This window comes from Bartonella eidoli, assembly GCF_036576145.1.
Classification (GTDB): Bacteria; Pseudomonadota; Alphaproteobacteria; order Rhizobiales; family Rhizobiaceae; genus Bartonella.
The window spans coordinates 116173-165020 of the sequence record NZ_JBAFWX010000003.1; the positions used below are offsets into that span (position 1 = coordinate 116173).

Below are 48848 nucleotides of genomic sequence, written 5' to 3' on the forward strand. Positions count from 1 at the left end.
TTTCTAGGTTTGCGATTAGGCTGTTCATAAGCCACACACATTAGAAAACCATCCACGAGGTTTGATCCTGTTGAGAATGCTGATAAAGCTTTTTCTAGGTTTGCGATTAGGCTGTTCATAAGCCACATACATTAGAAAGCCATCCACGAAGTTTGATCCTGTTGAGAATGCTGATAAAGCTTTTTTCTAGGTTTGATATTAGGCTGTTCATAAGCCACATACATTAGAAAGCCATCCACGAAGTTTGATCCTGTTGAGAATGCTGATAAAGCTTTTTTCTAGGTTTGATATTAGGCTGTTCATAAGCCACACAAAGAAGCCCGAAACTATCAGCTCCATGGCTTGCCCAATCATGTTCAGCTCCTAATCCGATATTCCGCTGTTCATCTCTTTTTTCGTGATACCATGCAAGCGCTTTTCTTCCAGCTTTTGTTGTTTCTCTGTTAAACCATATAGCAGGAAACAATCTTCTTACGGCTTCGATCCGCATTTTCACAGCACCTGGTCCTTGATTAGGTATCACTTTTGTTTGAAATCCAGCTTGTTGCAGAGCACTTTCAAAACTCACATTATAGACACGATCTTTTGTTGCGCCATCGTGTGGCAACACCATGAGACCTTTGTCATATTTTTTCTGAAATATCCATCCCACATGCTCAGATAAAGGCTGACCTTGAGCTTCATAATAATCGAGCACTCTTATTTCACGTCCAACGAATTGCGCTACCCACAAAGCAGTAGCATCAGCTTTTGCTCCTGTTCCTCCGATATCCCAAAAGACCTTAATCTGCATCAATGGATCGCGAGGTACATTTGTAATACGTCCTTCCTGCTCAGCTTCGATAAGAGCTTTTTGATAATAAGCGCCTTGAACGGATTGTAGATATTGACCTTCCCAAATATGATTATACTGCTCTGGTCTTTGTTCCAAATCATCCTTCCGATCTCGATTAAGTTTTTTTGAAAATTGAGGATTATCACGCCAATTGATTTCCGCTCCTTTTATATTTGGATTCTTTGCATTTCGAAAACGTTTTTCGACAGGAGCATTTTCTCGCATTGGGTTCCATGTTACCCACAATTCAGCATTCCATCCGCTTCCTTCTTCTCGCAAAGTTGGGATAAGGATTTGCCAAGCAGCTTCAGTCACAGGTTCAGCTTCATCGACCCAACATAAAAAGATTCGCCCCATCGATTTAATACTGGCAATATTTCGATCCAATCCAGCGAAGACATAAACGATACGCCCATCTTTTGATTTAATATATTTATCTCCAACTTCATAATAATCCTGGAGGAATTGATAAGATTCAATAGCCCGTTTAATTTCTTCCAATGAGCTTTCATTGAGTGAATTTTGAAATTGCCTTGCACACAGAATAATTCCCCTTTCTCCAGCCTTTCCGTGTTGATATCCAACGATAGTAGACATCAAAGCAAATGATCGTGTTTTTCCAGATCCTCTTCCCCCCCAAGCGGCCCGAACATCAGCTTTCCCAGAGAAGACAGGTATCAACTTTGGAATAAGTTCGACTTGAGCAGTTGTCATTTTCAAATTTTTTGACTTAGAAATAGGACATTCCTCTATTTTTTTTGAGTAAACATAAACATTTACCCTAAAGAAGAGTTTTGAACGAATCTCTCATAGACACTCTTCTTTTCTTTAGAGTGTTTTCATTCTTTTTGTATTTTTTCCAGTTTTTCTGAAATATGTTATTTTTTTAGCAAAACCACCATGTAAATGTCTCAACAATATAGCCAATCGACATTCTTAATTTTAGCACTCTTTAGATAGATCATTTTTTGGTATCACAGGAACAATTTCGATACGAGAAATTGTTTTAGCATTACTTCTACTTTCTTCATTAACTTGCAAAGGCAAAACCTTTGCGAGGAGAGAAAAGAAGGGCACTGGATTATTGAGCGCATGATATTTGAGATAAGAAACCAATCCATCCTCCCCATATTGAGATCCAGCTTGCTCAGCTGCGGTAAGCAAAGCTTCATTAAAGCGTTTTGTAGCTTTATTTACCGCGCCTTTTGGCCTTCCTCTCTTACGTAAAAGAAGGCGACGTTCATCTTTAGCCATAATTTTCCCTTAAACTTTGATTTTATCCGCATAAAGCTTTCATAATGATCAGTAAAATATTTTAAATAACCGCTAGATACTTTTTATTTTGATCATCGTTTTTTACTCTGCATCTCATATAAAATTTTGCATATTTGTTTAAATTTTACTTTGGATATAAAAAGCCTTCATGAATGCTTGAATGCTTGAATGCTTGAATGCTTGAATGCTTGAATGCTTGAATGCTTGAATGCTTGAATGCTTGAATGCTCTGCAAAAACACATTCTAGATGTCTAGTGTATCTTTCTAAATGTCTATTCAGTCTTTATTGTATTATTGTCTGATTGTTCTCTTACATCACAATCTTTATCTTGCTAATGACACACATCGCGCTGCTCATATTCTCTTCTTCCAAGAGCTTATCTCGCTTCTTTGTCCGATTTTGCTGAAAGCATAAAAGAATAATTCGCTATAAAATAACGACACGATATCTTTTAAAAAAAAATTCTCTCATAAAATATAAAGGCTTTTTTCATGTCTTTTCCACTCCCAGATATTTCATGAGGATCATTCAAAAATGAGCGATAAAGATGGAGCTTAAACAAATTGGCTTCTATAAGAATGCTCCCGCATCGCCGCAAGCGGAATAATTATAAAATAAACATCATCATGATCTCTTTCCTCATCGCAATTTTTTCTCAGTAAGACTTTTCTCTCAGCGAACCTTTTTCCTTTAAAAACTGATTATAATTTTTATTGATCCCGTATTATATTCTTTCAATTACGGATTAGCTCCCTATAAGGCTCAGAAATTTTAACGCCTTTTCGTTTTCTCCAATCTTTTTAAAAACAAAGCAACTGAAAAAATCTCTAATCGCAAATTTGTAAAAACATAGAAGAATTTCAGGCTCTAAAGAAACAGAAAATCTTCAAACTCTACGGATGAAGAGTTTCAAACTCTAAAAGAACAGAAAAACTTCAACTCGACAGGCGAAGAGTTTCAAACTCTAAAAGAACAGAAAAGCTTCAACTCGACAGGCGAAGAGTTTCAAACTCTAAAAGAACAGAAAAGCTTCAACTCGACAGGCGAAGAGTTTCAAACTCTAAAAGAACAGAAAAACTTCAACTCGACAGGCGAAGAGTTTCAAACTCTAAAAGAACAGAAAAGCTTCAACTCGACAGGCGAAGAGTTTCAAACTCTAAAGGAACAAAAGAGCTTCAAGCTCTAAAAGAGTGGAAGAGTCTCAGACTGCACAAAACTTCAAAGTCTGCGTTTCCTTCACTTCTGCAAAAAGGTTATTTTTATTTTACCTTTTTGCCATTTTCACTTATAACAATGCTAGGTTATATGTTCATCAATGATAACAAAACATACAATTATCATTGTACTATTATGATACATAATTAGATTTACTTTGTCAAGTTTTATATTCTGATTATCATTTTTTAGATTTCTTTTTCTATTTTCTGCGGTAAAAACTCCAACTTATTTCCCATTTTTTGAACTATTACATCTGTTTCATCGTTGATTTTTCCAAATAAGATGTTTTCTGCGAGGGGATCTTGAATTTCTTTTTGTATAATACGCTTAAGAGGTCGTGCTCCATAGAGAGGATCATACCCTTCATCTGCGAGGAACTGTCGTACTTCTGGTTTAATTGTCAATGTTATTTTTCGTTCACTGAGTAAATTTTGCAATTTTTGCATCTGAATATCGACAATTTTTTCCATATCCTTTCGCTGCAATCTCTGAAAGAGAATAATCTCATCGATACGATTAAGGAACTCTGGTCTGAAAGAAGCTTTCACAACATTCATGACATCTTTTTTTGCCTGCTCAGTTATTGGTCCATCTGGTAGAACAGTTAAAAACTCTGCACCTAAATTGGAAGTCATAATGAGCAAAGTATTTCGAAAATCAACAGTTCGTCCTTGTCCATCAGTCAAACGTCCTTCATCGAGCACTTGCAATAAGAGATTAAAAATATCGGGATGAGCTTTTTCGATTTCATCAAATAGGATGACTTGGTATGGTCTTCTCCGAACAGCTTCTGTTAAGACCCCCCCTTCTTCATAACCGACATATCCTGGTGGAGCACCAATGAGCCGTGCCCCCGCGTGTTTTTCCATATATTCAGACATATCGACCCGCAACATTGCGTTAGCATCTTGGAACAGGAAAGCTGCGATCGCTTTTGTCAATTCAGTTTTTCCTACACCTGTCGGTCCTAAAAACATAAATGAACCGATTGGTCGATTTGGATCTTGCAATCCAGCCCTTGCCCGTCGCACAGCTCTGGCCACAGCTTGGACAGCGTCTTTCTGTCCGACCACCCGCTTCCCAATTTCATCTTCCATACGCAAGAGAGCTTCACGCTCTGCCTCCAACATTCGATCGACGGGAATTCCGGTCCACCGAGAAATGACTCGAGCCACATGCTCAGCAGTAACGACTTCTTCAATTAGGTTATTTTTCTTGTCGTCATTTTCAGCGATTTTCAATTGTTTTTCAAGCTCAGGAATAACACTATAAGCGAATTCTCCAGCTTTTTGAAATTGTCCATTTCGTTGAGCAATAGCTAATTCATTTCGTGCATTTTCAAGCTTTTTTTTGAGATCAGCAGCATGTCCTAATTTTTGTTTTTCGGCCTGCCAAGCGTTTGTCATTTCCAACGACTGTTGCTCTAATGTTTTGAGTTCATCTTGCACGGCTTTCAAGCGGTCTTTTGCGGCAGGGTCGACTTCCATTTTCAAGGCTTCCCGTTCGATTTTCAACTGTAAGATTTTTCGATCGATAGCATCCAATTCTTCTGGCTTTGAATCGACTTGCATTCTAAGCCTTGCCGCAGCTTCATCGATCAAATCAATCGCCTTATCTGGCAAGAAGCGATCAGTAATATAACGATTAGATAATCGAGCAGCAGCAACCAATGCACTGTCAGCCACCCTTACTTTGTGATGTTGTTCGTATTTTTCTTTAATTCCGCGTAGAATAGATACAGTATCGTCCAGGCTTGGCTCAGGAACAAAGACGGATTGGAATCTCCGTGCTAAAGCAGCATCTTTTTCAATATATTTTCTGTATTCATCGAGCGTAGTTGCCCCGACACAATGCAGCTCTCCACGAGCAAGAGCTGGTTTTAATAGATTTGAAGCATCCATAGGTCCATCGGATTTCCCTGCCCCGACGAGATTGTGCAACTCATCAATAAACAAAATGATCTGTCCATTTTCATCTTGCACCTCAGCCAGGACTCCCTTTAGTCGCTCTTCGAATTCACCTCGATATTTTGCTCCTGCGATCAACGCTCCCATATCCAGGGCATACAGCTGTTTATCTCGCAATGTTTCGGGGACATCCCCATTAATAATGCGCAAAGCTAAACCTTCAACGATTGCGGTTTTTCCTACCCCTGGTTCTCCGATAAGGACAGGATTATTTTTTGTGCGCCGTGAAAGGATTTGAATAGTCCGCCGAATTTCCTCTTCTCTTCCAATGACAGGGTCGAGTTTTCCTTCCCGAGCATCTTTAGTCATATCTCTTGCGTATTTTTTTAAAGCTTCATATTGGCTTTCAGCGCGTGGACTTGTAGCGGTTTTTCCTTTACGTATCGCATTAATGGCCTGATTAATTGCTTGTGGTGTTACACCTGCTTTTTTAAAAATATCAGCTGTTTTCGCAGTTTTTTCAATGACGAGTGCTTGTAAAGCTCTCTCTACCGTTATAAATTGATCTCCAGCCTTTTGGGCGAGCTCTTCAGCCATAGAGAAAACTTTTACCAAAGGCTGTGATAAATAGAGTTGACCATTTCCGCCCTGTACTTTTGGCAAATCATTCAATGCTTTTTTGAGCTCTTTTTGAATAATATCTATATCTCCACCGGTTTTTTGGATCAAAGAAGGTGCCAATCCTTGAGGATCATCTAATAAGACTTTCAGAAGATGCTCAGGCATAAACTGCTGATTATCAGCAGCAAGAGCACTATTTTGCGCTGTCTGTAAAAAACCTTGAAGCCGTTCGCTGTATTTTTCTAGGTTCATTTTTTTTCCTTTTTTTGATCAATCACTACAGTTTAATTCGCCCAAACGGCTCGCAAGAACTGACCAAACGACGAGAATCAGTGCGAAAACGCAGCATAGAAAGTAACTAAACTCTTAAGGTAAATATGGTACTCCAGCACGAAATGTACAAGGGGATTGTTTTTCAAAAAAGGATAAATTATGTCAAAAATATTACTAATATAAGGCGATATATATCATACAAGCCAAAGTGTTATTCGCAATAAGGTGTTATCCACTTTTTAATTTTTCCTCTATTTTATTTTCACTTATTTTTTATTTATGTTTTCTTCTATTATCTCTATTTATTTTAATGATCTTTCAAAGATTTTATTTTTTGATCTATTATTGGTATTGGTTTTATTTTTTCTAACAGAATTCTCTTTGATTTTAATGTTTCAAGCTATTTTATAACTTTTTTTATTCTTCTTCATCGTCTTTTTGCTTTGACGCTGGCAAGATATAAGCGCCAGAGAGCCACCTATTGAGATCAATTGCTTTACATCGTGTTGAACAAAAAGGGTAAGTGCTTTTCTGAGATATTTTCCCACAAATTGGACATGGATGGGCAGGACGCATTTTTTCTGATTTTACGATTATATTGTTTAACTCTTTTTGATTTTTAGATATTTTTTTTTGTCTGTATGATTTGACGATTTTTTCTGATTTTTCTTGTTTTTTTTCTATCATTTTTGATCATTTATCTATTTTTATTTTGTTTATGCTTCTCCATGTATTTGTATTTGATCTGTCATTGACTTTCTGTAATCCAAGTAGAGAAAATAGGGTAATTATAAGCGGTAAGCATATCCACGGTTTCAGCCAAAGGCAAGCCAACCACATTAGAATAAGAACCAGCGATATGGCTAACAAAAGCCCCTGCTTTTCCTTGAATAGCGTATCCCCCGGCCTTTCCTTTCCATTCACCAGAATCGAGATAAGCTTCCCTCATTTTAGATGTCAATCGTCTAAAACGAACGCGGCTTTCGACCAATTTTATTGTTTTCTTTCCTTTTTCATTGATGGCACAAATAGCGCCATAGACTTTATGTGCTCGTCCTGACAGGTATCTCAAACATTCATAAGCCTCGTTTTTTTCTTCTGGTTTAGGAAGAATAACGCGCTCCACAGCCACCACAGTATCAGCAGCTAAAATCACAATTTTTTTCTTAGAAAAATCGTTTTGAGTTTTTTGATTGTAGACCAGCAAATTTTCTTTTGCCTTCATTGCTTTTTCTTTAGCTAAACGTCTTGCTAAATTTGCAGGATGTTCTCTTAATTTTGGAGTTTCATCAATATTTGTAGCACAGACCTGATGCGGATCAAGACCGATTTGAGCTAAAAGAGCCAAACGACGTGGGGAAGCAGAAGCAAGGATCAATTGAACATCTTCTGAATTCTGTTTTTTTATATCTGTTCCTGTTATAACACCCATATCCTCTTGCCCCTTGAGTTCACTTTATCTTCCACAAGATTACAGGGGCCACCGATATTTTTCGATGCACTTTCTCTTTTCTGCACCTTTACATCCATTACTTACTCAATCATTTTTACTTTTTTTGAACACTTTACCTTAAAAGAAGCCCGTGTTCTTTGAAAAGACGGCATTTTTATGAAATGGTCCCTTACCAGTCATTTACTTATAGCATGATATTATGCACTATTTATAGCAACCATATTGTGCAATATTTATAGGCAAGATGGTATCCATTACTTATACCTGTATGTGATACGCCCTTTTGTTAAATCATAAGGAGTCATTTCGACCATAATTTTATCACCGGCCAACACACGAATACGGTTTTTACGCATTCTCCCAGCGGTATGAGCAATAATTTCATGATCATTTTCTAGCTTCACACGAAACATCGCATTAGGGAGGAGTTCGGTCACAACACCTGAAAATTCCAAAACTTCTTCTTTGGACATGAATAATGACTTCCTTTATATTTACATTAATCTCACTATAATCCTTAGCATTATCATTTATGCATTTTGCCCCTACGGATTATTTTTAGGGTTCATACCCTATTTTTCTAGTTTTGTGAACAAAAATCCAATAAACAAAGAGGGATTTTCTTAGATATATTCTCTGATCCTCTCACAACAATCGCTCTTATATTTCATTTGAGAACTATTTTTTATTCTTTCCAGCATAATCTATCCGGATCAATTTATCATTTTAAAACATATAGATATCTGAATACGGCATTTTTTCCAAAGACGCGATCTCTGCTGAACGCAGTATCTTCTCATTTTAAACGACAGCATTGCAAATTTGATATTCATTTGTATAGATGCTTTATATATTCGATCCATCAATTTTTCTTATTGCGTACACCCTTTTTACTAATATGCGTACTGACATTTTACTGATTTACGTTTTTTCTTAATTACTTTTTATCTTCTTTGCGCTTTAACGATTTATCGTTTACAAAGGCACTCATTAATTCACAAAGCATTGCAAATTTGATATTCATTTGTATAGATGCTTTATACATTCGATCCATCAATTTTTCTTATTGCGTACACCCTTTTACTAATATTCGTACTCACATTTTACTGATTTACGTTTTTTCTTAATTACTTTTTATCTTCTTTGCGCTTTAACGATTTATCGTTTACAAAGGCACTCATTAATTCACAAAGCATTGCAAATTTGATATGAGATCAATAGCTGTCTTTCACAGCTGTTTTTCTTCCACTTTTTTGAGAAACCAATATGTTAACGATTAACTTTCAAATTTGTCATGGTTTTCCAGTTACTTAATAAAGTCGCGAAAACCATTTTAAAGAATATAGCTTTATCTTCGAAACTGTCCTGTATGTCCTATACATTATTTTATACAAACAGATGGTTTTACCTCAAGAAAGCAATATATAAGAGGAAAAGGCTTCCCTCATGTTTTTCATATCCGCTCCTATTCGCCTAGCCTCATTATAAGGAATAATTATTAAATAAAGTAACAACATTCTGAGTATACTATTGATCAATCACAGCAATATAAGATCTGCCACTTATTCATATTTACAAGCAACTTTTACAGAAACACAGAAATGATTATAAAAGTAGAAACGATAATAAGTTTTTGATTGCTTAAACTATTTTTATAAGCAATAAAATTTTACTCCCCGTTCCCCGTAAAAAAGCAAGCCTTCTGTATTTTTATATAGAGCCTTATACTATGAAAATTATGCAATAAATCGTGTTATCAATTTTTGTTTTCGTAGAGCTTCACTGGTCTTATTTTCGTAGAGCTTCACTGGAAGAATATATAGAATGACCTCACTCTCTTCTTAGATAGTTTAGATAATATATTTTTTTATTTTTAAAAAGGTCTCCCCTTCATCCACACGCAAAACATGTAAACACTCTATCATTTTTTTTGCTCAGAAGGTGCACTAAGGATACTCTTTTATAGTTTTATCTACCCATAGGGTAGCATGATTTTTATTGTTCACTTTTTTCTTTTTTTTGAACATTTTTCATTATTTCCATCCTCACATCTTTTTTTTGTGTGTTTCGCAACATTTTCACATTACATTTTTTTCTACATTTTTATTATTTTTCAAGACTATAATGAAACACCTCTGAAAAGAGGCATCTATTTATCTTTTTTACATCTAAAAGCGCTGTACAATAATTTTTTTTTGGATAATGGATCACCTAATTTTTTTGTAGAGGATATAGCCTCTCACTCACGCCAATATTCTTGTTTGATACCTCCCACTATTTTTGATTTTAGATCAAAAATTTTTATCATTTTCCTTACAATCATTGACAATATGATACGCACAAGAATAAGAAGCAGGATGTCTGAAAATCTTTCAATAAAAAAGAGGCGTCTGTCTAAACAGTTCAGCCTCTTTTCATAAACTTTTTTACAATTTTGGTTTTATTAAGGTTCATTTTATAGAACCTTAATAAAAGACTAACTAAACCACTCCGATAACAATTCGTACCTCACTGGATCATCAGCACATTGCCCGCTTCCGCATTCAAGAACAGTAGAAATCAGATTTGCTGTAATCAAAAATATAAATAAGAAGCTCGCCAATCTGCTAAACGATGGCAAAGGAGCAAATCTCTTAACCTGCAACATTTCAGTCAAAATCATAACAATAATAACGCCCAGAATACACAAAACTGAAATAATGAAAGCCCAAGTATAAAAATGAAGCCCCAAAAAGGCTGATCCATATCCAAGATCATCTGGTGTGATATGCAAAAATACTTGCCGAGCAGCAATGACACCAGTCACCATACAACCAAGAATAACCATTGCATAATGGGTATTTTTGACATTGTGATATATATTAAAAAGAAACCCGCATCCTGCAAGAATTAAACCAGCACGTTGAAGCAAGCAAAGAGGGCATGGCAACTCAAACTTTACCAATTGATAATAGAAAGCAACCAGCAAAACAATGGATAAGCCAATTAACCCTAAACAATTCATAAATATGACGAAATGAGAATTTTTTTTTTCAGAATTTTCCATGATTATTCTCTAAAAAGACAAATTTAAAACAGAAGTTGCGTGATGATTAAAGGTAAGAATAATAACAGCCAGAAGAGCTGTCCAAAGAGCATAACTCATAACTTTTTTCTTATAGATAGCGGTTATTGCTGTACCCAAAGCGATTAAGAATGGAATAAACATGGTAAAATCCTCTATATTCATATAAATAATTGTTTGTGTAGCACAATAACGTTGCGCCATAATTATGCAAGACATATTAGAAATTTGTCAAAAAATAGACATAAAATTTCCTTTCCACAATTCATCTTTTCTCCTCTTATTTTAGAGCAATGAGGTATGTTCTTTCTCTTTAATGTTCCATAAATAAAAGATATTCTCTCTCCCATATTTTTCTTGAGAAGAGAGGAATTTTTTATTAAATCTCAATTCATTAAAATAATAAAGTTCTTATTATGGCTTTTAAAAGATGCCTTATTTTTATGAAACGAATTCCACTATTTCTGCCATTTGATTGATTGTTTTTTAAAGAGCAACCTGCTTTATCATTTCAAAAAATTTATACCAACATTTTTAAAAGAACACTTTCATTTAGACATTACATTCTAATGGGACAGTTTTCATGATTCTTCATGTTGATTGTTATTTTTCTTTTCATCATGCTTTTCACTTATTTCAGGAGCATCCTCTTTTTCATCTTTCTTTTCCACGCTTCGCGTTTTTTTCTGCTGTCCATTAGAGTTTGTCCCTTTTTCTTGAGAATGAGCAGATTTTGTAGTTTCTTTCTTATTTTTTGTCTCTTCTTTATCCTCTTTTTGTTCAGCTACTTCTTCTACTTTATCAGGCTCGCGCTTAGATGATCTTGTTTTTGGAACCGATGAAGTACGAACAGAAGAAGTTTCATCTTTTTGCGATCGTGAAGGAGGCTTTCCTGAAATAACTTCATTAATTTCAGCTCCAGTTAACGTTTTATATTCCAATAAACCTTGAGCAAGAGCGAACCATTCTTTCTTTTTTTCTTTCAGAATTTTTGTAGCATTTGCATATGCGCCATCAATAAGCTTACGCACTTCATGATCGATCACATGTTCTGTTTTCTCAGAAGCATTTTGAGTAAGTGCACCAAAATACCATGTAGAGGATATTCTGGGTTATAAAAAGCGGGAGCAATATTCTGACACAGATCATTTTAACATATCGGATAGAGTAATGCTTATAATATATATTTTAATCATTCGTTATGCGCCTCAATTAGATATATAACAACAGTTCTTCCTTCTCCCTACTAGCCAAGGAAAGAACAATCAAAGCTAAAAGATTTTTTGATGGCTTCTTAATTATGGTTTTGATTTTCATTTGATATACAAACCGAAGCTGTGCATATCGACTGGAAAAATGTTGCGCATATCGACAAATATTGATTGAGCTCGATAAATTCCTCTCTCAATAATGATTCATGATAAACATTTTCGCTCTTTTCCAAAAAGATTTTTCTCTACCTCGTAGCTTATTTTTCAACTACCGTGCCCCGTAGGATGTTTTCTTAGCGATTATTTCTTTATCGATTTCATATCTGACCCATTTATATTTCAAATCATGTCAAATAGAGCGATTTTTTTTGCTGACCTCAGCTTTATTTGATCACATTTTTTTATTTTTACAACTTTTCTGCTTTTCCATAATTATTTTATGAATGAACTCTTGATTTTATTTTTATATTTTTCACAAAGAATTTTTCTTTTATAAAGACCTTAGATATCACTGTAATTCAATTTATAACATGTCTTTTATCATTGCTTGATTTATTTTTTACTCTTTTTCTTTTCTCAAATTTATTTTCTCAAATTTTCAAATCTGTTTTCTTTTGAACAAGAGAAAGATATAGCTTCCATGTTTTACTTCTGAAGGCATGAGCATTTACTCAAGCAAGCTTAAAAAACTATAAAAAAAACTATTGTTGTGTACAAATTGACTTTGCAAAGAGAATATAAAATTTAAAAATAATATAAAAGAATCGCATTAACCACTTGAAAAGGATTCAGAATGACAGATCAATCATGTGACGTAGCGATTTTAATGGGCAGCCAATCGGATTGGGCAACGATGCGCCATAGCGCGGATATTTTAACCTATCTTGATATTTCTCATACTTCTCAAATTATTTCAGCACACCGTACCCCTGAGCGCCTTTACCAATTTGGAAGAAGTGCAAAATCATCAGGATTTAAGGTACTGATTGCTGGCGCTGGTGGGGCGGCACACCTTCCAGGCATGTTAGCATCTCTCACCTCTCTTCCTGTTTTTGGTGTTCCCGTGCAGTCGCATTCTTTATCTGGTCAAGATTCTCTTTATTCTATTGTCCAAATGCCAGCCGGGATTCCCGTTGGTACATTAGCAATTGGCAAATCAGGTGCCATTAATGCAGCACTTTTAGCAGCGTCAGTATTAGCACTTTATGATGATAATTTAGCACGGCGTTTAGAAAATTGGCGTCAGCATCAAACAGCTGGTGTACCCCCAACCCCTACAGACGAGATTTAATATGACAGAACCCTCCAACAATTTTCTTCCCTCTGAAACCCTTCCTTCCCCTAAGCTTCTTCCTTCATCGCACATGTTAGCTCCAGGGAGTATGATTGGTTTAATAGGAGGAGGACAATTGGCACGAATGTTGGCAATAGCAGCTGCAGAGCTTGGATTTCGCACAGCTGTTTTTTGTCCTGAAGAAGATTGTCCAGCCAAACAAACATCCAATCACCATATTGTTTCTTCTTACGACGATTATGACGCTCTAGACCGTTTTATTTCTATGTGCGATGTCGTTACTTACGAATTTGAAAATCTTTCGCTTGAGATGATTGAATATATAGAGAAGGTTAAACAGGTTTATCCCTCTTCCAATATATTAAAGATAACGCAAGACCGGTTATTTGAAAAAGAATTTTTGAACGATCACGGTATCCGTACAACATCATGGCATCGTGTTGACAATAAATCTTCTCTTATTTCTAGCCTTTCTGCCCTAGGCGGTCGTGGTCTTTTAAAGACGCGCCGTTTTGGCTATGATGGCAAAAACCAAATCATGCTGGATCATCCAAGTGAACAAGCGATCGATGAAGCATTTACGAAATTTGAAGAACAGCCTTCAATTTTGGAAGAAATAGTCCCTTTTTTATTAGAAATTTCCACTTTGTGCGCACGTAGCGCTGACGGAAAGCATATTTTCTACGATTGTCCAGAAAATCAGCACCAGAACGGTATCCTTCATAAAGCATTTGTGCCATCACGTGTTCCGCTTAATGTTCAACAAACTGCTCAAGAATTAAGTAAAAAAATCCTGGATACGCTCAATTATGTTGGGGTTCTTTGTATTGAGTTTTTTGTGCTAACGGATGGTCATCTTTTAGTTAATGAATTGGCGCCGCGCGTCCATAACTCTGGTCATTGGACACAAAAAGCATGCATAACTTCCCAATTTGAACAACACATCCGTGCCATTTGTGGCCTTCCGTTAGGAAGCACTTACCGCCATAGCAATTGCGAAATGATCAATCTTCTTGGTAGCAATATGAGCGAGTTTAAATATTTTTTAACACAAAAGAACACATCCGTCCATTTATACGGTAAAAGTTCTGTGCAACCTACTCGCAAAATGGGACATGTTATTAAATTAACCGGTTTGTCTAGCGACCCTGAACAGTAAAATATATCTAAGCACGATTATTTCAATATACGACAAAATATCTGTGAGAAGAACAATTTCCGGAATATTCTTTCCCAATATCTACCCCTATCTTCTTACAGATTCTTTATTGATGGCAGATTTTTTGTTCATGGTCCCCAGGATTTTTTTCCTCATTCTTGAATTTCAACTTTTTTCAGCCGATTGATAGTTTCAACTTTTTCAGCCGATTTATTTATTCCCTCGTCTTTTTCATTCCCCCTTGACCATGACATTTATCTAAAAAAAATCAAAGTCTTAAATGCTTTATTTTTCTAATTTTCTTACTTGCGCTTACCCTTATTTACGCCTACACTTATTTACGCTTAACCTTATTTACGCTTAACCTTATTTACGCTTAACCTTATTTACGCTTAACCTTATTTACGCTCACCCTTATTTGCGCTTACCCTTATTTACGCTTACCCTCATTTGCACTTAACCTCATTTGCACTTACCTTCATTTACGCTTAACCTTATTTGTGCTTAACCTTATTTGTGCTTACGTAAAAAACATAAAGTCACGCAAACTGTGCAACGTAATTTATATGATAAAAAACTTTTTTTTCAACATGCGCATTTTTATTTTTAAACTCTGTTTTATTAACAATCATTTGAATTTTTAATAGCTTTTTACCTCACTTCCACCTCCATGTTCTATCTTCGATCTTTCCGTGAAATGTCTCTTGACAAAAATAAGACTTTTTGTTAGGAATTCAGGGTATTTCATTTTCTACTTTCACTTGTTTTGTTGTATTGATGATTAGTTTTTCTTAAAGATTGCTTTTTGTTATCCAATTGAATAAGTAATTTGCATGAATGGTATTGTGCATCAAGGCTGTCGTATTGTTGCATAACTACGGTTATTGAATGGATTATTTTTTACGGTGAGTATGATGAAAATTAAAAATTCGCTTAAAGCATTAAAGGAACGCCACCGTAACAACCGTTTGGTGCGTCGCAAAGGTCGTGTTTATATTTTGAATAAAAGCAACCCGCGTTTTAGAGCACGTCAAGGTTAATAGTTTTTTAGACATAACTTAATCTTTATTCTTATGTTTTTTTCGCGGAAATTTGTTTTCATATATGAGAGCTTGTTTTCAGGGAAGATTCTTTATTTGTAATTCTTTTTTTTTGAGGACTTGTCTTTATGAGACTTTTAGTCTTTTTAAAAGTTTTGCAATTTCGGATTTTTTTTGTTGTACAAGCCATTTTTTTTGTTGGTATTATTTTTCCGTTACATGGGGAAACTAGAGAAGATATACCTCTATCACCCTTTCAAGATATTCCCCTATTACCCTTTGAAGATCCGTCTCCTACACTTCTTTTACCCTTTGATGATCTGGCACCGGGCTCTCGCTCTTCCTCCCCCAAAAATTCTCATTTAGAAGCAACCATTTTTGAAGATAAAGATACCAAGGTTTCCCCTCTTCAGAGAAATGCTGCAAATAAACAAGCAGAGATTACACGTTTACTCAAAGAGCTCAAATTTTGTGCAGATGTCAATAAAGCAAAAACTATCAGCCATCAAATCCAGTATTTATGGTCAGAGTCGGGGAGTGATACGATTGATCTATTAATGTCTTGGACTGAAACAGCAATCAATTCTAATAATTATATGCTTGCGCTTGATTATATTGACAATATTGTTTCTCTCTTCCCCAATTATGCTGAAGCTTGGGTTAGACGAGCGTGGGTTCATATTCAATTAAGTGATTTTAAACTTGCGATGCTTGACCTTAACCATGCGATAGAACTTGAACCCCGTAATTACATAGCATTTTTCGAGCTTGGCATCATTATGGAAGCAACGGATCGCCCCCATCTAGCGATCAAAGCCTATGAAAAGGCTCTTTATTACTATCCACAAATGCAAAAGCTGCAAAAGCGTGTTGAGTTTTTATTAGAGAAAAAGTCATCGCAAACACTTTGAAGGACAAAGGGTCATCACAACTCTTTTTCCTTTTTCTGATTTTCTTTTTCTCTCCCCTTTTTTTCTAAAGAAAAGATTATGATCATTTTATGTCTAGTCAAATATTTCAAACTTGCTTATATTAATGGCATGGTGTTCTGCACTTCTCGACAAGAAATAACGCATTCCTGAGACCTTATTGATCTCTAAGGGAGCTGTCCCTGGAAAAGCTCGTGGGCTTTTTCATATGGCGCCCACCTATTAAGTTAGGATCTTGGGATCAACCTTTTCTATCGGCTGCTGTGGATCACCACTTACTTTATTGAATAAGGTCTGATTATTTTTTTATCGATGAATATACTGATTTTGTTTTTTGATAAATTCTCGTTATAATTTCAGCTAATCTTCTTTAGCCTTTTTTATTTTTATTGAGCCAACAATGTCAGACCATCTTTCTCCTGCGTCCTCTTTTTCCTGTCTTCGCTCGCATTTACGCCAAGTTGGTTTATCCCGGCGTGATGCCCTTTCATTGCAAGATCGCACTTTTTTTTCACGTCGTGCTTGTTCTCACGTTATAAATTATCTTGAACAAAGGATAGAAGATTTTTCTGACCTCATTTTTTCAGGGTATTTACCCATCAAATCTGAAATAGATCCTAGTCCTTTATTAGACTATCTAGCAGTCCATGGTAGTCATTTAGCATTACCGGCAGTTTTAGATTCAACCAAGATGGTTTTTCGTCAATTTTCGGTTGAGACAATATTAGAGAGCATGCGCTTTGGCACAGTTGGGCCCAATTCAGATAATGCAGTCATTATCCCCAATTTTATTCTTGTTCCCCTCTCCGCCTTTGATCATCGTGGTCATCGCCTTGGCTATGGAGGAGGATACTATGATCGTGCGATTGCATCTCTCAAGCAGGCAGGCCATTCTATTGATTTATTTGGTTTTGGCTTTTCCTGTCAAGAAGTCGAACCTATTCCTCGTTATGAACATGATCTTGTTTTGCAAGGAATTTTTACAGAAAAGGGTTTCTTAAAGTGCTGAAGTGTGGTTAAAGCGCTTATGCGATTTTTATTTTTAGGTGATATTGTTGGAACGACAGGTTGTGAAGCTGTTTTTCAGACTCTTCCAAAACTGATTGAAAAATGGAACCTTGATTTTGTTGTTGTGAATGGTGAAAATGCGTTTAACGGTTTTGGCATTACGCAAGGAATATATCATGATCTTTTATTATCAGGAGCAGATGTTGTAACAACCGGTAATCATGCCTTTCAATGCAAAGAAGCCTATCAATGTGCGTATGATAGCGAACGCTTTTTACGACCCTCCAATTTTTTCAAAGGAATAGGCAGGGGTTCTGGTGTTTTTACCGCCAAGAATGGAGCTCGTGTTCTTGTCGCGAATCTTTTAGGCACGGTTTTTATGCCGTGCAAGGCGGATGATCCATTTTCAGAAGCAGAAAAGATTTTATCGGCCTGCAGTTTAGGGGAGCAAGCAGATGCTATTATTTTTGACTTCCACGCAGAAGCGACCAGTGAAAAGCAATGTTTTGGACATTTTCTCGATGGACGTGTTAGCGTTATCGTAGGAACTCATACCCATATCCCTACGGCTGATGCACAAATTCTAGAATGTGGCAGTGCTTATTTATCTGATGCTGGCATGTGCGGTGACTATAATTCCTCTCTTGGAATGGATAAGGAAGAACCTCTATACCGCTTTCTTTATAAAAAGAAACGTGACCGCTATGAACCAGCATGTGGCCCAGCCACAGTTTGTGGTTTAGCGGTTGAGCTTTCTGATCGCACGGGTTTAGCAGAAAAAGTCTCAGCAGTGCGTATTGGCCCCCATTTAAAGCCAGAGCTCCCAGATTTCTGGTAATTTTTTACCTTTTTGTTTGAGTCTTTCCAGAGTTTTTATGATTAGAAAGACTCCCCTCCAGATTGCGTTTCAAACAATTTTTATAGATTTTTTTCCGCGATTTTGAATTGAATGATTTTCACAGATTTCTGTTTCCCCTTTAAGAAGAGCTTATACTGCGATCCGTTTAATTGTTGCTCCACATTGAGCCAATTTTTCTTCCAACTGTTCAAACCCTCGATCAAGATGATAAACACGATTGATAACAGTTTCTCCTTTAGCGGCCAACGCAGCAATCACAAGAGAGACAGAAGCACGTAAATCGGTTGCCATGACTTGTGCTCCTTGTAAACTCTGAGTTCCAGAAACAATTGCTGTTTGTCCATCGAGCTTTATCTGAGCGCCCAAACGGATGAGTTCCTGAACGTGCATGAATCGGTTTTCAAAAATGGTTTCGGAAATACGGGTATTTCCCTGAGCGCATGTCATCAAAGCCATAAATTGCGCTTGAAGATCAGTTGGAAATTCAGGATAAGGCCCAGTTTTTATATCAACGGATATTATTTTTGTTTTTCTCTTGTTGCGTTTAACGTGAATTCCTTGAGGTTTTATTTCAATTTCAAGACCTGTTTTTTTAAGAATCTCGATTACTGTAGTGAGATGTTTGTGATTTGCATTTTTGAGCAACACATCTCCTCCGGCCATCGCTACAGCCATTGCATATGTTCCTGCTTCGATCCTATCAGCAATGACAGGTATTCTAGCCCCTTTTAGTTTTTTTACCCCCTCTATTGTTATTTTTGACGTTCCCTCTCCAGTTATTTTAGCTCCCATTGCATTGAGAGCTTGAACAAGATTAACCACCTCAGGTTCACAAGCGGCATTTTCCAATATAGTTATTCCCTCTGCAGTCGTTGCAGCCATTAGCATAACATGTGTTCCGCCGACAGTGACTTTAGGAAAGCAATAATGAGCCCCTTTTAAACCTTTTGGTGCTTTTGCATGAACGTATCCATTTTTGACAGCAACGCATGCACCTAATTGTTTGAGCCCATCCATGATAAAATCGACAGGTCTCGTTCCAATAGCGCACCCTCCAGGGAGTGAAACATAAGCCTCTTTGCATCGTGCAAGCAAAGGTCCAATGACCCAAAAACTTGCACGCATTTTTTTAACGAGTTCGTATGGTGCACATGTCGTTGCAATTTTTTTTGCAGTAAAATGGATTGTTCTTGACCCGAGACACTTATTGTGAGCTTTTTGTCCTTCCACGGCATAGCCAACACCATGATTATTAAGAATACGGATTAAAAGTTCGACATCAGCTAGATGAGGAATATTATCTAAAATAAATGTCTCCTCTGTAAGCAAAGATGCAATCATAAGGGGTAATGCAGCGTTTTTTGCTCCTGAGATAGGAATGGTTCCTTTGAGTTGTTTTCCACCAATGATTTGAATAGAATCCATAATCTTTATATTTTCTCCCTTTGGGCTTCCCCTTCCAAAGATTTTGTTACAACCCTTGAGAAGTATTTTTTCAGCGAATCATTGAGAAATTTTATTGCATATATTGTATAAAGATTTGTTTTATATTTTTTTGTATAAAGATTTGTTTTTATACTTCTTGTTTGAGTCTTTTTCGGCTTTGCTCTTTTCGACGCTTTAGATTTTCACGCAATTGTTTAGCCAGCCTCTCCTGCCTCCGTTTTTCTTTTTCCTCTTGACGATTCATTTTTTCTTCTTTTTTACTTTGAGTAATTTGTGTCATCACGCAACCTTCAAGCAGTATTGAGCTTCTTTAAGCAATCATTGCTATTACGTAAGGAATTCATGACACAATAAGGTGTTTCTTGCAAGAATGCTCAAATGCTCTCTTGCCTATTTTATAACAATATGGCACAAGGCAGCTCAAGGAAGAATGAGAAATGCTGCGGTAGCTCAGTGGCAGAGCACTCCCTTGGTAAGGGAGAGGTCGAGAGTTCAATCCTCTCTCGCAGCACCATTATAATTTTTTTTCAGACCTGTTATAAAGCCCTTATGCTTTATCCATATAGGTTTATCTCGCATCATTCATAAATTTTCTTTTTGATTCTCGATTCATGATTGGAGCATTTTGGATCATCCTATTTTTATCATCCTATTTTAAGACCTTTTTCTGCCGGTACAGCTTAAACGTGGACGAATGATAGTTCTGTCCTCAACAGATGTTTCTATTATTTTGCATAGCTGTCTGTCAGAATTTTTAATATGATGCACCATATTTTCTAAAGCTTCATTGAAGTGGTTAATTTCACTTTCGAGCTTACGAATGTATGCTTCATCCCGATAGGCTCGTTTAATCAAAGGCGGCATATCAGGCCAATAAAGCATCAAATCCACCCATTCGCGTTGAGCAATCCATAATCCTCCCTGACATTGGGCTTTATGCTCTTCTGGAAAACCTGTTTGATAATAATGAGGGATCAACACTTCAGGTTTTTTTGTTTTAATTTCCAACAAACCATTTTCTCCAATGACAGCATCAGGAGAAAATCCTTTCATGCGATCATCGGCTAAAATAAACCCAATGACTTCAGGTTTTGAATGTGTAAGTGTTGCATAAAGCTGGCGCGCATTTGGCTCTAATTCTATGCCACGTCGCATAGAAAGAGTTGTTCCTTCTTCAACGTTTTTTTTTGTAATTCTTTCCCCCGCGAGTTTCATCATAATGGAATGATATTTTTGAGTTTTTTGCCCCTGTTTTTTTCGTCCCATAACCATTTCAAACAGAGAAGCAGTGATTAATCCATTGCGCGCCTTTATCCATTCATCTGTTCCCTGAATACAATTAATAGTAATTGGCATAGTATTCCCCTATTTTGATCTGAGGTTTCAATCATGAAATGCTTTTCCCCTGAAATGCTGTGCACTTTTTTTCTTTTCACTTTTTTTGATATTTTTTCAGTTTATCAAAATCGTCTTTTTCATAATTTCAAAGCATTTTCATTTTTTCTTTTTACGATGATCGTTTTCGTATCGCGGCAGAGTTAATAACACTCGTTTTTTTCTTATTTTTTTGATGTTTTTTTAATCTTCGCGAAATTGAAATTATTTTCCCTGAGAAAAATTTTGTTTTGATTTTGAGCTTTGAATAGTTTTTCTTGATTTTTCACAAGCGCCTTAATTTTGGTTTGTTAAAACTTTTTTCATGAAGAACAAAGCGCTTTTCTCAAAGCATTTTTTGCGTATTTGAACTTATATTCACTTTCTAAAAATAGAGAATGACTCTGAACATTGCTCTTCATTGCACAACAGAAAAATCATCTCGCAAATAGTCTTTCTCTAACCTTTTTGCAACACATATAGCAGCTTGTTCTGATATAAAGAGGATTGCATTGTATTTTTGTGGTTCCAATTTAATGATATTTTTGTTTCTCCCAGCATAATAGAGCGGAACTCCATAAGAAAGAGTTTTGAGATAACTGGGCATGGCTTTTATTCCCAATAATCAGTTAATACATCACACGGACGCAAACGATGTTGCTTTTCGTAAGACCCATAAAGATTGTCTTCATACGCGCATATATTTTTTTCATCTAAGCAAACATGATAAGCATCACTATTGAGAATAAATGGCTGAAGCTGCACATTTTCTTCATCAATCTCATAGACTTTAATATATTCCTCAGCGATTTGTTCAGTGACATCATCGGCATGAAGTGTTGTTAAGTCGAGTCGTAAAATTCTTTGAATAGTTTCATATTCTTCAATAATTTCAATGACTTCTTCAATTTGATCGATCGGTCCCACATACGCATGATTATTCTCATCTTCACATAAAATCATGATAATTTCATCACATTTCACAAATGGAATATTTTTCATGATATCTCCCCCCTTATGTAGTTAATAAAGCATAGCTTTATCTTGACATGAATAAATATAACATTAGTCTTATATCCTCTATGGCAGATATGTCAATTATTTTATCCTTAATAAAAGATATATTTTTAACCTTTATGACATTCAAATGGCATGCAAGAATGAAAAACTTAGCCTTACTTTATTCACTTTAATGTCTTTGTATTGTTCTCTATTTGTTCTAGAAAACTAATCGCAAATTCAACAGGGGAGTTAAAATGAGTGATTTAGAATTGATACAATATTGGTCTACTCTTGATCAAAAGAGACAAAAAAAGACTATTCTGATGCTTCGTCGATTGATCGCCTCAAAAGAATCAAAATCGCCCGCCTCTCCTCAGAAGAAAGTTTTGAGATAAGGCGTACAAACTCTTGATCTTCAAGAGTTACGCTATCTCCATATAAAATATAATTCATACTCACATTCATTTCATGACAAATACGAGCCAATGATTCAATTGTTGGCTCCTTTCCTTCAGAAAGAATGGAATGGAGATACCCCGCCCCTTTTCCTGCGGCAAGAGAAATCGACCTTTTGGACCTGCTACTTTTTTCAAATGCTTTCTTTAATCTTTGACGCCAACCACTGATATTCATAATCTCACCATATAGCGCATCTTCAAAAAAAGACACGTCCTTTTTTAAAAATAGACTTGCATTATCCTCTAAAAAAGATAAAATTAAGAAAATAAACTGCTTCCTTCCAAAGAATAAAGTTTATTCTCGGATCACAGAAGCGATTTGCTACCTCAAAAGGATGTAAAAAGGCACCTATGAAAACCTCTATACGTCTAAAACATTGTATCATTAGTTTCTTTTCTATCTATGCAATACCTGTAAGGTTACACATACCAAAACCTACTAATCACCTATGATACTTTATAAAAACACCTTAGTATCCGTCATCCAACAGAACACATTGCAATAAAACTGAAACACTCCACAGAAGCATAAAAACTTTAACTCAATGTTAATGAATGCACAAAATCATCATTTTCGGCTTTACAATAAATGGTAATGTATAAATAAAGAAGAAAGCGGATTGAAGCATGAAACACACCAATCAACAAGAAACTCCTGACTATGAATCATCTACGCTTCCTTATGTTTGTTGGTATCAGAATGATTTCTTAGGAGGCGTGCGCGGAATGCGCGCGCATGAAATTGGAATTTATACCATTTTACTCAATGAAATGTATGCGCGCGGTCGCCCTTTAGAGTTATCGGTAGAACGACTGGCACGTCTTTGTGGCTGTGATAAGCGAACTTTTTCAAATGTTTTAAAAATGCTTATCGATGAAGGAAAGGTTTTACGTTTAGCCAATGGCTTATGGAATAAGCGCTGCGAAAATGTATTTTATGAGAGGGAAAAATTGCTTGAGCAAAAATCATTTGCAGGCCGTCGCTCAGCAAAAAAACGTAAAGAAATCAATGAAAAAGTTCAACATCTGCTCAACGAGAGTATAAGAAATGATGAACGTAACTCAGAAGCTCAAAAGCAAGAAGAAAAGGAAACACCTTACGGTGTTTACGAAAAAAAAATTTCTGAATTAAAAGAAGAAAAAATTCATGAAGAAAAATCTTTGAAGATTTCTCCTCCTCTCCCGCCGAACGACCAAAATGCAAACGAAATCTGTTCGGACACCTTTGTGCAAGCAGAAAGCCTCACGAGCAAGGGATCAAAAGCGAAAGAACGTACAACTGTAATGAAAGGAGAACGTCTTCCTGATGATTGGCAAGCAGACATCCACGCAGCAATTTTAGAGGGGTTAAGCGAAAATCAAGCACGTTGGCAAGAAAAGAAGTTTCGCGATTATTGGCGAGCAAAAAGCGGGAAAGAAGCACTCAAAGCCGATTGGCAAGCGACATGGCGCAATTGGGTCCGCCGTGAAATTGAGCGATTAAAAGATCATCAGGAAAGACAGGTATTTTTTCCCTCTCATTCCTCATTATCCCAAAACTGTAACAACGATGATTCTCTTTACCGTAATCTTATCAATTATTGCAAGACTTAACCTAATATGAGTACAATTTTTGAAATTAAAGAAAAGCTTTCATCTCAAGCCAAAGAAGTTGCTGAAATGCTCCTTCCACAGGGCTTCAAACGTGGCAATAATTGGATTGTCGGGAACGTAAAAGGAGATGCCGGTCAAAGTTTATCAGTGTGCTTGAGCGGTGATAAAGCAGGCCTTTGGCATGATTTTGCAGAAGGGATCGGTGGTGACCTTTTAGACCTTTGGTGCTGTGTGAAAGGAATCAGCCTTTCTCAATCCTTAGATGAAACACGTTCTTACCTTAATCTTTCGCGTCCCAAACCATTTATGGCTCCTCATCGCTCCTATCGTCGTCCATCGCTTCCCACAGGGGGGACACCACAAAACTTATTAAAATCTTACCTTTATAAGGAGCGCCACATTCCTCTTGAGATTTTAAAGCGTTACCGTATAGGAGAACATGGTCAAAAGATTATTTTTCCTTTTTACAAACCGGACGGCACCCTTGCTTTAGTCAAAGAACGGTTAGCACAAGCGGGCGCAAAATCAAAACCAACAACCTCACAATGTGAGCCGATTTTATTTGGTTGGCAAGCTCTTTTCCCAGAGAAAAACAGGATAAAAGAACAAAGGATGGCTCAACAGGATCAGGAATTAAAAGAACAAAGGATTGCTCAAGAGGATCAGGAATTAAAAAAACAAAGGATTGTTCAAGAGGATCAGGCTTTTCCCACAACTGACCATATTTCTTCCCTGACAAAGCGTTCAATTGTCATCACTGAAGGAGAAATTGATGCCCTTTCTTTAGCTGCCTACGGGTATCGAGCAGTTTCAGTGCCGTTTGGGGGAGGCATTGGTGGTAAACAAAATTGGATTGAAAATGAGTTTGATCATTTAGAATCTTTTGAGAAAATTTTTTTAGCAACTGACATGGACAAGCCAGGTGAAGAAGCCGCACACGAAATTGCGAATCGGCTTGGCCGCCACCGCTGCTATCGTGTCCGCTTACCCCGTAAAGATGCGAACGAATGCTTAACAGCTGGCATTAGTGCTAAAACGATAGCATCAGCCTTTACGTCAGCACAAAGTTTTGCACCAGAAGGGTTAAGACGTGCCTCAGAATATAAAGATCAAGTGATAGAACTGTTTTGGCCAACAGATAAAGAATCTATTGGTTACACGGTTCCCTATCCTAAACTACAGGATAAACTTTATTTTCGTCCGGCAGAATTAACACTGTGGAGCGGCTCTAGTGGTGCAGGAAAGAGCCAGCTATTATCGGACTGCATTCCCCATTGGATTTCGCAAAATAGCCGTCTTTGTTTAGCGTCACTAGAAATGAAAGGAGAGCAATCCCTACGCCGCTTAACGAAACAAACGGGAGGCTTCAATCAACCGACCAAAGAGATGATTGAAAAAATCCTACATTTTTTAGATGATGGCCTTATTCTCTATGAACATGTTGGAAAGTCAAACATCGATACCTTGCTCGATGTGTTTGACTATTGCCGTGCACGTTATGGCTGCGATCAGTTTATCATTGACAGTCTCATGCGATTAGGCATAGCCTCCGATGACTATTCTGGACAAGAGCAAGCGATTTATAAAATGGTTGAATGGGCCATCTTAAACGCTGTCCACATTCACCTTGTCGCCCATACCCGCAAAAGTAGTTTAGATAAGGATATCCCAGGAACGGAAGATATTAAAGGCGCTTCAGAAATTGGTGCTAATGCCTTTAACATCATCACCATCTGGCGTAATAGGCCATTAGAAGACAAAATTTGTGCAGTATCTCTCACAAAAGAAAAAGAAGATTTAGCAAAACGCCCTGGGGTCATTATGAATATTGCAAAACAACGTTCAGGTGACTTTGAAGGGAAAGTCGGGCTTTGGTTTAATCAACAAAACTACCGTTACCGTTGTTCCTATGAATATTCCCCACATTCACGTTGTTACCTTCAACCTATAGACAAAAGAACCAGAGAAGAAGCATCAACCACGTCTTATGCACTGACATAAAAATAGCTTCTGCAAGAACAGCTTCCGCACAAGTTTTTTTGCTTTAGATATCCCGCTGTTTTTCCTTAAAAGGCAAAACCAATCAAAGACTAAAAAGCGAGGTAAAAACGACCTTTTTACCCCTTATAAAACTGATTTTTCTAAGAGGCAACACACCAATACCCATTTTCTTAAAACTATCATTTTGAAAGAGATAATATGAAATATAAAGACAAAAAAGAAAATCAAAATAAAAAAAATAGAATCACATCCACAACTTCTGTCTCTCAGCCCCAAAGAAGGGAACACCGAACCGGACACTTAAAAACACAAGAAGTTCCCATTCAAACGAACAATCCTTATTTTCAACCAGCCCATCAAGAAAGTCAGAGTAACCCGCGTACTATCACTGCAATTGTTAATGCTCAAAGCCGTCCTATTGCACTTTTATATGCAAAAGGCCATATCAGCGAAGCACAATATAAAGCAGCAGAATGTTTTTATATTTATTGGCGTCAAAGCCAAGCTGACCTTCACATGAGCCCTGATTACACACGTCAAAAAGTTGACGCCCGCCCAAGCTATATACACCCCATTGAACGTCAAATAGAGGCAGCCAATCATTTAAAAGAAATTAAAATTCCTCTTGGTGTTCTTGGTTATCATCTCGTTGAGCAAGTTATTGGTTATGGTCATACAATAAAAGATTTAAGCCCTTCGAAACGCAAACAAAACTCTCTAGCTGATCATTTGAGAGATTGTTTAGATTTGCTCGCATCTCACTGGGGATATGCAAACCGTAAATTATTTTAAGCAATGTTTTATTCTAGCTTTATCATAGGAACCAATGAGAGTATCATTCCGGGTAAAAAAAGTTATAAACTAACAAAAAATGGAACAACATAAAATATTCTAAACCATTATTAATAAATAACATCTCGCCCCATAATTGGCTATGCAATCAATAGTAGGAAATACTTATAAATAACAACAAACCTAAAGTATAGTAACATTTTAAGTCAGTTGTTTAAGTGTTATTTTATGAAAATCATCAAAGACCAGAATCACTGAAATCATCCTCCTAGGGCATTTTCAAATAGCTTAATCTTGTAAAGAATGTATAATTTAAAAAACTCTTCCTTCTTTATTTTTTATAATATCTATCCCCTCACTAAACGGAATCACTCAACGATATTACTAAACAGCATCGCCAAACGACATCGTTAAACGACATCACTAAGCGACATCGTTAAACGGAATCACTCAACGATATCACTAAACAATATCGCCAAACGGCGTCATTAAACGACATCACTAAGCGACATCGTTAAACGGAATCACTCAACGATATCACTAAACAATATCGCCAAACGGCGTCATTAAACGACATCACTAAACGGTATCGTTCTCATTATTTTTGCAATCTACAAAAAACTTTACTTTTCTCACACCAGTCTTATTTTGAAACCAGTAAAGCTCTTTTAAAAATATTTTTACGATCAGCATTTAGCTTGATTATAACTCTCAAAAATCGATCAATAAAATATATTTTGATACTAATTTTATTCAATAAAAATTCTTATAAAACAATAAAAAGGATTAACATTATTTCTTTCTATATATCATTTATAGAATAACATTATTCAATAAACGTATTTTATGTATAAACGCATCGCTTACCAAATTAATTCCAACGATATATAATCAAAAAAAAAGAACAAACAATATTCGTCGACAAATTATCCAATTTCTTAACGCGAAAACTGTCTTTGTTCCCATATCACATTGTATAAATCCTATAATATTTACTTTTTTTAAATAACCCAAAACAAATAGTCTATTAGATAAGTAATATATAAAAAACCTATATAACTTCTTATGTATTTCAATTTTTTTATAGCTTTTACCTAATTATAATAAACACTATTTCATACACTATCAGTATTGAATACATAAAAAATCTTATGACACGCTACATATCAAATATTTAAATTATATACCTTAGTATGCGTTGATATATAGATTATAAAAACTCTGTTTTTCTTATAAAAAGTAAGAAGTTTTTATCATTTTATTTAGACCTATAATATATAGTTCCGAATCTTTTTGATTACTGTTGCATTTTTACTATAGTTATTTTAACTGATTTTATATACAATCCATTTTGATATTTATTAATGATAATAAATACAGGAGAAAAAAATATGAAGATTAGATATTTTTTTATAGCAGGTGCAGTTGGTATTAGTTTATCTTTGGCACTTCAAACCTCAAACTATGCAATTGGTCAAGAACATACGCCATCTATTACACATTCTACTTCTCATAAAAGTAATTTTGTTAATCAAGGTAAGAACCTTACTATAAAAAACAAAAATTTACACTTAATTGAAAAAGAAAGTAGTAACTTTAATAAAGAAAATATTCATTTTGTTAGTTCATCATCAGAACAAGAATATAGTTTAGGCGATTTAATTACAAAGGGGAAAAATCTAATATATGCAATATTTGATTTTTTTCGTTGCCTTATCGTAAATGTATACACAATATTGTAAATAAAGCTTAATCATTGTTGTAAATAAAGCTTAATTATTAAAAAACATTTAAAAGGCTCCCAATAGTGCTGAGCCTTTTAATCAAATACTCTTGACTATACTACCTATTCAAATAATTTTTACTGTATTATTTATTTTAAAGGTTTTAAAATGAATTTTCCATTTAATAAAATAAATGTATTTTCTTTGACATCTATTCTATTTAAATTTTATCTTTATTCAGCAATTGCATTTTTATTATCTTTATTAAGAGTATAACTTTTCATAATAAATAATTCTTACTAAAAGGTTAAAAAATGGTCTTTTCCTTCAATAAAAAATCTATCTATCACGATACTTTTATTTTATTGTCTTTTTATTTATCGCTTATATTTTCTTTATATATATTAAATGCCTTTTTAAAATAATGATTGGAGTTTTTTCAAAGATTAGGAAGTAATTTTTTTAGAAATAATATACAAAACAATTTTTAAGTTGATGTCTTGTCTTTATTGTTCACCTGATTAATTTCTCCATTTTCTATTTAAAATACTTCCTTATTACTTATTTTTCTTATATTAAACATTTTGATATATTTACATTAAAAAATTTTTGTTTTGTAGAATTAAGGCTGTCTTATATTTTAATAAAAACAAAATTTGATACTGTAAAAAGAATATTTCAAAAAGCTATTTTGAATAAGAAAATAAAAGCCCAATCAGTATATTCCGCCGCATTTACAGCGGCTCTTCCCTTTTCAAGGAGCAGCTTCATACTGTTAAATGTTGGTGGATTTTATTTTGTAGAATTAGGTGGTGCGGGTGGTCGGACTCGAACCGACACTCCTTTCGGAACCAGATTTTGAGTCTGGCGCGTCTACCAGTTCCACCACACCCGCACACTTGTTATAAAGAACGGACTTGTTCATTACCCTTTTGCACTATATGAAGAAGTATAGATTCGTCAACACCAGACTTCTTTTTTTTACTTTAGCATTATTATTTTCTTCATCATTTATAAACAAAGATTTTAATATTTTGCCTATTCTATTTAAAAGTTCATGAAAATACCTGCACTATTGAATAACTTAAAGCTCTGGATAATTTCGTTAGCAAACAGACGCACGGCACCACATTGGCTTGGTTTTATCGCTTTTATTGAAAGCTCTGTTTTTCCATTTCCTGCAGATATTCTATATATTCCTATGCTTCTTGTCCGTCCTAACCGAGCTTACCGATACGCTTTTATTGCGACGATATGTTCTATATTAGGAGGAATTGTTGGCTGGGGTATAGGGCATTTTGCCTACGACACTATCGCTAAACCTATCTTAGAATTTTATGGGAAATATCAAGCCTTCGAGGCATTAAAAAATGATACGACACTCAACTTTCTAGTCTTTTTATTAGCTTTTTCAGGTTTTCTTCATTTTCCTCCAATAAAAATTACCACGATTTTATCAGGCGTAATGGGTATTCACTTAGGACTTTTTATTATAACGTGTATTTTAGCAAGAGGGGCTCGTTTTTATCTGCTTGCTTGGCTGGTTGAACGCTTTGGGCATAAAATTCTACATTTTATTTCTTATCATTTCAAATGGATTGTCCTCATTGGTTTTATCGCGCTTTTATTAATTTATGGAATTCTTACAGCTTTCTTAAACTGGCATTATTTACTATGAGAAGGAGCATGCTTAATGAATTATACTACATCTATTCAGCATTTGTTATATAAACACCTTCACCTGAAAGCAAATAGTAAAGAGCAAGGTTTATGGGCTTTTTTTCTTATTTTTTGCCTCTCCACTACCATAGGTTTAGCCCTTTTTTTTGAGCATATTGGAGGCTATCTTCCCTGTCACTTATGTTTAATTGAGCGTTTTCCTTATTATAGCTCGATACCATTTTTGATTTTAGCCATTTTAGGGGCATGGTTTTTCCGCATCTCTTTTGGTGTACAGCTTTTATTTTTTTGTGTTTTTATATTAATGGCAACCAGCCTCGTCTTAGGAGCCTATCATGCAGGCATCGAATATGGATTTTGGCCTGCCCCTTCGAGCTGCACTTCAAACACAGTAATGCTGATAACCGATATCAACCAGCTCTTAAATAGATTAAGCCATATCCACCCTTCATCTTGTTCCAACGCACCATATCGCTTTCTCTGGCTTTCCTTTGCTGGTTGGAATATGGTTTCCAGTTTCTTTTACATGCTTATCAGCTTTTACATTGCGTCAAAAGGTATCCTTGCGAACCACAAAAATGATAACAGCACACCACAATAAAGCTCTCTGCTATCACAATTCTTCTTAAATGCATATCACGGCCCATGGATACGCGTATGAAATGGGTCGTAAGCTAAAATTTTATATGATGATGCCGCCCTTAAAACGACCTATTTTTTTCTTTTTAAAAAGAAATGGTCTGACAAAAAGATATGATAAAACTTCCCTTCACCATCTTTTTATCATGTAGTGTGCCTATATATTCTAAAAGGGTGGATATTTTGATTATGCGATAAAATAGTTTCTTTTTATCATTAGGATCACAAGCTTCTCCGCATCTATTCTAAAAGCTAACATTTTAAAGCAAAGAGCTTACTCATCTTACAGCTGTTTAAAGGATCTTATAGCTGTTTATAAGAATTAACAACCTTTATATCATTAATTACAAATCGATATAAAGCGCATTATAAATCGTCTATCCTCTCATCAAAATATGATAATCGAAACAGGCCTAAGACATTATGAACACCCTCCTCTACGGAACAATTTTCTTGTCCACTTTGCAAGGTTCATTTCACGCTAAACAATAAATTGTCTGTATTCTTTTATTCCTCCCTGTCTCTCTTTTTTCTCTTCACAAAAGTATTAAAAACATCTTCTCGTTTTATTTTTACTCCTTTTTTAAAAGTCAAGTTCCCTCAATTGACTGGACAAGAAGCATCTCATACCCTATTGATTTATATTAATAATATCATTCATCTACATTTTGTAATACACATTTTTCAAGCATTTCAGAAGCGCCTATAGTAATTTTCTATTTTCTTTGAAAAATTCACCTATGATCCTTTCCTTAAGATTGTTTTTTTGATTTTCCTCCTCTTTTTTAAACTTTATAATTTACACCTCTAAATTGATTATAATATTCTTTTTTTCTTGTCTGCCTCACCCTCTTTCCTTTTCTTCTTCTTATTTTTACATTTTTTAAAATTCCAAATTGACTTTTTGAGATTGACTTTCTCTTTTTTCTTTCTATAATTTAGAATTATTCTAAGTTTTGAGAGAGAAACAAATGTTAAAATCCTTATTTTCATTTGTACAACGCCGAGCTATCTCCTTTGGTTCAATCCAAAGGGTTATGATTCGTGCGCTTAAATCAAAAGAGCGACGAGCAGCTCTGTATTTCAGATATGCTCAAGCTCTAAAACCTTATTCTATCAAACAAGCAGAAATTTTTACCGCCCTGGGTGCACAAGAACTTCAAAATTACCATCAACTTTCTCGCTTTTCTCGCGGTGGCTGTGCCAAAACTATCAATTCCATTTATGACCGCCACCCTTCTCACTTGAGAAGAAGACTCTTCCCCACAAACTCCAAAACAGCCAAAGCGACCAATAAAGATATAAAAAATATATCGCAAACGGATAAGCAAACAATTTTAACCTGGATTCAGCCTGGTCTTGCAGGCTTAATGGATGGCTCAGTTTCTACGCTTGCACCGATTTTTGCGGCAGCCTTTGCAACAGGAGACACATATAAAACCTTTTTAATAGGTCTCTCAGCCTCTGTTGGAGCAGGTCTTTCTATGGGCTTCACAGAAGCGATACATGATGATGGCAAATTATCTGGGCGTGGTTCTCCGATCAAAAGAGGTATTGCCTGCGGCATTATGACAACTCTAGGAGGGCTTGGGCACACTCTTCCTTATTTGATTAGCTCTTTTTACGTTGCAACGACTCTTGCATTTATCACAGTATTCCTTGAATTAGGAGCGATTGTTTGGATTCAGAATAAATTTATGTCGACCCCCTTTTGGCGTGCATCGTTACAAGTCATTATTGGTGGTGCCTTGGTTTTTGCCACAGGTATTTTTATTGGGAGTATATGAAACAAGAAACGAAGACCCTCTCCAGCAATATCCTCTGGAAATAGATTTATCTTCATCGCTTTTTGGGTGCCATTCTTATTTATCGTACTTTTATTTTCCACGGATATTTTTACTAGCAAAATATAAAAAATAGACACTCCAGAAAACAATACTTTAGCCTATATTATTTTTAAATTTTATCAAGATATTGTTTTTCAATAAGATTTCTACTAACGTTACGTTTGTTTTTATTTTAGGAGATATTTTTCATGTGCTCTGCCCAAACCAACAGCCAACTCAACAGCCAAGAAGATTCCTCTTCTATCTCTTCAAAACAAACAACCTTATTCATTGAACGTCTTGAGCACGGCAAAGGTTTAGAGCTCCCTAGTTATGCCACAGCAGGTTCTTCTTGTCTTGATTTACGAGCAGCATTGAACAAAGAAGAAACGATAATCCTTTCTCCAGGTCAGCGCACTCTTATTCCGACAGGTTTTGTCTTTCACCTTCTTCCTGGTTATGAGGCACAGATACGGCCCCGCTCAGGTTTAGCCTTTAAATATGGCATCACCTGCTTAAACACACCAGGAACAATTGATAGCGATTACCGTGGTGAAGTTAAAGTTCTTCTCATCAATTTGGGGCAAGAAGACTTCTTGATAGAACGTGGAATGCGCATTGCACAAACGATAATCGTGCCTGTTATACAAGTTAATATTTGCACAATTGAACCTGAGGAAAATCACAACGATCACCCCTCAAATAACATCAAGGGTCGTGGTACAGGCGGCTTTGGTTCAACAGGAATAAATTAAGTGGTTCTGTTCAACAAGAATAGTGGTCGCCGTTATATAAGTTAACATTTGCACAATTGAACCTGAGGAGAATCACAACGACCCCCATCAAATAACATCAAAGGTCGTTGTACAGGCGGTTTTTATTCAACAGGAATCAATGAAACAGAGACAAGTTAAAAATTGTTTTCATGACAAACCATAGAAAACAGCCTATCTTCTATTTCTGTTTTTCGTTCTAAAATATCGCACCTTTTTCTATATTATTCGCCCCCGCCGATGCATGACTTAAGCTCTATTCCTCTATCTCGTTTTCTGCATTTTCTTCATTTGTAGTATGTCTTGCAATATTCTCTATTCGCTCTCCGGTTGCACTTTTTAGAGTAACTTTGGAAGATTTTAGCAATCCCGTGAGTCCAACTTTAGTATATCCAGCACTTCGCACTTTATTGAGCAAATCCACCACAGCTCCATAATCTATTTCGCTATCGGCTTTAATCAAAATCTTTATATCTAAATTTTTACTTGTCTCTTTAAGCAATGATTTTTCAAGCTCATCTATGCTCACCAGATTATCCCCCACATAAAGGGAGCTGTCTTTTTGCAAAGTTATATAAACAGGTTCATCAGGCTGCACCACTGCAGCAGACTGGCTTATAGAAGGGAGTTGCACAGGAATAACGGCTGTTGCTAAAGGCGCGGCCACCATAAAAACAATAAGTAAGACCAACACAACATCAATGAAAGGCGTCACATTGATCTCATTGTGCAAACCATCATCATCTGTACTCCACTCATTATTAAAATTTGCTTTCATTTTTTATAACTCTTCTGCTGCCTGTGTCTATCAAGTTCACGGCTCAAAAGTCTTTCTATGGCAGCAGCGATATCACCCAAATCATTGCGATACGTACTAAGAGCGCGCATAAGACCATTATACATAACAACGGCAGGGATAGCCACAAAAAGTCCAATAGCTGTTGCCAACAAAGCCTCAGCGATTCCAGGTGCAACAACATCAAGCCTTGTTGTCTGAGATTCGGCAATTCCAATAAAAGAATTCATAATCCCCCAAACAGTCGCAAAGAGACCAACAAAAGGGGCAATAGCACCAATGGTTGCCAAAATAGCAACCCCACAGGCAATACGCCGAGTAGCAGATAATAAGCAACGAGACAAAAGCGAATGTACACGCTCTTTCACACCTTCATCAAGATTATGTACACCTTTTTCATATTGATCGATCTTTTCCTGAAGATTAGTCTCTGTATGGGAAAGAGCTGTTTCACCCAGCTTTTCACTTAAATCTTCACTTCCCACAAAATTGACTTTTTGTGTGGAAAGATAAACTTCTCTCAGCACCTCTTTTAGAAATCCAGCACCAGGTCCTTTACTTTCTTTCAGGCCAGCATCCAACCGTACAAGAGTGTGAGCATTCAAAACTAATTTGAGCTCAGAACGCGCTCTTCTTTTTGCCAAAGAAACTTCTACAATCTTGACAAAAGCAATCGTCCAAGACAACACCGAAGCTAACAATAAAGTAATAATAACAGCCTTCACGACCCAATCAGCTGCCATAAACATAGAAAAAGGGGAAAGATCGTGTGCAGAAAACGTCGTAGACACGTTATTTGAGGGTATTGTGTCAGATTCCATTTTTATACCATTCAATTGACATTCTAATTTGTTGCAGTCGTACGATACCCCTCCCTCGCAGCACCATCTCTGACAACATCGTTTCCTCTAATGTCACTCTGTGTCCAATTTAAGGAATGAAATTTTATAAATCAAATGGAGTTTTATTTTTGTTTCACTCCTTTTTAAAAACTCTTTGAGAAATAAATTTCTAAGAATTTTTTGATTTTTTCTACTGTAATCAATCAAGCCCTCACTCACTGATAACAATCAATTCACCACCACTTCATTCCCCTGACACATCCCGGCTTAAAACACCCTAATCTGACAATAAAATGGAGGTTATTAAAAATATTCTCCTGTTGAATAAAGAAACGGAACTAAGACAGCCATTCAACGTTACAAGACTGTAAAAGTTTTTACTTCAATTCACAAAGAATTTCATAGGGAGATGTCCTACCATGGCAAATAGTAAAACAGTAGAGAATGGCAAAAAGTCAGAATCAGAAGAAGAAAAAGGTCTACAAACACAATTAGAAAAATTACAAAATGAAATTTCGTCAATCACTTCATCCTTAGCAGATCTTGGGGCAGATAAATTGGGTACTGCGAAAGATGAAACTAAAAAATTATATCACTCAATGAAAGAAAATGGTGAAGAAATGGTATCTCAAACGAAAGAAAACATAAACAACTTTGGAGAAGCCTTAGATAGATGTGTCCGCAAAAACCCTAGTAAAAGTGTTCTTTTTGCAGCAGGTTTTGGCTTTATTCTCGCTCAGTTATTGCGTCATTAATAAATGAATATGTTTATCGCTCCTCTTTTAACTCATTTTATTGGTGAAGAATTCAAAAGCACCATCAAGCAAGTGCGCTTTCAAGCATTTAGCTTTTTGCTGATTGGAATTTCACTTTTGATATCCTTGATATTTTTGTGTGTCATGGGCTTTATCGCATTATGTTTGGTCATGCATCCTCTTGCAGCAGCCAGCACAATGTTTTTTATTTGGCTTTTTCTTGCCATATTCGGTGTCTTTGTTAGCCGCATTTTCACAATTTATCAGCGTAACTATAAGAAAAAAAAGCTAGAGGAACAACGGCATAAACTTGTAACGGATGTAACCCTTTCTGGGATTGGGCTTTTGATGAAACAACAACATTGTCTCAAATTGAGCGCTCCAATTCTTGGACTTGCAACCTATTTTTTATGGAAAAAAGAAAAGAAATAGCGCTCCTCTTAACATGAAGCATTTTTATCCTTCTACTTTTTCCCCCTAATGTCCTCTCTCCATTTTGAGAGAGGACATTTTTTTAACGCTCTCTCTTATGGATCGAACAACTTCCATGCATTTATTGCACCACAGACAGCAAATTAAACCTAGAAACCACTAGCTCAATTTAATGCAGAATCTACTCCACAGCTATCCCCTATACACAATAAAGCCAAGAACAAAAATATGGTTGCAGAGATTATTATCCGATGATCGTTTTCGTTATTGTACATCTATTGAATAAACTATTTTCTCAATGAGGAGAGCATAGTTTTCATATCTGTATATAAAAAATGTACCACACTTCATTAACTAAAATCTTCATCATACTTCAATGAGCATCACCAAGCTCAAGCCGCATCATGATGTGCAATAACATCAATCATTTCTGTTACAACAGTATCAAGAACTTTTGGATCATCCCCTTCCGCCATAATGCGAATGACCGGCTCAGTTCCAGAAGGACGAATCACCAATCGTGCTTTTTTTCCCAAACATTGAGTTGCCTGATTGATTTCCATTTTGACTTCATTCTTTTTCAATACATTTTTATTTTTAATTGAAACATTTTTTAAAATTTGAGGGACAGGCTCAAACCGTTTACACAAATCACTCATAGAGCATTGTCTTTCTCGCATACAAGATAAAACCTGCAAGGCAGCGACCAATCCATCACCGGTTGTCCCAAAATCACTCAAAATAATATGTCCAGAAACTTCACCCCCGACATTGTATCCCCCTTTACGCATCGCGTCCACAACATAGCGATCTCCAACATTTGTTCGAACAAGTTCCAACCCTTTACCAGATAAAAAGCGCTCAAGCCCAAGATTTGACATAATTGTTGCCACAACGCCCTTGCGTTTTAAACGTCCTGTTTTGTGCCATTGTTCAGCAATGACAGCAATCACCTGATCCCCATCAATAGTTTGGGACTTTTCATCAACAAGCAAAACACGATCCCCGTCTCCATCCAGAGCAATCCCTACATCTGCACGCACTTCATGAACTTTTTGTTTTAAAGAGGTCAGATCGGTTGAGCCACATTTTTTATTAATATTCAACCCATTCGGCTCATTATTGATAGCAAACACTTCGGCCCCTAATTCCCACAAAGCACGCGGCGCCGCTTTATAAGCAGCACCATTTGCGCAATCAACAACAATCCGCACAGAATCTAACCCAAAATCGCGTGGCAAAGTCCGTTTAGCATATTCAATATAACGATAAATATCTCCTTCAACCCGTTTTGCGCATCCAATCTCTGTAGAACTAGCTAAATATTTTGAAAGATCGGTATCAATTAATTGTTCAATTTGTATTTCTACATCATCTGAAAATTTAAAACCATCTGGGCCAAAAAGTTTAATTCCATTATCATAAAATGGATTATGAGAAGCAGAAATCATCACTCCAATATCAGCGCGCAATGAACGGCAAAGCATAGCAACAGCAGGTGTCGGCATAGGACCTAATAAAAAGACCTCCATCCCAGCAGCAGTAAATCCTGACACCAAAGCATTTTCTAACATATAACCAGATAAACGTGTATCCTTACCAATCACTACACGACGTGACTGACGTTTTGATCTAAAAAAAACCCCCACAGCCATCCCAACTTTCATGGCAAAATCTGGCGTCATGGGAAAGAAATTGGCTTTGCCTCGAATTCCGTCTGTGCCAAAATATTTTTGTGGCATTTTTATTTCCTTTATATACACATCTTCTTCAAGGGCTCCAACAGAATTAAAGCAATACCCTCGCTCAATTGATAGAAACAATTATATTTTTTCACGCCTTTAAGCCAGCATTAAAAAATATTGTATATACCACTCTAAAAGAACTCTTTGCTTCTATCGCGATCACAAACGCCCCACCAAACACGTTCTCTGTATTATACAGCACTAAATATTCTGTATATTTATAAGTCTTTAAACGATCCACTTAAGCATAGCATATTACCATACTCCACTTAAAAGATATCATTGACGCTTTTTACTTATACAAACACTTTTAAATATATCGAAATACAATCAACAAATAAGCCTATAACCCTTTTAAAAGAAAGTTTTATACAAGACAGTCCCCAAAATGCTTTTCTCAAAGCAATCTACCGTTCATTTTTACCTATTTTTTAAATATTGCTGTAATTTTTAAATATTTATTTAAAGGTGCAAGCAAAGCCTGCACCTTTTTTTCAAAAAATTTATACCAACATTTTTAAAAGAACACTTTCATTTAGACATTACATTCTAATGGGACAGTTTTCATGATTCTTCATGTTGATTGTTATTTTTCTTTTCATCATGCTTTTCACTTATTTCAGGAGCATCCTCTTTTTCATCTTTCTTTTCCACGCTTCGCGTTTTTTTCTGCTGTCCATTAGAGTTTGTCCCTTTTTCTTGAGAATGAGCAGATTTTGTAGTTTCTTTCTTATTTTTTGTCTCTTCTTTATCCTCTTTTTGTTCAGCTACTTCTTCTACTTTATCAGGCTCGCGCTTAGATGATCTTGTTTTTGGAACCGATGAAGTACGAACAGAAGAAGTTTCATCTTTTTGCGATCGTGAAGGAGGCTTTCCTGAAATAACTTCATTAATTTCAGCTCCAGTTAACGTTTCATATTCCAATAAACCTTGAGCAAGAGCGAACCATTCTTTCTTTTTTTCTTTCAGAATTTTTGTAGCATTTGCATATGCGCCATCAATAAGCTTACGCACCTCAGAATCGATCATACGTGCCGTTTCCTCAGAAACATTTTGCGTCCGAGCAACAGAATGTCCTAGAAACACTTCATCTTGATTATCGCCATAAGCAACATTACCAAGGATATCAGAAAATCCCCATCTGGTTATCATGGCCCGAGCTAATTTTGTTGCTTGTTCGATATCTGACGAAGCCCCGGAAGTGATATTTTCCTTTCCAAATTTCAGTTCTTCCGCCACTCTCCCCCCCATCATAATAGCAAGGCGAGAAATCATCCACCGATAGCTCATAGAATAGCGGTCACCTTCTGGCAATTGCATCACCATACCCAAAGCCCTACCCCTTGGTACGATTGTAGCTTTATGCACAGGATCAGCAACAGGAACATTGAGAGCAACAATTGCATGTCCTGCTTCGTGATATGCCGTCAGTTCTTTTTCTTCTTGCGTCATAGCGGTGGACCGGCGTTCAGCACCCATCATCACCTTATCTTTAGCATCTTCAAATTCTTGCATAGTCACGACTCTCTTGTTACGACTAGCAGCCATAAGAGCAGCTTCATTAACAAGGTTCATCAAATCAGCACCGGAGAACCCTGGAGTTCCTCTTGCTAAAACTTTGAGATCAACATTCGGAGCTAATGGCACATTACGTACATGAACTTTCAAGATTTGTTCGCGCCCAGTCACATCAGGATTTGGCACAACAACTTGTCGATCAAAACGGCCAGGTCTTAACAAAGCAGGATCAAGCACATCAGGACGGTTTGTAGCAGCGATAAGAATAATGCTTTCATTGGGCTCGAACCCATCCATTTCAACAAGTAACTGGTTTAAGGTCTGCTCTCGCTCATCGTTTCCCCCTCCCAGTCCTGCACCACGATGACGCCCAACAGCATCAATTTCATCTATAAAAATAATACAAGGCGCATTTTTTTTAGCCTGTTCGAACATATCCCGTACACGGCTTGCACCAACACCAACAAACATTTCTACGAAATCTGATCCTGAAATGGTAAAGAACGGAACATTTGCTTCACCAGCGATAGAACGCGCCAGCAAAGTCTTTCCAGTTCCTGGAGGACCAACCAGCAGGACACCCCTTGGTATCCGCCCACCTAAACGTTGAAATTTTTGTGGTTCTCGTAAGAACTCAACAATTTCTTGTAGATCTTGCTTTGCTTCCTCCACACCAGCAACATCCTGGAAAGTGACACGTCCCTGAGCTTCATTAAGCAACTTTGCTTTTGATTTTCCAAATCCCATCGCACCACGCGATCCGCTTTGCATTTGCCGCATAAAGAAAATCCAAACCCCAACGATAATGAGCACAGGAAGTAAAGAAAATAAAAGATTAAGGAAAATATTATTTCCAGAGCTTTCAGGAATAGCCTTAACATCAACATTTCTACTTTCCAACTTTTGTACCAAACTTGGATCTCGTGGAGCATAAGTTGAAATAATTCTGTATTCAGAGGTTTGTCCTGTTAATTTCTGACCTTGAATGGTCACGGACTTAATCTCATTATTCTCGACTTTTTTCAAAAATTCGGAATAGGATATCTCTCCTCCTCCCGAACGCTGGCTGTCTCCATTAAAAAGAGAAAATGACACAATCAAAACTAATGCAATAACTCCCCAAATGAGGAGAGATCGATAATTGGAATTCATATTAGGTCCACTTAATCATATACAGATTCTTAAAATTTCCCTTAGCATATAACCTTGTCAGTTTCTTGCCAAGATATTGAGAAGATGTTTATCATACTTTAAAGTACTTTTTCTTTATCTTTTTATCTCTATATTAAAAAAAGATTCAATAACATTAAAAAGAACTGTGTCTTCATATGACAAAAGCCAATCAAAAGGCGCCATAATCCGTTTTATAATAATATTTTTTTTCTGTTGCAAAACAGCTTGACAAGTTAACTCTGGAACATCAATGCCTGTGTTATTTGAGATCATCAAAAGCGATTGCAAAGAAGGAAAATGGGGGCGTTCAAGATTCAATGTACCACTTTTGAACAAAAACTTCAAATATCCTAAATCAGCGGCTCCAATTTTTATGATATCGCCTCCATGATTAGTCACTTGATAGCGCCCATCCCATAAACAAGTTTGTCCTGGCTCAACAACGACTTCTTTAATATTTCGAGATTCGCGCCAAAGAGTAATTCCGCTTTGACTATAATCAATAACAGACCCAGCCAAAGTAAAGCGTTTCTTTTGGGCAGCAGAGAGGCACAATTTTTGATCAAGAAGCATTAATTTTTTATGGGGAAGTAAATAAGAACCTCCCCCCATAAGCACTGCAAAAAGCCCAACAACGAAAGAGAAACATGGATGTTTGTGTAAGAATGGTTCAGGATTTCCAATAAAACAGCGCCCATAGTCGACAGAAATATCTAAAGCTAAAATCAAATCTGCAACATTTTTTGCCTGTTGACGACGTTTAAGTGTCGCTTCATTGATCTTTTTAGCAATATCAGTCATTTTGGTTTGATGAAGAGAGCGGCGTACACGCACGCGTTCAAAATTGATATCCTCATTTGTTGGATCATCGATCCATGTTTTTCCATGAATATGTAAATACGCACGCAATGTTTTACGCTTTACCCCAAGGAGAGGACGAATTAAACGAACTGTTCGGCGTAATAAAGCCTCCCGTGGGATACATGATAAACCACGTTCGCAAATCAATAAATAGCCATTTTTTGCAGATGTTGTCGTAAAAATTTTTTCGTGCAAAACTTCAAAAGATTCTTTGGGTAAAATGTCTAAATTCCTTTGAACCCGTTGGTTGCGCATCTGATAAGTTTCAATCTGATCATTAAGCGTGTGCCCCGTCATAATAAGTGTTGCGCCTTGCTTGCGCGCTTCTTTAAAGAGAAGATCATAACGGGCAATACGTGCTTTTTCTGCAATATGCGTCGTAGGCTTTTTTCCTTCCCACCTCACAATGACATGCTTAATATTATGAACACGACAAATTTCTGCAACATCCTCTGCTTCACGAGCTGATTCTCTACGCAATTTATGATCAACGGTAACAACAATAACTTCTGGGGGAGAAGACAGAGTTCTTAAATGATCTCTAACCAAAAATAATAAAGCTAACGAATCACTCCCCCCCGAAACTGCAAGAATCAACTTTTGGCACTGAATGAAGTCTGATGTTTTAAAAAGGTTTTTTGCTAATTTAATGATCACCGCGAATGACCCCACTCCTTTTCGAAAGGTTTACAAAAAAACTTCCAGAATTTTAGAGCTGTTTTATTTTTTTGCAGAAAGAGCACACTCCGTTTTACTTTGATCAAAAGCATTTCTCCCCTTATTGCTCATTTTATCAAAGTTTAAAAATCGCAGAAGATATTTTTACATCATAGTATTAAGAAAAACACCCACCCCTGCATGATAGACAGCACACTTATTCCAACAAAACTTTTTCTAATCACAATAAATAAACAGCGTTTAAAAGCCTTTTTGATACAAATTTTAAAGCATAAAAGGTTTTATTAAATTCAGTATGGATGAAAATTATAAACTCTTTATAGAATATTTTAAAGATAGCATAAATATTTTTATCTTGATTTTCTTCAATACGCCTTGGTTGCTTATCATGCATCTCTTTTAAGCCACTTTCATGGCAACAAACTTATACAAAAGAAACGTTATTGCGACCATTTATAGTAGATGGCTCTAATTTAAATATTTTACAACTCTTAAATCTTCATTCAAACAAAAATTACCCAAAGGACAAGAATGAAAAGAGGCATCTTTTTATCAAAAAACGAGTAAAACTTCTTTTTAGTATCTTTAATACCACTATATATGAAAACCGTTTATATGATATGCAAAATATCCTTCTATCCATAATTTAAAAAAAACCTCTTACATTCCAAAATCATTTTTGATTTTGTGTCGCCACGGCTCGCCATAACTTAAAGGGAAAAAACCCCACCTTGAATGGAAAAATTTTATTGTAAATAGAAAATGCATATATCCCCTGGTAGAATGCTCTGACAAAAAAGCAAAACACGCCATCAAAGATAAAAGAAAAACAGCTTTCCTCTTTTGTCTTGCAGAGACACAAGCACTTTTATTTTTTCAAAATATAACCTCGTAGTCCATCTTTTCCCATCATAAAGTCTAAACTGCCGCGGCTAACCCCTCTTACTTTTGAGCCATCATTGTAATGATTAGCGAACATTAATTGTCGTCACGGCACGGCGATTTTGATTCCAGCATGAAAGATCATTACACACTGCAACAGGTCTTTCTTTTCCATATGAAATTGTGCTCATCCTCTGTGCAGAGACACCAAGAGAAATCAAATAATCACGAACAGCAACAGCACGACGTTGGCCAAGCGCTAAATTATACTCACGTGTACCGCGCTCATCAGCATGACCTTCAATGACGATGGAATAAAAAGGATGACGAAGCAACCATTCCGCTTGACGAGTCAAAATACGCTGAGCATCAAGTTCAATAGAGGAAGAATCAAGACTAAAAAAGATGCGATCTCCAACATTGACAACAAAGTACTGTTGTGGATTTTTAGTCTCATCTTGAAAATCAGCATGTCCAAAAGAGCTTTTCACATCGGGAGCAAAATTAGTATGTTTTTTCACACAACCAACCAAAAACAACGAGAGAAATAAAATCATTGCTGATGTATGAAAGATAATATTTTTGACAGAACTCATATACTGTTTCTCCTTATTTTCACATCAACTTTTCTCTTCAAAAATGATCATATTTATGAAGATAAAACATTCTCTATTTTTTGTTAACTACAATTTTGCCCGCAATCTCTCATTACCATGCATGAGCTATATACACATCCTCTGCAGCATAAATCAGCCTGTTTATGCATCATCCTGACGGCTTTTTTGTAATGCATTCAATTTTGCAAAAACTTTATCGGCATCGAAATTTTTATTAAAATCTTGTTCATCATCATCATGAAAAGAAACATTTTCTGTAATTGACGCCGGAAGTAAAGATCTATCTGCTTCAGTAGAGACGGAATGGTTTTTTGTCACACGCTGAAGCTCGATATCCAAATCAATTTGTGAACATAAACCAAGCCCTACAGGATCTAAAGGAACCAAATTAGCACTATTCCAGTGGGTCCTGTTACGAATTTGTTCAATAGTTGCCTTTGTTGTACCAATCAATCGTGCAATTTGAGCATCTTTTAACTCAGGATGATTGGTTACCAACCATAGGATACCATTCGGACGATCTTGACGCCGAGAAAGAGGAATATAACGAGCACCTTTGTATTTTTTCTCGGGGATATGAACTCTTGATTCTGAAATTTTTAAGCGTGCGTTTTTATCAGCCTCCACACGTGCAATCTCACTACGTGTCAACTGTCCGGAACTAATTGGGTCTAAACCTTTAATACCGTAAGCAGCTTCACCATCTGCAATAGCTTTTACTTCTAGCACATGCAATTTACAAAATTCTGCAATTTGCTCAAAAGAAAGTGCGGTATTATCAACTAGCCAAACAGCTGTCGCTTTGGGCATCAAAAGTTGCGTTGCCATCTCCTAATATCCTTTGTATTCGCCTTTTAAAAGACAGATTCCATCCCCCTGAATGGGGTATTTTATATGCTAGACCCTATCCACCCGCTCCCAATAAAGCAAGAAATAAACCAGTTTTGCTAAAACTTTCGTTTCATTATAGCGTGATTTTTGATTGACGACAAGATATCTGTCTTACTTAATAATGATGCTTAAGAGAGCATCTTTACCTTTAATATGAATCTTTTTATAAAGAATCATATTTGATCTATTGAAATTTAAAATACAATGCGTTGATTGATATATTTGTCCCATCGCAAAATGTTTAACCGTCTCAATTGAGGAAAAAGCCCGAAAACTGAAAGGAAAGCCCCATGGCAGGCCATTCACAATTTAAAAATATTATGCACCGTAAAGGACGCCAAGATGCAGTGCGCTCAAAAGTATTTTCTAAGCTTGCACGTGAAATTACAGTTGCAGCAAAACAAGGCTCTCCTGATCCAACGATGAATCCACGCCTCAGGCTCGCAGTGCAAAACGCTAAGGCACAATCAATGCCGAAAGACAATATTGAACGAGCGATTAAAAAAGCTTCAGGAAATGATGTCGAACATTATGATGAAGTGCGCTACGAAGGATATGGTCCAGGAGGGGTTGCAGTTATTGTCGAAGCATTAACAGATAATCGCAATCGCACAGCTTCAAATGTACGCGCGGCTTTTACAAAATCAGGTGGATCACTAGGAGAAACAGGATCCGTGAGCTTCATGTTTAATCGAATTGGTGAAATAATTTATAAACTTGATGCAGGAACAAATGATAGCATTATGAATGCAGCCATCGAAGCAAGTGCTGAAGATGTACTCTCAGAAGAAGATGGACACCATATTATATGTGCATTTGAAAATATCGGAGAAGTCTCAAAAACACTTGAAGAAAAACTTGGAGAAGCAGAATCAATCAAAACTATTTGGAAAGCCAACACTCTTACCGCAGTAGATGAAGAAAAGGCTGTATCAATTTTACGTCTTATCTCGACATTAGAGGAAGATGATGACGTGCAAAATGTTTATGCCAATTTTGATGTCAGTGATGAAGTCCTAGCAAAATTATCTGCATAAACCTCCATACTCTCACCTATGAAGTGAAAATACTCATACCAACGCATATGATCTTTTTTTATATTCTCTATACAATCACTAACTCGATAAATATATCTCTTTGTTTTTCCTCAAGAATGAAAATATAAAATCCCCGCAACGCGGGGTATTTCATTTATTATTCACATTGATACCATTTGAAATAAAAACTTCAAATGTGCATTTCTTAAATTGTTATCCAGAAAGTTTGCATCGCAGATTGTAAACAAGAAAAACTGCAATATAAAAAATTGGACACTAACTCAGATAAGCCTTTATAAACTGCCATTTTATAAATAAACGCATAATTACTTTGATATGACTCTCTGTAATTCATTGATTTTATTTAAAAGTTTTTTTACTTTTTACTAAGCAATGGTGACCAAGCTGGATCAGATGCATCATTTGGTGTAGGCAATTGACGTTCATTGCGCCCTGTAATATCAATCGTATAAATTTTAGGCCCCATGCCTGGATCCTGACGAAAAAACATTAGTACGCGGCCATTGGGAGCCCAAGTTGGTCCTTCATTATGAAATCCTGTGGTTAATATCCGTTCTCCTATTCCATCAGGATGCATAACACCTATAGAAAATTGCCCATCAGCTTGTTTTGTAAAAGCGATGTAATCACCACGTGGGGACCAAATAGGTGTAGAATAACTATTTTCACCTGAAGAAATACGCTGAATATTACTTCCATCTGCATTCATTGTATAGAGTTGTGGTCTTCCACTGCGATCCGATGAAAAAACGATTTTTGTTCCATCTGGAGAATAAGAAGCTGACGTATCAATGGCTGAAGTTGTTGTAAGCCTCGTCATCGTACGCGTACGCAAATCCATGGTATACAGATTAGCGCTGCCGTTATTTTGCAACAAACTCATAATCACTTTCTGCCCATCAGGAGAGAAACGCGGTGCAATTGTCATATTATTAAAAGTACCGATCAATTCCCTTTGTCCAACTTCAATTTGCTGAAGATAAACATGAGGCATTTTGTTATGCCCATAAGCCATATAAGTAATTTCTTGTCGTTTAGGGGAAAAGCGCGGTGTAAGCACCAGTTCACTACCATTAGAAACATAAACCAAATTCGCTCCATCTTGGTCCATAATCGCCAAACGTTTTACACGCGCATTTTTGGGTCCTGTTTCATCAATAAAAACAATTCTTGTATCAAAATAACCACTTTCCCCTGTCATTTCACTGTAAATATCATCAGAAATCATATGTGCAACACGCCGCCAGCGTTCTGTCGCTGTATAAAAGCGCCGTCCTTTAAGTTGCCGACCCCCAAAGACATCCCATAAACGAAAATCGACTCTCAATCGCCCATCTGCTTCTCTAATAATTTGTCCCATTACCAGACCTTGTACATCCATTTTTTGCCACTTAACAAAATGTGGCTCACTATTGAGATCAAGGTTTTGTTGAGAAATATCAGAAAAAGATGCCTTATCAATTGGTAAGAAAAGTCCCGACCGTTCAAGATCTGCTGTAACAACAGCGGCTATTTTTACTCCCAAAGAATCGTTAGAAATAAAATCCATAATTGCAATTTTAATGGGATTAAAATCAGCATTAGAAATAGTACCTTTCAATTGTGCATGAGCAGGTGAAAACCCTGAAAAACACAAAGATGCAACGATAATAAACCAAGAAAACAATGTACATCTTATCATAACCATAACGGAGAATATCCTTTATATTGAAGAGAAAAAATATATTCGTACCTCATTGGATTACTCTTGCAGAGGATCAACATTAAAATCAAAACCTTGCCCCCACAAATCATATTGATCTCGTGGAAGATCTGTATAAGGTTGGCATGAGAAAACAGCCGCATATACCTGTCTCATCATAATAGCCTGCTGGCTCGTCTCACCACTTAATGGATCAATAATCGGATTTCCCATAACCATTCCTTCACGATTTAAGTAAAATCGCAATCGCACAATCGGACGATTTTTTAAATCTCCACCAAGAGCAACAAGTTTAAGTTTTTTCTGAATACACGTACCAGCAATATTAACCAATGTTTGTGCCATTTTTTCAAGATCGCCAATATTTTTACGCTCACCAAAAGCTTCTGGTTCACTAGAACGCTTTGCTCCCCCTCCGTTTGTACGAGCACGATTTAGTAATTTTTTTTCTTCTACTGCTAAAATCTCTTCAATTGTTTGTCCATTCGTTTGTTGCTGCTGTTTTTTTGCAACTTGCATATTTTTCGCCATAGGTTGTGGAATGACTTTAGGCTTAAACTGTGGAAGAGGAGATTTTTCAGGCAATTTAATTTCTTCATTTTGTTGACGTGATGACGCTTTTTCTTCAGGTATTTTTTTTACCATTGGCATTGTTTTTTTCTGTGATATTGCCTCCCCACGCTGAACACTCTTTGAAGATACTTCAGGAGTTATCCCTGGCATAATCTTTTTAACAACTTCTCGTGGAGCTTGTGAAGATGCCTCTGATGCAACTTCATCATCAACTTTCTGTTGAGCTTTTGAAAATTCTTCTGGCGCACTCTCGTTATCAACTTCCTGCGGAGCTTCTGAAAATGCATCAAACGTAATCTCTTCAGGCACTTCCTGAGCATCTTCTGAAAATACCTCTGGCATGACCTCATCAGGCACTTCCTGGGCATCTTCTGAAAATACTTCCGGCATGACCTCATCAGGCACTTCTTGGGCACCTTCTGAAAATACTTCCGGCATGACCTCATCAGGCACTTCCTGGGCATCTTCTGAAAATACCTCTGGCGAAGCATCCTGGGAAGCTTCTGGAGACGCCTCTGGCGTGACCTCTTCCTCTTGAGGAACATCCTGGGAAGTTTCTGGAGACGCCTCTGAAGTGACCTCTTCCTCTTGAGGAACATCTTGGGAAGTTTCTGGAGACGCCTCTGAAGTGACCTCTTCCTCTTGAGGAACATCTTGGGAAGTTTCTGGAGACGCCTCTGAAGTGACCTCTTGGGGATCATCTTGCGGAACGTCTATCATCTCCTCTGGTATGACCTCTTGAGGAACATCTTGGGAAGTTTCTGGAGACGCCTCTGAAGTGACCTCTTGGGGATCATCTTGCGGAACGTCTATCATCTCCTCTGGTATGACCTCTTGAGGAACATCCTGGGAAGTTTCTGGAGACACCT

The 48848-nt window shown here is 36.5% G+C and carries 40 protein-coding genes, 2 tRNA genes, 1 other RNA gene and 1 pseudogene; 19 read left to right on the forward strand and 25 right to left on the reverse strand.

Annotated elements, in window-relative coordinates; genetic code table 11:
• Positions 1-223: 223 nt before the first annotated feature.
• The 9 genes and pseudogenes from V5N68_RS03050 to V5N68_RS06130 all read right to left on the reverse strand — a co-directional run.
• Complete coding sequence (locus V5N68_RS03050; protein WP_332065718.1) at positions 224-1549, reverse strand: PBSX family phage terminase large subunit; 1326 nt, start codon at positions 1547-1549, stop codon at positions 224-226.
• 228 nt (positions 1550-1777) lie between these two features.
• A complete protein-coding gene (locus tag V5N68_RS03055; protein ID WP_332065719.1) occupies positions 1778-2089 on the reverse strand; it encodes a hypothetical protein in 312 nt (103 codons plus the stop codon).
• A 1426-nt stretch (positions 2090-3515) separates the two neighbouring features.
• Positions 3516-6110, reverse strand: a complete 2595-nt coding sequence (gene clpB / locus V5N68_RS03060) for an ATP-dependent chaperone ClpB (protein ID WP_332065720.1) — start codon at positions 6108-6110, stop codon at positions 3516-3518.
• Positions 6111-6548: 438 nt separating this feature from the next.
• Positions 6549-6818: a DNA gyrase inhibitor YacG gene (gene yacG / locus V5N68_RS03065; RefSeq protein WP_332065721.1), complete on the reverse strand. Its 270-nt coding sequence runs from the start codon at positions 6816-6818 to the stop codon at positions 6549-6551.
• 61 nt (positions 6819-6879) lie between these two features.
• Positions 6880-7563: a Maf family nucleotide pyrophosphatase gene (locus V5N68_RS03070; protein WP_332065722.1), complete on the reverse strand. Its 684-nt coding sequence runs from the start codon at positions 7561-7563 to the stop codon at positions 6880-6882.
• Between the two features lie 275 nt (positions 7564-7838).
• On the reverse strand, positions 7839-8057 hold the full coding sequence (infA, locus tag V5N68_RS03075) for a translation initiation factor IF-1 (protein ID WP_010702900.1): 219 nt from the start codon (positions 8055-8057) through the stop codon (positions 7839-7841).
• Between the two features lie 2003 nt (positions 8058-10060).
• Positions 10061-10630 (reverse strand): disulfide bond formation protein B, encoded by a 570-nt coding sequence (locus tag V5N68_RS03080; protein ID WP_332065723.1) that lies wholly within the window; start codon positions 10628-10630, stop codon positions 10061-10063.
• Positions 10631-10639: 9 nt separating this feature from the next.
• Positions 10640-10792, reverse strand: a complete 153-nt coding sequence (locus V5N68_RS03085) for a DUF5993 family protein (protein WP_332065724.1) — start codon at positions 10790-10792, stop codon at positions 10640-10642.
• 437 nt (positions 10793-11229) lie between these two features.
• Positions 11230-11730 (reverse strand): annotated as a pseudogene (locus V5N68_RS06130) (ATP-dependent zinc metalloprotease FtsH); the annotation flags it as partial.
• 922 nt (positions 11731-12652) lie between these two features.
• Between V5N68_RS06130 and purE the strand changes: the two are divergent.
• The 7 genes from purE (at position 12653) to V5N68_RS03125 (ending at position 18127) form a co-directional block, all read left to right on the forward strand.
• Positions 12653-13150 (forward strand): 5-(carboxyamino)imidazole ribonucleotide mutase, encoded by a 498-nt coding sequence (gene purE / locus V5N68_RS03095; RefSeq protein ID WP_332065725.1) that lies wholly within the window; start codon positions 12653-12655, stop codon positions 13148-13150.
• A gap of 1 nt (position 13151) precedes the next feature.
• Complete coding sequence (locus V5N68_RS03100; protein WP_332065726.1) at positions 13152-14312, forward strand: 5-(carboxyamino)imidazole ribonucleotide synthase; 1161 nt, start codon at positions 13152-13154, stop codon at positions 14310-14312.
• Between the two features lie 914 nt (positions 14313-15226).
• On the forward strand, positions 15227-15352 hold the full coding sequence (gene ykgO, locus V5N68_RS03105; RefSeq protein ID WP_332065818.1) for a type B 50S ribosomal protein L36: 126 nt from the start codon (positions 15227-15229) through the stop codon (positions 15350-15352).
• A 128-nt stretch (positions 15353-15480) separates the two neighbouring features.
• The gene (locus V5N68_RS03110) at positions 15481-16263 is read left to right on the forward strand and encodes a tetratricopeptide repeat protein (RefSeq protein ID WP_332065727.1); all 783 of its coding nucleotides are present in this window, start codon (positions 15481-15483) and stop codon (positions 16261-16263) included.
• Positions 16264-16394: 131 nt separating this feature from the next.
• Positions 16395-16555, forward strand: a non-coding RNA gene (gene ssrS, locus V5N68_RS03115) — 6S RNA.
• A 126-nt stretch (positions 16556-16681) separates the two neighbouring features.
• Entirely contained in the window at positions 16682-17290 is a 609-nt protein-coding gene (locus tag V5N68_RS03120; protein WP_332065728.1) for a 5-formyltetrahydrofolate cyclo-ligase, read from the forward strand.
• Between the two features lie 18 nt (positions 17291-17308).
• Positions 17309-18127 carry a TIGR00282 family metallophosphoesterase gene (locus tag V5N68_RS03125; RefSeq protein ID WP_332065819.1) on the forward strand — a complete coding sequence of 273 codons (819 nt, stop codon included), beginning with the start codon at positions 17309-17311 and terminating at the stop codon, positions 18125-18127.
• 150 nt (positions 18128-18277) lie between these two features.
• Here V5N68_RS03125 and murA read toward each other — a convergent pair whose 3' ends face one another.
• Complete coding sequence (gene murA / locus V5N68_RS03130) at positions 18278-19573, reverse strand: UDP-N-acetylglucosamine 1-carboxyvinyltransferase (protein WP_332065729.1); 1296 nt, start codon at positions 19571-19573, stop codon at positions 18278-18280.
• A 148-nt stretch (positions 19574-19721) separates the two neighbouring features.
• The gene (locus tag V5N68_RS03135; RefSeq protein WP_332065730.1) at positions 19722-19874 is read right to left on the reverse strand and encodes a hypothetical protein; all 153 of its coding nucleotides are present in this window, start codon (positions 19872-19874) and stop codon (positions 19722-19724) included.
• A gap of 159 nt (positions 19875-20033) precedes the next feature.
• Here V5N68_RS03135 and V5N68_RS03140 point away from each other — a divergent pair.
• A tRNA-Thr gene (locus tag V5N68_RS03140) sits at positions 20034-20108 on the forward strand.
• Positions 20109-20248: 140 nt separating this feature from the next.
• Here V5N68_RS03140 and V5N68_RS03145 read toward each other — a convergent pair.
• The 4 genes from V5N68_RS03145 to V5N68_RS03160 all read right to left on the reverse strand — a co-directional run bounded on the left by V5N68_RS03145 (position 20249) and on the right by V5N68_RS03160 (position 22603).
• Positions 20249-20950 carry a lambda exonuclease family protein gene (locus V5N68_RS03145; RefSeq protein WP_332065731.1) on the reverse strand — a complete coding sequence of 234 codons (702 nt, stop codon included), beginning with the start codon at positions 20948-20950 and terminating at the stop codon, positions 20249-20251.
• Between the two features lie 436 nt (positions 20951-21386).
• On the reverse strand, positions 21387-21575 hold the full coding sequence (locus V5N68_RS03150) for a hypothetical protein (RefSeq protein ID WP_332065732.1): 189 nt from the start codon (positions 21573-21575) through the stop codon (positions 21387-21389).
• 5 nt (positions 21576-21580) lie between these two features.
• Positions 21581-21970: a hypothetical protein gene (locus V5N68_RS03155; protein ID WP_332065733.1), complete on the reverse strand. Its 390-nt coding sequence runs from the start codon at positions 21968-21970 to the stop codon at positions 21581-21583.
• Between the two features lie 315 nt (positions 21971-22285).
• The gene (locus V5N68_RS03160) at positions 22286-22603 is read right to left on the reverse strand and encodes an XRE family transcriptional regulator (RefSeq protein WP_332065820.1); all 318 of its coding nucleotides are present in this window, start codon (positions 22601-22603) and stop codon (positions 22286-22288) included.
• Positions 22604-23055: 452 nt separating this feature from the next.
• Here V5N68_RS03160 and V5N68_RS03165 point away from each other — a divergent pair, with 452 nt between their 5' ends.
• The 4 genes from V5N68_RS03165 to V5N68_RS03180 all read left to right on the forward strand — a co-directional run bounded on the left by V5N68_RS03165 (position 23056) and on the right by V5N68_RS03180 (position 28556).
• Positions 23056-24021, forward strand: coding sequence for a YdaU family protein (locus tag V5N68_RS03165; RefSeq protein WP_332065734.1), 966 nt, complete (start codon positions 23056-23058; stop codon positions 24019-24021).
• A gap of 6 nt (positions 24022-24027) precedes the next feature.
• Positions 24028-26022 carry a bifunctional DNA primase/helicase gene (locus tag V5N68_RS03170; protein ID WP_332065735.1) on the forward strand — a complete coding sequence of 665 codons (1995 nt, stop codon included), beginning with the start codon at positions 24028-24030 and terminating at the stop codon, positions 26020-26022.
• A 198-nt stretch (positions 26023-26220) separates the two neighbouring features.
• Complete coding sequence (locus tag V5N68_RS03175; RefSeq protein ID WP_332065736.1) at positions 26221-26814, forward strand: hypothetical protein; 594 nt, start codon at positions 26221-26223, stop codon at positions 26812-26814.
• Positions 26815-28205: 1391 nt separating this feature from the next.
• Positions 28206-28556 (forward strand): hypothetical protein, encoded by a 351-nt coding sequence (locus V5N68_RS03180; RefSeq protein WP_332065737.1) that lies wholly within the window; start codon positions 28206-28208, stop codon positions 28554-28556.
• 792 nt (positions 28557-29348) lie between these two features.
• On the opposite strand, the gene V5N68_RS03185 is transcribed toward V5N68_RS03180, so the two are convergent.
• Positions 29349-29433 (reverse strand) — tRNA-Leu (locus V5N68_RS03185).
• Between the two features lie 162 nt (positions 29434-29595).
• Between V5N68_RS03185 and V5N68_RS03190 the strand changes: the two genes are divergently transcribed.
• The 4 genes from V5N68_RS03190 (at position 29596) to dut (ending at position 33438) form a co-directional block, all read left to right on the forward strand.
• Positions 29596-30216, forward strand: coding sequence for a YqaA family protein (locus V5N68_RS03190; RefSeq protein WP_332065738.1), 621 nt, complete (start codon positions 29596-29598; stop codon positions 30214-30216).
• 15 nt (positions 30217-30231) lie between these two features.
• Complete coding sequence (locus tag V5N68_RS03195) at positions 30232-30819, forward strand: disulfide bond formation protein B (RefSeq protein WP_332065739.1); 588 nt, start codon at positions 30232-30234, stop codon at positions 30817-30819.
• Positions 30820-31828: 1009 nt separating this feature from the next.
• The gene (locus V5N68_RS03200) at positions 31829-32644 is read left to right on the forward strand and encodes a VIT1/CCC1 transporter family protein (protein ID WP_332065740.1); all 816 of its coding nucleotides are present in this window, start codon (positions 31829-31831) and stop codon (positions 32642-32644) included.
• A gap of 248 nt (positions 32645-32892) precedes the next feature.
• A complete protein-coding gene (dut, locus tag V5N68_RS03205) occupies positions 32893-33438 on the forward strand; it encodes a dUTP diphosphatase (RefSeq protein WP_332065741.1) in 546 nt (181 codons plus the stop codon).
• Between the two features lie 274 nt (positions 33439-33712).
• On the opposite strand, the gene V5N68_RS03210 is transcribed toward dut, so the two are convergent.
• Together V5N68_RS03210 and V5N68_RS03215 are read right to left on the reverse strand one after the other, a co-directional pair.
• Positions 33713-34234, reverse strand: a complete 522-nt coding sequence (locus tag V5N68_RS03210; RefSeq protein WP_332065742.1) for a biopolymer transporter ExbD — start codon at positions 34232-34234, stop codon at positions 33713-33715.
• Positions 34231-35073 (reverse strand): MotA/TolQ/ExbB proton channel family protein, encoded by an 843-nt coding sequence (locus V5N68_RS03215; protein ID WP_332065743.1) that lies wholly within the window; start codon positions 35071-35073, stop codon positions 34231-34233. Before V5N68_RS03215 ends, V5N68_RS03210 begins: the two co-directional genes overlap by 4 nt.
• 440 nt (positions 35074-35513) lie before the next feature.
• Here V5N68_RS03215 and V5N68_RS03220 point away from each other — a divergent pair, with 440 nt between their 5' ends.
• Positions 35514-35849: an ElaB/YgaM/YqjD family protein gene (locus V5N68_RS03220; protein WP_332065744.1), complete on the forward strand. Its 336-nt coding sequence runs from the start codon at positions 35514-35516 to the stop codon at positions 35847-35849.
• A gap of 3 nt (positions 35850-35852) precedes the next feature.
• Positions 35853-36281 (forward strand): hypothetical protein, encoded by a 429-nt coding sequence (locus V5N68_RS03225; protein ID WP_332065745.1) that lies wholly within the window; start codon positions 35853-35855, stop codon positions 36279-36281.
• A gap of 392 nt (positions 36282-36673) precedes the next feature.
• Here V5N68_RS03225 and glmM read toward each other — a convergent pair whose 3' ends face one another.
• The 5 genes from glmM to V5N68_RS03250 all read right to left on the reverse strand — a co-directional run bounded on the left by glmM (position 36674) and on the right by V5N68_RS03250 (position 44583).
• On the reverse strand, positions 36674-38023 hold the full coding sequence (gene glmM / locus V5N68_RS03230; protein WP_332065746.1) for a phosphoglucosamine mutase: 1350 nt from the start codon (positions 38021-38023) through the stop codon (positions 36674-36676).
• Between the two features lie 567 nt (positions 38024-38590).
• Positions 38591-40696 carry an ATP-dependent zinc metalloprotease FtsH gene (gene ftsH / locus V5N68_RS03235; RefSeq protein WP_332065747.1) on the reverse strand — a complete coding sequence of 702 codons (2106 nt, stop codon included), beginning with the start codon at positions 40694-40696 and terminating at the stop codon, positions 38591-38593.
• A 114-nt stretch (positions 40697-40810) separates the two neighbouring features.
• Complete coding sequence (tilS, locus tag V5N68_RS03240; RefSeq protein WP_332065748.1) at positions 40811-42235, reverse strand: tRNA lysidine(34) synthetase TilS; 1425 nt, start codon at positions 42233-42235, stop codon at positions 40811-40813.
• 989 nt (positions 42236-43224) lie between these two features.
• Positions 43225-43734 (reverse strand): peptidoglycan-associated lipoprotein Pal, encoded by a 510-nt coding sequence (gene pal, locus V5N68_RS03245; protein ID WP_332065749.1) that lies wholly within the window; start codon positions 43732-43734, stop codon positions 43225-43227.
• Positions 43735-43896: 162 nt separating this feature from the next.
• A complete protein-coding gene (locus V5N68_RS03250) occupies positions 43897-44583 on the reverse strand; it encodes a DUF1013 domain-containing protein (RefSeq protein ID WP_332065750.1) in 687 nt (228 codons plus the stop codon).
• A gap of 353 nt (positions 44584-44936) precedes the next feature.
• Here V5N68_RS03250 and V5N68_RS03255 point away from each other — a divergent pair, with 353 nt between their 5' ends.
• Entirely contained in the window at positions 44937-45683 is a 747-nt protein-coding gene (locus tag V5N68_RS03255; protein WP_332065751.1) for a YebC/PmpR family DNA-binding transcriptional regulator, read from the forward strand.
• Between the two features lie 376 nt (positions 45684-46059).
• Here V5N68_RS03255 and tolB read toward each other — a convergent pair whose 3' ends face one another.
• Positions 46060-47391, reverse strand: coding sequence for a Tol-Pal system beta propeller repeat protein TolB (tolB, locus tag V5N68_RS03260; RefSeq protein WP_332065752.1), 1332 nt, complete (start codon positions 47389-47391; stop codon positions 46060-46062).
• 54 nt (positions 47392-47445) lie between these two features.
• Complete coding sequence (gene tolA / locus V5N68_RS03265; RefSeq protein ID WP_332065753.1) at positions 47446-48846, reverse strand: cell envelope integrity protein TolA; 1401 nt, start codon at positions 48844-48846, stop codon at positions 47446-47448.
• Positions 48847-48848: the final 2 nt, after the last annotated feature.

Excerpts from the sequence above, each read along its gene's own strand:
- ykgO (WP_332065818.1), top strand. The coding sequence starts at position 15,227 with ATGAAAATTAAAAATTCGCTTAAAGCATTAAAGGAACGCCACCGTAAC.
- tolB (WP_332065752.1), bottom strand. The coding sequence starts at position 47,391 with ATGGTTATGATAAGATGTACATTGTTTTCTTGGTTTATTATCGTTGCA.
- V5N68_RS03125 (WP_332065819.1), top strand. The coding sequence starts at position 17,309 with ATGCGATTTTTATTTTTAGGTGATATTGTTGGAACGACAGGTTGTGAA.
- V5N68_RS03070 (WP_332065722.1), bottom strand. The coding sequence starts at position 7,563 with ATGGGTGTTATAACAGGAACAGATATAAAAAAACAGAATTCAGAAGAT.
- V5N68_RS03195 (WP_332065739.1), top strand. The coding sequence starts at position 30,232 with ATGAATTATACTACATCTATTCAGCATTTGTTATATAAACACCTTCAC.
- V5N68_RS03220 (WP_332065744.1), top strand. The coding sequence starts at position 35,514 with ATGGCAAATAGTAAAACAGTAGAGAATGGCAAAAAGTCAGAATCAGAA.
- V5N68_RS03180 (WP_332065737.1), top strand. The coding sequence starts at position 28,206 with ATGAAGATTAGATATTTTTTTATAGCAGGTGCAGTTGGTATTAGTTTA.
- clpB (WP_332065720.1), bottom strand. The coding sequence starts at position 6,110 with ATGAACCTAGAAAAATACAGCGAACGGCTTCAAGGTTTTTTACAGACA.
- V5N68_RS03080 (WP_332065723.1), bottom strand. The coding sequence starts at position 10,630 with ATGGAAAATTCTGAAAAAAAAAATTCTCATTTCGTCATATTTATGAAT.
- V5N68_RS03255 (WP_332065751.1), top strand. The coding sequence starts at position 44,937 with ATGGCAGGCCATTCACAATTTAAAAATATTATGCACCGTAAAGGACGC.
- murA (WP_332065729.1), bottom strand. The coding sequence starts at position 19,573 with ATGGATTCTATTCAAATCATTGGTGGAAAACAACTCAAAGGAACCATT.
- V5N68_RS03085 (WP_332065724.1), bottom strand. The coding sequence starts at position 10,792 with ATGTTTATTCCATTCTTAATCGCTTTGGGTACAGCAATAACCGCTATC.
- dut (WP_332065741.1), top strand. The coding sequence starts at position 32,893 with ATGTGCTCTGCCCAAACCAACAGCCAACTCAACAGCCAAGAAGATTCC.
- V5N68_RS03225 (WP_332065745.1), top strand. The coding sequence starts at position 35,853 with ATGAATATGTTTATCGCTCCTCTTTTAACTCATTTTATTGGTGAAGAA.
- V5N68_RS03100 (WP_332065726.1), top strand. The coding sequence starts at position 13,152 with ATGACAGAACCCTCCAACAATTTTCTTCCCTCTGAAACCCTTCCTTCC.
- V5N68_RS03210 (WP_332065742.1), bottom strand. The coding sequence starts at position 34,234 with ATGAAAGCAAATTTTAATAATGAGTGGAGTACAGATGATGATGGTTTG.
- V5N68_RS03190 (WP_332065738.1), top strand. The coding sequence starts at position 29,596 with ATGAAAATACCTGCACTATTGAATAACTTAAAGCTCTGGATAATTTCG.
- V5N68_RS03120 (WP_332065728.1), top strand. The coding sequence starts at position 16,682 with ATGTCAGACCATCTTTCTCCTGCGTCCTCTTTTTCCTGTCTTCGCTCG.
- V5N68_RS03055 (WP_332065719.1), bottom strand. The coding sequence starts at position 2,089 with ATGGCTAAAGATGAACGTCGCCTTCTTTTACGTAAGAGAGGAAGGCCA.
- V5N68_RS03165 (WP_332065734.1), top strand. The coding sequence starts at position 23,056 with ATGAAACACACCAATCAACAAGAAACTCCTGACTATGAATCATCTACG.
- V5N68_RS03160 (WP_332065820.1), bottom strand. The coding sequence starts at position 22,603 with ATGAATATCAGTGGTTGGCGTCAAAGATTAAAGAAAGCATTTGAAAAA.
- V5N68_RS03050 (WP_332065718.1), bottom strand. The coding sequence starts at position 1,549 with ATGACAACTGCTCAAGTCGAACTTATTCCAAAGTTGATACCTGTCTTC.
- yacG (WP_332065721.1), bottom strand. The coding sequence starts at position 6,818 with ATGATAGAAAAAAAACAAGAAAAATCAGAAAAAATCGTCAAATCATAC.
- V5N68_RS03110 (WP_332065727.1), top strand. The coding sequence starts at position 15,481 with ATGAGACTTTTAGTCTTTTTAAAAGTTTTGCAATTTCGGATTTTTTTT.
- V5N68_RS03155 (WP_332065733.1), bottom strand. The coding sequence starts at position 21,970 with ATGAAAAATATTCCATTTGTGAAATGTGATGAAATTATCATGATTTTA.
- purE (WP_332065725.1), top strand. The coding sequence starts at position 12,653 with ATGACAGATCAATCATGTGACGTAGCGATTTTAATGGGCAGCCAATCG.
- V5N68_RS03145 (WP_332065731.1), bottom strand. The coding sequence starts at position 20,950 with ATGCCAATTACTATTAATTGTATTCAGGGAACAGATGAATGGATAAAG.
- V5N68_RS03150 (WP_332065732.1), bottom strand. The coding sequence starts at position 21,575 with ATGCCCAGTTATCTCAAAACTCTTTCTTATGGAGTTCCGCTCTATTAT.
- glmM (WP_332065746.1), bottom strand. The coding sequence starts at position 38,023 with ATGCCACAAAAATATTTTGGCACAGACGGAATTCGAGGCAAAGCCAAT.
- V5N68_RS03175 (WP_332065736.1), top strand. The coding sequence starts at position 26,221 with ATGAAATATAAAGACAAAAAAGAAAATCAAAATAAAAAAAATAGAATC.
- pal (WP_332065749.1), bottom strand. The coding sequence starts at position 43,734 with ATGAGTTCTGTCAAAAATATTATCTTTCATACATCAGCAATGATTTTA.
- V5N68_RS03135 (WP_332065730.1), bottom strand. The coding sequence starts at position 19,874 with ATGACACAAATTACTCAAAGTAAAAAAGAAGAAAAAATGAATCGTCAA.
- ftsH (WP_332065747.1), bottom strand. The coding sequence starts at position 40,696 with ATGAATTCCAATTATCGATCTCTCCTCATTTGGGGAGTTATTGCATTA.
- V5N68_RS03250 (WP_332065750.1), bottom strand. The coding sequence starts at position 44,583 with ATGGCAACGCAACTTTTGATGCCCAAAGCGACAGCTGTTTGGCTAGTT.
- V5N68_RS03170 (WP_332065735.1), top strand. The coding sequence starts at position 24,028 with ATGAGTACAATTTTTGAAATTAAAGAAAAGCTTTCATCTCAAGCCAAA.
- V5N68_RS03200 (WP_332065740.1), top strand. The coding sequence starts at position 31,829 with ATGTTAAAATCCTTATTTTCATTTGTACAACGCCGAGCTATCTCCTTT.
- V5N68_RS03215 (WP_332065743.1), bottom strand. The coding sequence starts at position 35,073 with ATGGAATCTGACACAATACCCTCAAATAACGTGTCTACGACGTTTTCT.
- infA (WP_010702900.1), bottom strand. The coding sequence starts at position 8,057 with ATGTCCAAAGAAGAAGTTTTGGAATTTTCAGGTGTTGTGACCGAACTC.